Raw genomic sequence first — 54,405 nt, forward strand, 5'->3', positions numbered from 1 at the left:
GCCCGCGCCGCGGGCAAGGCCTTCGTGGTCGGCGAGCTGCTCGTGGTCCTCGACGACCTGGAGCGCGCGCGCAACCACGGCGATCTCGAGGCCGGGCCGCTGAAGTCCGTGTCCGACAAGCTCGACGGCGTGCTCAAGACCCTCGGTCTCGAGTCCTTCGGCGCGGAGGGCGACGAGTTCGACCCCGCGATCCACGAGGCCGTGCAGCACGAGGGCGACGGTGCCGATCCCGTTCTGGGAGCGGTACTGCGCCAGGGATATCAGATCGATGGCAAGGTGATCCGTAACGCGATGGTCGCAGTGGTCGACCGTCCGGCGGAGGCCCCGAGCCAGGACGAGCAATAAAGGAGGTGATGCCCAGTGGCACAGAGGGAATGGGTTGAGCAGGACTTCTACAAGGAGCTGGGCGTCAGCTCCAGTGCGAGTGCCGACGAGATCAAGAAGGCCTACCGCAAGCTGGCCCGTGAGCTGCACCCGGACGCGAATCCGGGCAACACGCAGGCCGAGGAGCGGTTCAAGCGGGTCTCCGAGGCGCACGCCGTGCTCTCCGATCCGGCCAAGCGCAAGGAGTACGACGAGACGCGGCGCCTGTTCGGCGGCGGTCGCTTCGGCTCCGGCGGCGCGGGCGGCTACGGCGGCGGTGGCGGCTTCGGCACCGGCGGCTTCGGCAACACCGGCGGCGGCTCGGGCGGGTTCTCGTTCTCGGACATCTTCGACGGTGCCGCCTCCGGCAACGGTGGAGGCGGCGGCTTCGGGGACATCTTCGAGGGCCTGTTCAACCGCGGTGGCGCGGGGCAGGGCTCCGGCCCGGGCCCGCAGCCCACGCGGCCGCGCCGCGGCAGCGACCTGGAGTCCGAGCTGACGCTGGGCTTCCGGGACGCGACGCTGGGCGTGACCACGCCGATCACGCTGACCTCGCCGTCGCCGTGCACCACCTGCCACGGGTCCGGCGCCAAGCCGGGCACCAGCCCGCGGGTGTGCCAGTCCTGCAACGGTTCCGGGCTCGTCAGCCGGAACCAGGGGGCGTTCAGCTTCTCCGAGCCGTGCCCGGACTGCCGCGGCACCGGCTCGGTGATCGACGACCCCTGCTCGGACTGCAACGGCACCGGCGTCACCGTGCGCACCCGCACGGTGAACGTGAAGATCCCGCCCGGCGTCAAGGACGGCCAGCGCATCCGCCTGGCCGGCCAGGGGCAGGCCGGGATGCGCGGGGCGCCCTCGGGCGACCTGTTCGTCACGGTCCACGTCAGTGCCGACGAGGTCTTCACCCGCAACGGCGACGACCTGCTCGTCACCCTGCCCGTGAGCTTCGCGGAGCTGGCGCTGGGCGCCACCGTCACCGTCCCCACGCTGGGACAGCCGGTGGGCGTGAAGATCCCGGCCGGCACCACCGACGGTCGCACCCTCCGGGTGCGCGGCCGCGGCGTGCCGAAGCGGGCGGGCGGCCACGGCGACCTGCTCGTCAAGGTGCAGGTCGCGGTGCCCCCGTCGCTCGACGAGCGGGCGCAGCAGGCGCTCCGCGATTACGCGGAGGCCGAGCGCGCCGCGGGCTTCGACCCGCGGGGCGGCTGGGCCGGCGCCGGAAGTCCTGCGGGGGCGTAGCGATGAACGTCGACCAGCAGTTCCCCGAGGACCCGGACGCGCACGTGTTCATGATCTCGGTGGCTGCGCAGCTCGCGGGGATGCACGCGCAGACCCTCCGCACGTACGACCGCCTCGGGCTCGTGACGCCCGAGCGGTCGGCGGGCGGGGGTCGGCGCTACTCCTCGCGCGACGTCGACCTGCTCCGCGAGGTGCAGCGACTCTCGCAGGACGAGGGCGTGAACCTCGCCGGGATCAAGCGGATCATCGACCTGACGAATCAGGTCGACGCACTGCAGCGGCGGGTCGAGGAACTCGCCGCGCAGGTCGACAACGTCCGGCGCGGTGGCGAACTCGTGCACGTGCCGAAATCCAGCGCCATGGTGGTGTGGCAGCCCCGGAGCCGCCGCGGCGGCTGAGGGCGGCCCTCTCCTCCGCCCCGGGAGTCCGGCAGCCGCGGAGTCGCCGCAAGCCCTGATCAGATGTCCGTGCCACGGCCCCGGGAGTCCGACGACCCCGGGGCCGTCGCACGTCCCCGGGGACGGCGCCGGTTCACAGCGGGTCGTGCACCACGTCCTCGGCCGCGGCGCCCCGCGCCACGGCCTTCTCGCTCGCGGCGCGCAGCAGGCCCCGCGGGCCGGCGATCAGCACGCGGTGCCCGGTGAGATCCAGGCCGTCCATCGCGTCCACCAGCGAGCCGTGCCGCAGCGGCAGCGCGCGGTAGGCGGTGGCGGGATGCTTGAGCCACCACGGATCCCGTCGTGCGTCCGTCACCTGCGTCACCTTGAGCCACGGATTCGTCGCCGCCAGCGGCGCCAGCGAATCCGAGTCGTACAGCAGCCCCGGCGATCGCGCCCCCACGAGGAGGTGCACGTCGGGGTTGTCGGCGTTCATGGCCATCGCGAGCAGCATCGACTTCATCGGCGCGAGGCCGGTGCCGCCGGCGATCATCGTGATGGGGCGGTCACCGTCGGGCCGCAGGAGCCCGTGGACCTGCCCGAACTGCCACACGTCGCCCGGGCGGGTCTCGCCGAAGACGGTGCTGGAGAGGTAGCCGCCCGGCACCGCGCGGACGTGGAACTCCAGCTGCCCCTGCGTGTTCGGCGGCATCGCCAGCGACAGGGGGCGCCACACGCGCGGCACCTGCGGGATGTGCGTCTCGACGTACTGGCCGGGCCGGAAGAGCAGCGGCTCGTCGGCGACGAGGCGCACCACCGACAGGCCGGGGTGCGGACGCAGCACCTCCGCCACGCGGGCGGTGCGGCGGGCGGGCGTCGGATCGGAGTGCGCGCCGCCGCGCATCACGCCGGTGAGCAGCTGGACGCCCTGCTCGAGCACCACGGCGTCCTCCTCGTCGAGCCCGCCGTGCGGCTTGTACACGGCGTGGACCTCCGCGATGAGCGCCGTCGACATCGTCTCGTAGTGGGCCTCGGTGAGCCCGTACTTGCGGTGATCGCGCCCGAGCTGCGCGAGGAACTCGATCAGCTCGTCGTGCCCGTCGGTCTTCGGGATCGAGGTGAAGACGTGGTCGAGCACGCGCATGAACGTCGCGCGGTGCCCCGACATGCTGGCGGGGAAGAGGTCGCGCAGCGACGGGTCCATGGCGAAGAGGCGGGCGAACAGGCCCTTGGTGAAGTCGTCCGCCACCGGCCGGAGATCGGCCGCGATCTGCGCCAGACCGTGCCGTGCATGCGAACCCACTGCCGCTCCGCTCCTGCCTTCCGAACCGCTCGTTGACGGCCCCATCCTACCTGCGGCTTTGCGTTCGTCACGCCCCTGCGCGGACGGCGCGCCCAGTGCTGCGCCGAACCGGGCCGTCGAGTATCTTTCTCCCGGGCGCGCACACCGTGCCGAGGGGATCGATGAGCTCGAAGAGAGGGTTCCACCGCCATGATCGCTGTGCGAGTCAGCCGCCGCGTGCGCCGCATCGGATACGGCATCGCCTTCGGAGCGGGCATCGCCCTCGCGCCGATCGCCGCCGGGTCCGCCTCCGCCGACACCGGGACGGTCGCCGATGCTCCCACCGCCTCCGCGGCGGTGCAGCGCGTGAAGCCGGTCGTCGTGCCCAAGGCCGTTGTCCGGCCCGTGGCTGCGAAGCCGGTGGCCAAGCCGGTCTCCGGGAAGGCCGTGGCGGCGCAGCCCGCCGCGAGGCCGGCTGCGGCGAAGCCCGCCGCGGTCCGGGGCGGCTCCACCGACCGGCGCCCCGTCGTCGTGATCGGCGCCTCGGTCTCCTCGGGCAAGGAGGTCTCGTCCGCGCAGGCCTACCCGCGCCGCGTCGCCGCGCTCTCCGGCCGCCCGGTCCAGGTCAGTTCCCGCGTGGGCGCCGGCTACGCCGACGGCTCCATCGCGCGCCTCACCCGCGCCGCGAACCTGCCCGCGCAGAACCCGTCGCTGGTCGTGCTCCAGGCGGGTACCAACGACGTCGGCGCGCCGCCTGCTCTCGTCGCGGGCCAGGTGCAGCAGGTCGTCTCGACGGTGCGCCAGCAGGCGCCCGGCGCGAAGATCGCCGTGGTCACGGTGTTCCCGTCGATCCACAGCGGCGACGCGGCGCGCACCACGGACGCCGCGATCATCGGCGCGGCCCGGTCCGTCGACCCGAGCGTCGTCGTGATCTCCCCGCTCAGCGAGGGCTGGAACTACACCTCCTCGGAGGACGGCCACCCCGGTTCCGCCGCGCACCTGCGGATCGCTGAGCGCGTCTCCAGCCTGGTCTGACTCGAGCCGCAACCCAGCGCCTGCGACGGGACGACCTGCCCGCTGCGGGCATCACTCGCGGGTATTGCGGGTGCGGAGGATCTCCCGCACCTCTTTCACTCCAGCGCACCCGGCATGCCGGGTGCGCTGGAGTGTTTCGGGTGCGGGAGATCCTCCGCACCTGATACGCCAGGGTGGCGGGTGGACGGCTCGCCGGTCGTGACACTGAGGAGCGGTGCGCACGGGACTTGTGTGAAGAAAGTCGCGGAAGTTATGCATGTGACACCTGTTGTGTCAAGATGTCGGCATGAGCGTGTCGCGTTTCGGTGCAATGGTCGGAATCGGAGCCGTGGTGATCGCGTCGGTGGGCGGGGCGTCCGCGGGCACCGTTGCCGCTGACCCGGGCACCGTCGTGCGCACCGCGGATTCCCGGCCCATCGTCGTGATCGGGGCGTCGATCTCGACCGGCTACGAGGTCGAGGGCGTCGTCGCCTACCCGCGCATGATCAGCGCCATCGCCGGGCGATCGGTGTACCTCAGCGCCCGCAGCGGCGCCGGTTACAACGACGGCGCGATCGCCGGGCTGACCCGGGCTGCGAATCTCCCGGAGCGCGACCCGGCGCTCGTCGTGGTTCAGGCGGGGTCCAACGACGTGGGCGCCTCGACGGCTGCGATCGACAGTCAGGTGCGGCAGGTGATCACCACGGTGCGCTCGCAGGCGCCGAAGGCCAAGGTCGCGCTGATCACCGTCTTCCCGTCCGTCCACGGCAGCGGGCCGAACGCCCGCGCGACCGAGTCCGCGATCGTCGGCGCCGCCCGTGCGGTCGATCCGTCGATCTCCGTCATCTCCCCGCTCAGCGAGGGGTGGGTGTACGGCACCAGCAGCGACGGCCACCCCGACGCCGCCGCACACCAGAAGCTCGCGGAGCGCGTCGCGGCGCTGGCGTAGTTGAAAGATCTCCGCGCATCGCGCCGTTACGCGTGCGAAACCCTGCCGATCTCCGGATTCTCACGGTGATGTTTCAACGCGACCGTCGGACCTGTGGGATGGGTCACTCGGAATCCGTGGGTTGAGTGGAACAGACTCAAGGTTCTGCGCGTTGAGAACAACAGAAGGCATACTTGAGTGGAGAAGGCTCAGGGTGCACGACCGTGTTCGAGACGACCCAGGAGGTCACCAGAAGTGGATTCGTTCCAGCCCACCACCAAGACGCAGGCCGCGCTGACCTCGGCTCTGCAGGCGGCGTCCGCCGCGGGGAACCCGGAGATCTCTCCGGCGCACCTGCTGGTGGCGCTGCTCGACCAGACCGACGGGATCGCCGCGCCGCTGCTCAAGGCGGTGGGCGTGGATCCCGTCACCGTGCGCAACCGTGCGCAGGAGCTCGTGGACCGCAAGCCGAAGGCCAGCGGTTCCACCACCACGCCGCAGCTGTCCCGCGAGTCGATCGCGTCGGTCAGTGCAGCGCAGAAGCTCGCGACCGAGATGGGTGACCAGTTCGTCTCCACCGAGCACGTGCTCTACGGGCTCGCGGAGGCGGGCGGTGAGGCCGCGCAGGTCCTCACCTCGGCCGGCGCGACCCCGCAGGAGATCCGCGAGGCCTTCACGGCCGTCCGCGGCAGCGCGAAGGTCACGTCGCAGGACCCCGAGGGCCAGTACCAGGCGCTCGAGAAGTACTCGACCGACCTCACCGCGCGGGCCCGCGAGGGCAAGCTCGACCCGGTGATCGGGCGCGACAACGAGATCCGTCGTGTCGTGCAGGTGCTCTCGCGCCGCACCAAGAACAACCCGGTGCTCATCGGCGAGCCCGGCGTCGGCAAGACGGCCATCGTCGAGGGCCTGGCCCAGCGCGTGGTGACGGGCGACGTGCCCGAGTCGCTGCGCGACAAGACCGTGGTCTCGCTGGACCTCGGCTCGATGGTCGCGGGCGCCAAGTACCGCGGCGAGTTCGAGGAGCGGCTCAAGGCCGTCCTCGACGAGATCAAGGCCAGCTCCGGGCAGATCATCACCTTCATCGACGAGCTGCACACCATCGTCGGTGCCGGCGCGACCGGCGACTCCGCCATGGACGCGGGCAACATGATCAAGCCGATGCTGGCCCGCGGCGAGTTGCGGCTCGTCGGCGCCACCACGCTCGATGAGTACCGCCAGTACATCGAGAAGGACGCCGCGCTCGAGCGCCGCTTCCAGCAGGTGCTGGTGGGCGAGCCGTCGGTGGAGGACACCGTCGGCATCCTGCGCGGCCTCAAGGAGCGGTACGAGGTGCACCACGGCGTGCGCATCACCGACTCCGCGCTGGTCGCCGCCGCGTCCCTCTCCGACCGCTACATCACGTCGCGGTTCTTGCCGGACAAGGCGATCGACCTCGTCGACGAGGCCGCCTCGCGCCTGCGGATGGAGATCGACTCGCGCCCCGAGGAGATCGACGCCGAGGAGCGGCTGGTCCGTCGCCTCGAGATCGAGGAGATGGCGCTGTCCAAGGAGTCCGACGACGCGTCGAAGGACCGCCTGGAGAAGCTGCGCGGCGAGCTCGCCGATCACAAGGAGAAGCTGGCCCAGCTCACCTCCCGCTGGCAGAACGAGAAGGGCGCCATCGATTCGGTGCGCTCCCTCAAGGAGCAGCTCGAGACGCTGAAGGGCGAGTCGGAGCGCGCCGAGCGCGACGGCGACCTCGGCCGCGCCGCGGAGCTGCGCTACGGCCAGATCCCCGCGCTGGAGAAGCAGCTCGCCGAGGCCGTCGCCTCCTCGGGTGCCGCTTCGGACGGCGAGGTCATGCTCAAGGAGGAGGTCGGCCCCGACGACGTGGCCGACGTGGTCTCCGCCTGGACCGGCATCCCCGCCGGCCGCATGCTCGAGGGCGAGACCGAGAAGCTGCTGCGCATGGAGTCGGAGATCGGCAAGCGCGTGATCGGCCAGGAGGCCGCGGTCACCGCGGTCTCGGATGCGGTGCGCCGCACCCGCGCCGGCGTCGCGGACCCGAACCGGCCCACCGGCTCGTTCCTGTTCCTCGGCCCGACGGGCGTGGGCAAGACGGAGCTGGCCAAGGGGCTCGCGGAGTTCCTCTTCGACGACGAGCGCGCCATGGTCCGCATCGACATGTCCGAGTACGGCGAGAAGCACTCCGTCGCACGGCTCGTCGGCGCGCCCCCCGGGTACGTCGGCTACGAGGCCGGCGGCCAGCTGACCGAGGCCGTGCGGCGCCGCCCCTACACGGTGGTGCTGTTCGACGAGGTCGAGAAGGCGCACCCGGACGTCTTCGACGTGCTGCTGCAGGTGCTCGACGAGGGGCGGCTCACCGACGGCCAGGGCCGCACGGTGGACTTCCGCAACACGATCCTGATCCTCACGTCGAACCTCGGCGCGGGTGGCACGCCCGAGCAGGTGATGGCCGCGGTGCGGGCGAAGTTCAAGCCGGAGTTCATCAACCGGCTCGACGACGTGCTGATCTTCGACGCGCTGAGCTCCGACCAGCTGACCGGCATCGTCGACATCCAGCTGGACCAGCTGCGCACGCGCCTGTCGCAGCGCCGGCTGGGGCTCGAGGTCTCCGACGAGGCCAAGGGCTGGCTCGCGGAGCGCGGTTTCGACCCGCTCTACGGCGCCCGGCCGCTGCGCCGCCTGGTGCAGCACGCCATCGGCGACCAGCTCGCCAAGGCGCTGCTCGCGGGCGACGTCCGCGACGGCGACACGGTGAAGGTCACCGTCAGCGACGACGGAGACCGGCTCATCGTCGGCTGACGCCGAGCGATCCGCGCACGACACGGTCCCGTCCTCCATCCGGAGGGCGGGACCGTTCGCTGTCTCGGGGCGGATTCGGTCTTGCCAAGCAGGGGCGCGCCACCTAATGTGAACGCCATTCATAAATAGATATGGCTCACCTAATTAGGAGTGCTATGGCGACCGACCTGCCCACGTCCCCTCTCGACGCCCCACCGGGGGCGTCGCCCACAACCCCGCCGCGGGGGGAGGCGGCCTCGGCGAAGACGCAACAACGCGCGGGCGCCGCCGCGCTGAAGGACCTGACGCGGCCGGTGGCCGGCGGGCTGGCGCTGGGCCGCGTGATGGCGGTGGTCTCGGCGGTGCTCGCCGTGGTGCCGTACATCGCGCTGGTCCGCATCGGCGCGCTGCTCCTCGACGCGGCGGCGACCGGCGCCGCGGTCGATCGGGCCGAGGTCGACCGCTGGCTGCAGATCCTCATCGTGACCTTCGCGGCCCGCCTCGGGATCTACCTGGCGGCGCTCGCGGTCACCCACGTCGCCGACCTGCGGTTCGGGCACCACGTCCGGCAGCGGATGGTGGACCGGATCGCCCGCGTGCCCCTGGCCTGGTTCACCGCCACCAACTCGGGCCGCGTGCGCAAGTCCCTGCAAGACGACATCGGGACGGTGCACCAGCTGATCGCGCATCAGCCGGTGGACGTCACCAACGCCGTCGTCATGCCGCTCGCGCTGATGATCTACGCCTTCGTCATCGACTGGCGCCTCGGCCTGCTGTCGATCGGGACCCTGCCGCTGTACGCCCTCGCGATGGCGGTCTCGGCCCGCGGCATGGGCGAGATGACCGTGCAGATGGACCGCCGCCTCTCGACGGTGTCCGCGCGGACCGTCGAGTTCGTGACCGGGATCGCCGTGGTCAAGGCCTTCGGCCGGGTCGGCCGGGCGCACCGCAACTACCAGGAGGCGGCCGACGAGTTCCACACCTTCTACGCGGACTGGGTGCGGCCACTGGTCCGGATCTCCGCCGTGGGATCGTCGTTCCTCGCGGTGCCACTGGTCCTGCTCGTCAACGTCGGCGGCGGCGCCGTCCTGGTGCACGGGGGAGCGGTGACCGCCGCCGACGTGCTCGCCACGTCCCTCATCGCGCTTCTGATCCCCTACGCGCTGGAGGTGCTCATGCACTCGACGTGGTCGCAGCAGCTCGCCGGGGCCGCCGCGCTCCGGCTGCGGGACGTGCTCGAGACGCCGGTGCTGCCGGCCGCCGCCGACGCCGCGGAGCCGCAGGGACACGACGTCGTCTTCGAGAACGTCGCGTACTCGTACGGCGACGACGGTGCGCTCGCCGTCGACGACGTGAGCTTCACCCTGCGGCAGGGCACCGTCACGGCGCTGGTGGGCCCGTCGGGATCGGGGAAGTCGACCATCGCGACGCTGCTCGCCCGGTTCGACGATCCCCGGTCCGGCGCGATCCGCATCGGCGGCGTCCCGGTCGACCGGATCGCGGACCTGTACGCGCACGTGGGTTTCGTGCTGCAGGACCCGCAGCTGCTCGCGATCAGCATCCGCGACAACATCGCCCTCGGCCGGCCCGACGCCGACGACGAGCAGGTGCGGGCGGCGGCCCGCGCCGCCCGCGTGCTCGACGAGATCGAGCGGCTCCCCGACGGCTTCGCCACGGTCTACGGCGCCGGCACCGGACTCTCCGGCGGGCAGGCCCAGCGCATCGCCATCGCCCGCGCGCTCCTCGTCGACGCGCCGGTGCTCGTGCTCGACGAGGCGACCGCGCTGGCCGATCCCGAGGCGCAGGCCGAGATTCAGCAGGCGCTCTCCGCGCTCGTGCGGGGCCGCACCGTGCTCGTGATCGGGCACCGCCGCGAGACCATCAGCGGTGTCGACCAGATCGTCCTCGTGGACGAGGGCCGGGTCGTCGCCACCGGTACCCACGACGACCTGCTCGCCGAGCCCCGCTACGCCGGGCTCTGGCACTGCGGCGCGGCCCCGTCCACCTCGAGCGAAGGAACCCGGCGATGACGAATCTGCCTCTGCTCGACATCGTTCCGCGGGTGCGGCGCATGCTCTCGCGCCCCGAGGCGCTGGGCCTCGTCGTCGCGCTGGCCGTGCTCGCGGGTCTCATCGAGGGGCTGGCGCTGGCCGCGCTGCTCCCCGCGATCTCCGCGCTCGCGAGCGGCGGGCCCGTGTGGGGGATGGGGCTGGCCGGGTGGCTGTGGGTGCTCGCCGCGCTCGCCGCCGCCAGCTTCGGCGTCAACTACCTCTCCAGCCGCCGCTCCTACGCCGCCGCCCTCGACTTCCTCGCCAGCATCCACCGCCTCGTGGGCGACCAGGTGTCCAAGCAGCCCCTGGGATGGTTCGCCCGGCCGCGGGCCGGCGCGCTGTCCCGGGTGGTCTCGACCGAGCTGATGATGGCCGGAGAGATCCTGGCGCACATGCTCTCCCCGATCGTGGCGCGCTCGGTCGCGGCGGCGGTCGTGGTCGTGGCGGCGTGGCTGTGGAACCCCGCGCTCGGCCTCGTCCTCACCATCGCAGTGCCGGCGTTCGTCGCGATCACCCTGGTGTCGACGGCCCTGCTGCGCAAGGGACGATCCATCCACGAGCCCGAGGAGACGGTGCTCGCGCATCGGATCGTCGAGTACTCGCAGTGCCAGGGCGCGCTGCGGTCCTGCGGCCGCAGTGACGATTTCGAACCCTTGACCGACGCGATGAACGGCGCCACCGCGGCCAAGAAGCGGGCGCTGTGGTTCGAGACCGCGGGGCTGCTCACCAGCGGGATGGTCTCGCAGGGAGTGATCGTCGCGCTCATCACGGTCACCGGGACCCTCGCCGTCTCCGGCGAACTCGCTCCGATCCCCGCGCTCGCCTTCATCGGACTCGCGCTCCGCTTCACCTCCACCCTGTCCGAGATCACCAGCAGCGCCATGGCGCTCGAATCGCGGCGCCCCCTGCTCGATCAGCTCGACGAGGTGCTGACGGCCGTGCCCCTGCCCGAGCCCGGCGCACCGTCGGACCTGCCCGAGCCGGGCGCGATCGCGTTGGAGGGCGTCACCTTCGGGTACACGCCCGACGGTCCGCCCGCCCTGCGCGACGTTTCGCTGCGGGTGCCGCCCGGCAGCATGGTGGCGCTGGTCGGGCCCTCCGGCAGCGGCAAGACGACGGTGGCGAAACTCGTCAGCCGCTTCTACGACACGACTTCCGGCCGCGTGCTCGTGGGCGGGGCGCCCGTCACCGCGCAGACGACCGAGCAGCTCATGGGGCAGCTGTCGATGGTCTTCCAGGACGTCTACCTCTTCGACGACACGCTCCGCGCGAACATCGCGGTGGGGCGCGAGGACGCGACCGACGAGGAGATCCGGCGGGCGGGCGAGACCGCGGGCGTCGCGGACATCGCGCGCCGGCTGCCGCTGGGCTGGGACGCGCCGGTCGGCGAGGGCGGCCGCGCGCTGTCGGGCGGGGAGCGGCAGCGGGTGGCCATCGCCCGCGCGCTGCTCAAGCGTGCCCCGATCGTGCTGCTCGACGAGGCCACGTCCGCGCTCGACGTGGAGAACGAGGCCAACATCGTCGCGGCGGTGGAGCAGCTGCGGCGCGAGGCCACGGTCCTGATCATCGCGCACCGCCTGGACACGATCGCCCACGCCGACACCATCGTGGCGCTCGACGCCGACGGATCGGTCGAGGCGATCGGCACGCACGACCAGCTCCTCGCGGCCGGCGGCACCTACGCCACCTACTGGGAGCACCTGCGGACCGCACAGGGATGGCGACTGACGAATTAGAGTGCCGGGTGTGGCACGGGGCGATGGGATCACGCGGAAGGTCGGGCGGAAGCCCGCCTTCGACGCCGACGACGTGATCGACGCGGCGTTCGCCGAGGGCGTCGACCGGTTCACGATGGCGGCGGTCGCGGACCGGCTCGGCGTTGTCACCCCGGCGATCTACCGCGTCTTCAAGTCGCGGGACGAGATCGAGGCCGCAGCGCTGCACCGGGCCGCCGCGAGCATCGCACTCCCCGCTCCCGGATCCGATTGGCGCGCGGTCCTGCGGATGTGGGCTGACGAGTGCTGGAAGGTCTGCGAGGACCACCGCGGTCTGAACCGCGCCGTGTTCGCGAACCCGATCGCGTTCAACCACATCGAGCACGTCGCCGCCGCCTACGCCGGCGCGCTCGGCGCGGACGGGTGGACTGTCGAGCAGGCCGCCTTCGCCCTGGACTTCCTCGGCGACACCGTCTTCGCCTCGCACCTCGGTGTCCAGGCCATGCGCGAGGTGGACGATAGCGGCGAGTCCGGGTACGAACGGGCGCGCCGGTCCGCCGCGGACGACGCGGTCTTCCGGCCCGAGCCCGCCTGGGCCGACCGGACAGCCCTCGACGCCAAGGTCGACTTCATCATCGCCGGCCTCGCGGACCGCCGCCCCGGCCTGTAGCTCCCTACTCGGCGCGGAGCGCCCCGGTGTGGAAATCCGCGACCAGGGCGTCGACGGTGCCGCGGGCGTCGAAGCGGTTCGTGCCGATCACGCCCGTCGGGCCGCGCTTGCACCACCCGGCCACGTAGACGCCGGGGAGGGCGGCACCGTCGGGCCCGAGGACGCGCCCGTCGGCGTTCGGGATCGTGCCGGTGGCCTCGTCGTAGGGCACGCCCGGCACGGACGTGCCCCTCAGCCCGATCGACGGCAGGACCAGGCCGCAGGCCAGCTCCGACGGTGCGCCGTGGTCGTCGAAGGCGACGGTGAGCCCGCCGTCGGCGGCGGTGATGCCAGTGGGCGGCGTGCCGAATCGAAGGACCACCCGTCGGCCCTCCGGCGCGGAGTCCGCCGCCGGAAGCGCCTGCAGCAGGGAGAGTTTCTGCGCCCGGTAGAAGCGGGCCTGCTCGTCGGCGGGCTCGTCGCCGGCGTCCTCCAGATCAGCGGGCTCGACCACCACGGGCATTGTGCGGGCCAACCCCACCAGCTCCGGCGCGGTGAAGGCGGCGTGACCCGGGCCCCGTCGGGCGAGGATCACGACCTCCCGCACCCGCGAATCCCGGAGCGCGGCCAGGGCCTCGTCGGTCAGGTCGGTGCCGACGAAGGTCTCGGGATCGGCGGTGAGGATCCGCGCGACGTCGAGCGCGACGTTGCCGTTGCCCAGCACGACGACCCGCTCGTGCGTGAGATCGGGGGCGAGCCCGGCGAAGTCGGGGTGGCCGTTGTACCAGGCCACGAAGTCGGCGGCGGCCGTCACGCCGGGCAGGTCCGCGCCCGGCAGGCCCAGGTCGCGGCCGTGCAGCGAGCCCACCGCGTACACCACCGCGTGGTGCTGGCGCGCGAGCTCCTCGTGCGTGATGTCCTCGCCGATCCGCACGCCCAGGTGCGTCGTGACGCCCGACTGCTTGCGCGACCTCGCGAACTGCTCCTGCACCTTCTTGGTGTCGGCGTGGTCGGGGGCCACCCCGAAGCGCACCAGCCCGCCGGTCTCGGGGAGCCGCTCGTAGACGTCGATCGTCGCGCGGACGTCGATGCGGTGCTGCAACTCGCTCACCACGTAGTGCCCCGCGGCGCCCGCGCCCACGACCGCGACGCTCAGCGTCTCGGCGTCCGAGGCGGGGCGCTTGCGGCCGATCCGCGGGTCGGTGAACGGGTGATCGCGGTCCGCGGACGAGCCCACGGCCTCGTAGTAGTCCGCGTTCATCGTCTCGAACGGGGCCATCTCCGCGGTCAGCTCGTAGTCCGTCGTGATCGCCGAGACGGGGCAGGCGTCGATGCAGGCGCCGCAGTCGATGCACACGTCCGGGTCGATGTAGAGCATCTCCGCCGTCGCGTAGTCGGGCTCGTCGGGCGTGGGGTGGATGCAGTCGACGGGGCACTCGGGGACGCACGACGCGTCGTTGCAGCAGTTCTGGACGATCACGTGGGGCATGCATCGATACTGAGCCGTGGGCCGCGCGCGGGCAAGGGTGCGCGCCGCGTGTCAGGGTGGAGGCATGACCCTGACGCCGCACATCGCCGCGACCGAGCGCCACACCACCGCCTACCTCGCCTCGGGCCCCGTCGACGGTCCGCTGCTCGTCTTCGTGCACGGCTGGCCGGAGCTCGGCTACACCTGGCGGCACCAGCTGCGCGCCCTCGGCGCCCTCGGCTTCCGGTGCGTCGCGCCCGACATGCGCGGTTACGGCTCGTCGACGGTGCACTCCGAGAAGTCGGCGTACCGCCGCGAGGAGGCGGTCGCGGACATGCTGGAGCTGCTCGCGGCGCTCGGTCGCGACTCCGCGATCTGGATCGGGCACGACTGGGGCGGGCCCGTGGTGTGGAACATCGCGACCCACCACCCCGAGGTCGTCGACGCGGTGGCCTCGCTCAACGTGCCGCATTTCCCGTCGAGCGGGCCCACGCCCTTCGACCTCATCGACCGCGAGAAGTACCCCGCGGACGAGTACCCGTACGGCCAGTGGGACTACCAGGTGCACTACCTCAAGTCCTTCGACGAGGCGACGGCCCAGTTCGAGAGCGACCTGCCGGGCCTCGTCGCCGCGCTGTTCCGCAGCGGCGACCCGCGGCACCTCGACGGGCCCGCCCCGACCGCGGTGGTCACCCGCAACGGCGGCTGGTTCGGCGGCGGCCCGGTTCCGCAGCTGCCGCTGGACCCGGCGGTGCTCACGCCCGAGGACCACGCCGTCTACGTCGCGGCCTTCGAGCGGAACGGCATGGCCGGCCCCAACTCCTGGTACGTCAACACCCCCGCCGACGCGGAGTACGCGAAGGCCGAGCTCAACGGCGGCCGCATCGACAAGCCGGCCCTCTTCCTGCACGGCCGGTACGACGCGACCCTCGACACCGTCGGGACGCGGCTGGCCGAGCCCATGCGCGCGGCGTGCACCGACCTCACGGAGCTGATCGTCGACTCCGGCCACTGGATGGGGGAGGAGAAGCCCGCCGAGGTCAGCGCCGCGATCGCGGGCTGGATCGCCCGCAGCGTGCCGGCGTCCTACCCGGTTACGCTGGGCGCATGACCACCGTCGCTGATGTCGCGGATGCCAAGTACGTCCTGCTGACCACCTTCCGCAAGGACGGCACCCCCGTCGCCACGCCGATCTGGGCCGTGCGCGACGGCGCCGACCTCGTGGTGTGGACTGTCGCCGACTCGTGGAAGGTCAAGCGGCTGCGGCGCAACCCGTCGGTGCTGGTCCAGGCCTGCGACGCCCGCGGCAAGAAGACCACCGGCCCCGAGGTCGCCGGCGCCGGCGAGGTCATCGACGGCGGCGAGGCCGGGTCGAAGATCGCCAAGAAGTACGGCGTCCTCGGCTGGCTCACCGTCACCGGGTCCAAGATCCGACGGGGCGCGGGCGGCACCGTCGGGATCCGGGTCCGCGACGCCGCCTAGGCGTCCGCGCCGCGCCACTGCTCGACGACGGGCTGCAGGTACCCCGCGAGCTCCGGCAGCTGCGGGACCAGCGCCAGCGCGGTGATCGCGCGCAGCACGCCGACGGCGGTGACGAACTCCAGCACGTCGGGGCACAGGCCGCGGATTCCGGCGGCCGCCGCGCCGCGGTCGTACGCGGCCTCCAGTTCGGGGCCCAGCGTCGCGAGATCCCACTCGACGGGACCCAGCGTGACCAGCTCGAAGTCCGCGTACCGCAGGCCGTCGACGCCGGCGAACATGTTGGCCGGCGGGCAGTCGCCGTGCACCGGCTGCAGTTCCACGCCGGGGAACCTGGCCTCGAAGGCGGCGCGGGAGCGGACCGCGGGCTCGAGCGCCGCCCACTCGGCGCGGGCACGCGCGACGTCCGCGGCGGGCAGCAGGTCGGGGCGGCCCGCGAGGAGATCCAGGCCGGCCGCGACGCCGTCCGGATCGGCAGTCGTGAGGAAGCCCAGCTCACCCGGGTAGTCGCGCAGCGCGGCGTGCAGCCCGGCCGTGCTCTCGGCGTTCGCGGTGTAGTCGGGCTCGGCGGCCTCGTCCTCCTCGACGTACTCCCAGAAGGTCATCGAGAAGCCGTCGCGCTGCACCGGCCGCGCGGGCACCAGCGGCGACGGCACCAGGACCGGGACGCCGCGCGCGGCGAGCCAGGCGGTCACGGCCAGCTCGTCGGCCTGCCTGCGCGCGAGCGTCTCCGGGGTCTCGGTCGACGGCAGCACCGTCGGGATGCGGACCACCACGGGCGCCGGCTCCAGCCGCACCACCACGGAGAACAGGTCGTGCAGCACCGTCGAGCCGCTGACGTCGAGGCCCAGCTCGCGGGCGGCGCCGATCGCGGCGTCGACGGCGGCGGCCGTGCGGGCGGCGCGTTCGGTGTCTGTCATGTCGTTCACGCGGGCCATGATGTCCGATTCGTCGCGGGAAGTCGAAGGATTTGTCGAACCTTCAGCGCGTCGTGGCGAGGAGCCCGACCATCGCGAGCACGACCACACACCCCGCGAGCACCAGATGCGAGACGGGCGGCCGCGTCCGCAGCGTGATCACGGCGGCGACGGCCACGACGAGGCACGCGATCGCCGCGGGCGCGTTGGGCACTGCCCGCGCGACGATCGCGCAGGTCAGCACCAGTGCAACGGCGGTGCGCACGCGCGCCAGCAGGGTCCGTTCGGCCGCCTGGGTCGACGGTGCGCTCACCTCGGCGGCCTCACGTCAGGGCCCTCACGTCACCAGGAGCGAGACGGCGAGGACGGCGCCGGCGAGGACGATCAGCGCGGCGAGGACCAGCGTCGCCGGGGTGCCGCGCAGCTCGCGGCGGGTGCGCATCGCGCCCTCCACCGCCAGCCAGCGGACGAACGCGTACCCGGCCAGCGCGGACGCCACGAGGAGCAGCGCCACGACCAGCGGCGTCCGGACCGGCTCCGGCACGACGTGCGGCGCGAAGGCCTCCAGGCCGACCGCGGCGGCGACGAGCCCCAGCGACGTGCGGATCCACGCGAGGAAGGTGCGTTCGTTCGCCAGAGTGAACCGCGCGTCCGGCGCCTCACCATCGGTGAGGGCGCGCGGCGGCCACAGTCGTCCCACGCCGACAACGTTAGCGGGGTGCATAGACATTGGCCCGCCACATTCACAGGCCCGTCTCAGACACGACGAATAGTTTCGCGCAGGGCGCGCTCGACGAGGCGCACGATGAAGTGACGAACGGACGCGAGGAGGTGGTCGCCGATGGGTGGTGACGCACGCTCCCGCGGCCCCTGGCCCGCCGTCGTGCTGTGCCTGCTGGGTATCGGCGTCGTCGGCGCGGGCATCGCCTATGCGCTGCACATGTCCGCCGACCTGGGCAGCGCCCGCCGCGTCCTGCCCGCGGCCCAGTCCGCCGGCGTCTCCGTCAGTGACCAGCGGTCCGTCGCCATCACGCCCGGCCGCGAGGTCATCGGCGCGATCACCTCCGTCGGCGACGCCGCGATCACCGTGCGCTCGGCGCCCGACGGCGGCACCGTCGTCCTGCGCACCGGCCCCGCCACCCAGGTGACCACGACGCACGGCAGCACGCTGTCCGATCTCGAGGTGGGCGACGTGGTCATGATCCAGGTGAGCGCGGACGGTAAGTCGGCGCTCGCGATCTACGCCGGTCAGATCTCGGTCGCCGGTAGCCCGTCTGTCGGGTGAACTCCCCGGTCGACGCGCTACTGTAGGTGGCGATGTCGTACGTAGTGTTCCTGATCCTCGCGGTGGTCTGCGCGGCGCTGGCCGCCGCGCTCATCTGGTATGAGCGCAACCACTCGCCCGCCGTGAACTCCGAGCGCGCCGACTGGGCCGCGCAGCGCGAGTTCGTCTACAGCGCCGCCGACCCGTCGCTGCACGACGAATTCCACCGCGGCGGCATGGCCGTCCCCGGTGACCCCGCGATCGTCGACGTGGCCCACGGCGCCTACTTCGGGGCCGCCGCCTACGTCTTCGACCTGCAGGAGGCCGCGACGATCGTCGCCGTCAGCCGCGGCGCCGCGTCCGGCGCGCTGCTGGACCTGCGGGCCGAGGGTCGCCCCGCCCCCGGGGAGCCCGGCATGGAGCCGCTCGGAGCCCTGGGCCCGCGCGTGCTGTACACGAACAACGCCGAGGTCGCGCGCCGCGTCGCCGATCGCCGGATGATCACGTTCGCCGAGCAGGTGCCCGACTACATCGAGTCCCTGTGGAATGAGGGCGAGTGGACCGTGGCGTCCATGGCGGCGACCGACGACCCGGATGACCTCGACGAGGCGCTCGAGGCCGTGCGCCGCTTCGGCGACCTGCTGCGCGTCCTCCCGCCGGAGGGCCACGCCCGCGTCGTCACGTCGGGCGGCCCCCGCGATCCCGGCCAGCCCGTGCCCGTCCGCTCGGGCAAGGAGTCCGGCCGGTGACCGCTTCTCTCGACCCGGCCGCCAAGGCCCGGCTCGCCGAGCTCGTCCGTGAGCTGGCCGTCGTACACGGCAAGGTCACGCTCTCCAGCGGCCGCGAGGCGGACTACTACGTCGACCTGCGCCGTGCGACGCTGCACCACGAGGCCTCCCCGCTGATCGGCGCGCTGCTGCGCGAGCTCACCGCGGACTGGGACTTCACGGCCGTCGGAGGCCTCACCCTCGGCGCCGACCCCGTCGCCACCGCCGTCATGCACGCCCCCGGCCGGCCGATTGACGCCTTCGTCGTCCGCAAGGCCGCCAAGGCGCACGGCATGCAGCGCCAGGTCGAGGGCCCCGACGTGGTCGGCAAGCGCGTCCTCGTCGTCGAGGACACCACGACCACCGGCAACTCGCCGCTCACCGCCGTCCGAGCGCTGCGCGACATTGGCGCCGAGGTCATCGGCGTCGCGACCGTCGTGGACCGCGCGACCGGCGCCGCCGACGTCATCGCCGCCGAGGGCCTCGAGTACCGCTCGGTGCTCGGCCTCGCCGACCTGGGGCTGTGACCGACCCGTCCGACGCCGAGGGCGGCCCGGACGAGCAGCTCGGGCCGACCGAGTGGGTGACGGGCCTGCCCGGACCGCACACCGTCGGGCTGGGTCCGTGGGCTTCGGAGAATCCGGGCGTCCCGGCTCCGACCGACCCCCGGTACGACCCCCACCTGCTCGCGGAGGGCGACCGCCGCAACGTCGTCGACGCGTACCGGTACTGGACGCGCGAGGCGATCGTCGCCGATCTGGACGCCCGCCGGCATCCCTTCGAGGTGGCGATCGAGAATCTGGGCCACGACGCCAACATCGGCACCGTCGTGCGCACCGCGAACGCCTTCGGCGCGCGGGCCGTGCACATCGTCGGGCGGCGCCGCTGGAACCGGCGCGGCGCCATGGTCACCGACCGCTACCAGCACCTGCACCACCACGAGGACACGGACGCGCTGGCCGCGTGGTGCGCGGAGCGCGACCTGCCGATCGTCGCCGTCGACAACCTGCCGGGCTCCGTGCCGCTCGAGCGCGCCTCCCTGCCCCGACGGTGCCTGCTCCTGTTCGGGCAGGAGGGGCCGGGCGTCTCCGGCGGTGCACGACACGTCGCGGGTACGACGGTGTCGATCGCCCAGTTCGGCTCGACCCGGTCGATCAACGTCGGCGTGGCCGCCGGCATCGCGATGCACGCCTGGGTCCGCGAGCACGCGGACCTCGACGCCGCCCGATGACCGCGGCGGGCCGACTCAGCGGGTGTCGATCCCGTACTCGCGGATCCGTTCATCGACGGTGAGGAGCGGCACCTGCTCGACCAGGCATTGCGCGACCATCATGCGGTCGAACGGGTCGCGGTGGTGCCAGGGCAGCTCGCGGAGGGCCGCGGCGTGGCGGGCGTCGAGCGGCAGCGGGGCGAAGCCCTCGTCGAGGAGGAACTGCTCGGTCAGCGCCGGCGCATCCAGCTTGCCGAGCGACGCCTTGATGGCGACCTCGGCGACCGCGACCGCGGAGACGAGCGCCTCGTTGTCCGGGTCCTGGATCAGTGATCGGTGCGTCGGATTCAGCTTCGGGCTGTCCGCGAGCCACCACAGCAGGACGTGGGTGTCGACGAGGAGTCTCACTCGCCGTACCAGTCCTGCAGGTCCTGCTCGGTGAGCGCGTCGAAGTCGTCCGGGACCTCGAGCCCGGCCCACGCCCCGGGCCGTCGCGCGGGGTGGTCGGCGACGTAGGGGACGAGCCGCGCGACCGGCTTGCCGTTGCGGGTGATGGTCATCCGGTCTCCTTGCTCGGCGCGCGCGACCAACCGCGAGAACTGCGACTTCGCGGCGTAGATGTTGAACTCGGCGCTGCCCATGCTTTCACGATACCTGGGTTGGTCAGGTCTGGCCAGATGATGTCGGGCGGGGATACCCCCTCCTGAGGCTTGCCCTGACCTGCGGTGACGTGCACTCGTCGGTGACCCGTGATGTGATGTCATCATGAGTTCGGTCGAGTGGAATCAGCGCGCGGCCGCGGCGCAGGCCGCGGTCGTGGAGCGGCACCTGAAACCGGTGTGGGGCATCCCCGGCACCCTGCTCGGCACGCCCGCCTACCCCGCCACCCGGCGCGACTCGCTGTTCGTCAGCTGGAACTACTGGTGGCAGGCCCACCTGCTCGACGTGGCGGTGGACGCCTACGTCCGGGACGGCGCACCGTCGACCCGGAAGCTGGTGCTGCGCATCGCACGCGGCCACCGCGTGCGGAACTTCTTCCGCGTCACCAACTCGTACAACGACGACATGGCGTGGATGGGGCTCGCGCTGGAGCGGGCGCAGCGCCACGCGGGCCTGAACTCGGCGCGACGGCTGCGCGTGCTCCGTGACACCCTCTACGACGCGTGGGTGCCCGACGCCGGCGGCGGCATCACCTGGCGCACCAAGGGCCTGTTCCTCAACGCGCCCGCCAACGGCCCGGCCGGCATCTTCCTCGCCCGGATGGGCCGCTTCGAGCGCGCGGAGGAGACCTCCGACTGGCTGTACCGGCGCCTGCTGGACCTGGAGACGGGCCTCATCAACGACGGGGTCGACGGCGACTACGACAGCCCAGACGTCGGGAAGATCTACCCGGAGAAGTACTCCTACAACCAGGGCGTCACCATCGGCCTGGACGCGGAGCTCTCCTCGGACCTGGCGCCCACGCACGCGGTCCGCGCCGCGGGCCTCATCGCCGCGGTCGCCGAGCACATGACCGACGGTGCCGTCATCACCGGCGGGGACGGGGGCGACGGCGGCCTGTTCAACGGCATCCTCATCCGGTACCTCGCGGTCGCGGCCCGCGCCCTGCGCGGTCCCGACGCGGAGGACGCGCGCACCCTGGCGTCGGAGATCGTCTTCGCCTCCGCCGAGGCGGCCTGGCACGGCACGCGCGAGCTCGACGGCCGCGTGCTGTTCTCCGCGGACTGGACCCGCGACGCCCGCATCCCCGGCAGCACCGACGCGCCCGCCTACTTCACCGGCGGCACCGTGCGCTCCAGCGAGACGCCCGAACGCGACCTGTCCGTGCAGGTCGGTGGTTGGATGGCGATGGAGGCCGCGGCCGCGCTCGCGCGACACTGAGCCGGGCACCGAGACCCAGGAGGTCGCCATGCAGGTCATCGAGGTCGACGGTGCCGCGCTCGCGGTGGACGTCATCGGCCGCGCCGGCGGTCCGACGGTGCTGCTCGTCGCCGGCGGCGGGCAATCCATGGACTGGTGGACGCCCGAGTTCTGCGCCCGGCTCGCGGGCGACGACCTGCGGGTGATCCGCTACGACCACCGCGACAGCGGCGAATCGTCCACGTCGCCGCCCGGCGCGCCCACATACACCGGCGGCGACCTCGCGGCCGACCCGCTGCGGATCCTCGATGCCCTCGGCGTCGGCGCCGCGCACGTCGTCGGGATGTCGATGGGCGCCGGGATCGGGCAGACGCTGGCGGTCGGCGCGCCCGCGCGAGTGCTGTCGCTGACGCTCATCGAGTCCAGCCCCGCGGGCGGCGATCACGACCCGCTGCCCGGCCCGACACCCGCCGTGGCGGCGACGTTCTCGGAGCCGCCGCCCGAGATCGACTGGTCCGACGAGGCGGCCGTCATCGACTACCGGGTCGACGTCGAGCGGCCCTACGCCGGCCCTGCGGGGCTCGACGAGGAGCGGACGCGGGCGATCGCGACGCGGGAGGTGCGCCGCACGCGGACCATGGAATCGTCGCTGAACAACCACTTCCTCGCGGAGCCGGCGCCACCCGTCGACCCCGCGGCGATCGTCGCCCCGACGCTGGTGATCCACAGCGCCGACGACCCGCTGTTCCCGCTGCCGCACGGCGAGGCGCTGGCGCGGCTGATCCCGGACGCGCGCCTCGTGGTGCTGCACGGCGCCGGCCACGAGATCCCGCCGCCCGCGACGTGGGACGTCGTGATCCCGGAGATCCGCCGCCACGTGCTCGGCGGGGAGGCCTGAGCGCGGCTAGTGCGCTTCCAGGCTCGGGGCGTCGGATGTGGCGCCCCGATGCACGGGGCAGCCCGGCGCGAAGGTGCCGAGGCCCTCGGTGCGGAAGCCCTTCGGGTAGCTGCGGATCCGGTGGTTGTTCTTCACCAGCGCGGGGCGGCGCCGGGACGGCAGGACCGCGAGAAGCCGGGCGCGGAGCTTCATCGCGCCGACGGAGATCCGGCGCACGACGGGACCCGGATCGTCGTAGTGGAAGGCGGCGAGCAGCGGCGGGTCCATGAGAGCGCGGCTGAAGACGCCGATCGCGGGGCGCACGGGCGCGACGTAGAAGCTCTTGAGCAGCTCGAGGGTGGAGTCGGCGACGCGGCGGGCGCCCTCGTCGAAGGCGAAGTGCTCGGCCTCGTAGCAGTCCATGTAGTCGGCGAACTCGTCGTACGTGGCGGGGATGTCGGGGATCGCCATGTGCTTGCCGAGGGTCTGGTAGTAGCGGACCGTCGCGAGCTTCTCCGCCTCGGTCAGCTTCCGCCAGCCGTAGTCGGCGTTCCACCGGATCGGCACCACGACGAAGGTGCACAGCACGTACCGCATGTCGTCGTCGGAGATGTCGTACATCTTGTGCATCTGGTTGATGCGCCGGACGGCGGCCTTGCCCTCGGGGCTGGCGAAGCCCTTGAGCAGCGGCACCTCGAGGAGGAGGGCCGTGTCGTCGTAGCGCTTCTGCACCCGCTCGGTGAACTCGCCCGTGTCCGCGAGGAGGCGGCCGATGCTGGGCACGGCGTAGGTGCGGAAGAGTGCGAAGCTCAGGGCCTGGGTGATGTCCCACGGGAAGTCGTACGTCCCGAGATTCCGCGAGATCTCGACGAAGTCGGTCTCCGGGTTCAGGCCGCGGTTGCGGTCGATCTTCTGCATGACGTCTCCTCGGTGGGCTGACCTCACTGTAAGTCGACTTATACAGATGTGCAAGAGGTCACACGGGCGGTCGACAACGGGCGCGGGGAGCGATGGCGCGACTCTCGGATCCTGTCCACGGCGGACACCGTGTCCGCAACGGACAGAATCCGAGAGCGCGCCGGACGAACAGGGCGCGCAGCGGCGCCGCACCGGCGACGCTCCTATGGGTGTCAAGTAGTCCACGGGTGCTCAAGTAGGCGGTAGAGGTCGCGGGCGATGTAGCGCTTGAGGCATCGTTTGATCTCGCGTGGGGTCTTGCCTTGGGCGGTTCGGCGGGCGGTGTAGTCACGAGTGGCCTGGTCGTAGCGTTGGCGCGAGAGGACGACGGTGTGCAGGGCGCGGTTGAGCTGGCGGTCGCCGTGCCGGTTGAGCCGATAGCGGGTGGTGACCTGCCCGCTGTTCGCCGGGATCGGTGCGACGCCGGCGAGCATCGCGAATGCGGCCTCGGAGCGCACGCGGCTTGGATGCGACCATGCGCAGAGCAGGGTGGCGGCGACGATCGGGCCGACGCCGAGCTGCGCGAGAAGGTCCGGCCGCCAGGCTTTGACTATCGCGAGGATCTGCTTTTCGTGCTCGTCTGCTTCTTTCTGCAGGCTTTGTACTCGGCGGGCCAGTGTCTTGAGCACCGATGCGGTCGTGGCGGTTTCGGTGTCCCAGCTGGCGCGGGTGCGGAGCTTCGCGGCGATGTTCACCACCTCGGGCAGCGGGCGTCCGCGCAGGGCCTCGCGGAGCGGCTCAGGGGCGGCGATGACCAGGCTGAACAGTTGCCGCATCGCCACGGTGGAGCCGTCGACTGCCGATCGCCGGGCCGCGAGGAGCACCGACAACGCTTGCCGGTCGCCGGCCGCACGAGGGGTTCCCAACTCGGGCCGGGACAGAGCCTCGCGGGCGGCGCGGATCGCATCGAGTGGGTCGGACTTCGCGCCGTGCCGTCGTTGCACTCGTTCGGGGCGGTCGAGCTCGACCACCAGCTCCTCGCGCACCGCGAGTGCGCGGGTCAGGCCGGCGCCGTGTCCGCCGGTGCCTTCGATCGCCCAGGCCCGCAACTGCGAGTGCCCGTCGGCGAAGTCGAGCAGTTGCTGGTAGCCGTCGGCGGTGGTGGCGACGGTGATCTGATCGAGCACCGCTCCGGTGCGTGCGTGCACCGCGGCGGCGGTGTGTGTCTCGACGTGCGTATCGACTCCGATGACGACATCGACGATTTCCGTCAGACTGGTCATGCGTTCCTCCACATCCGGTGGGACCAACAGGTTGGTTCCGGTCCGGGAGGAGTCACGGCGGGACTGTGACGGGACACGATCGCGGCGCTGCAACACCGCGGTCGGTCAAGCTCCTGATCAGGCCAGTCGCTCCGACCGGGCCGGTGCCGACAACCCCCAAACGGACAAGTCGCGAGTAAGGCATCACGGCCAGTCAGGCCACGGGTCACATCCGAGGGCCGTCAGCTACAGCCCACCACCGAAACACCGATCCTGCTGGCACATCGAGGTGGCAGATCCCATCCTCACAGTCAGCCCTGCGCCTCGCGGACGGCCCGCTCGATCCGCTCCCCGATCTCCTGGTCGATCCGCCGCCAGTAGTCGAAGGCGCGCTGGAGGACCGGCTCCGTCACCCCGTCGAGAAGGTGCCCGGAGACGTTCGACACCAGCCGCTCGCGCTGCGCGTCGTCCATCACGTCGCGGACCAGGGTGCCGGCCTGGCCCCAGTCGTCGTCCTCACGGTGCGCGACGTACGCCGCCCGCACCAGCTCGCCGTCGGCCGCCCACTGCGGCTCGGGCTGCCCGGGGTAGTCGGCGGCGGGGCCGCCCTTGGAGTTCGGGGCGTACACCGGATCCCGGACCGGATCGATCCGCATCGCGCCGTCCTTGGAGTAGCTCCGCACCTCGGTGCGCGGCCGGTTCACGGGGATCTGCTTGTAGTTCGCGCCGAGCCGCGCGCGGTGCGCGTCGGCGTACGCGAAGACACGACCGAGCAGCATCCGGTCCGGGCTGAAACCGATGCCGGGGACGATGTTGCTGGGCTCGAACGCCGCCTGCTCGATCTGGCTGTGGTTGTCGGTGGGGTTGGTGTGCAATGTCATCCGACCGACCTCCTGCAGCGGGTAGTCGGCGTGCGGCCACACCTTGGTCAGGTCGAACGGGTTGAACCGGTAGTCGGCCGCGTCGTCGAAGGGCATCAGCTGGACCTTGAGCGTCCAGCTCGGGTGCTCGCCGCGGGCGATGGCGTCGAAGAGGTCGCGCACGTGGAAGTCGCCGTCGGCCCCCGCCAGCCGATCGGCCTCGTCCTGCGTGAGCGTCGCGACGCCCTGGTCCGACACGAAGTGGTACTTGACCCAGTGCTTGACGCCCTCGGCGTTGACCCACAGGTACGTGTGCGAGCTGTAGCCGTTCATGTGCCGCCACGACTTCGGAATGCCGCGGTCGCCCATCAGCCAGGTGACCTGGTGCGCGGACTCCGGCGACAGGGTCCAGAAGTCCCACTGCATGTCGTGGTCGCGGAGGTTGTTGTCGGCGCGGCGCTTCTGCGAGCGGATGAAGTGCTGGAACTTCATCGGGTCCTTGATGAAGAACACGGGGGTGTTGTTGCCGACCATGTCGTACACGCCCGCGGGCGTGTAGAACTTGAGCGCGAAGCCCCGCGGATCGCGCCAGGTGTCGGGGCTCCCGCGCTCCCCCGCCACCGTCGAGAACCGGGCCATCATCTCGGTCTTCGCGCCGGGCGCGAAGACCTCCGCGCACGTGAAGGCGGTGACGTCAGCGGTCGTCTCGAACGTGCCGAAGGCGCCGCTGCCCTTCGCGTGCGGCTGGCGTTCGGCGATCCGCTCCCGGTTGAACTGCGCCATCTGCTCGATCAGGTAGTGGTCGTGCAGGGCGATGGGGCCTGCGGCGCCGACGGTCAACGAGAGCTCGTCGCTCCCGGCGGGCGCTCCGGAATCGGAAGTGGTGAAGTTCGCGTTCTCGGACATGGCTGTTCTCCTCCGCGTATGTGGTTGTCGTCCAGGACCGTTCACACCCGTCGGGCTGGTCGACGAGCGGAAGCGGGGTCCTCTCCCCACGGTAGCGAATGCGAACGAGCCCCGCCCGGACGGATCCGGACGGGGCTCGTACGTACGAGGTACTGCTATCAGCCCTTGTGCGCCTTGACGGCCGCGGTGAGCTGCGGGGCGACATCGAACAGGTCGCCCACGATGCCGTAGTCGGCGATCTCGAAGATCGGGGCCTCTTCGTCCTTGTTGACGGCCACGATGGTCTTCGAGGTCTGCATGCCGGCGCGGTGCTGGATGGCGCCCGAGATGCCCAGGGCGATGTACAGCTGCGGCGACACGGTCTTGCCGGTCTGGCCCACCTGGAACTGGCCCGGGTAGTAGCCCGAGTCGACGGCGGCACGCGAGGCGCCGACGGCGGCACCCAGCGAGTCGGCGAGCTCCTCGACGACCGAGAACTTCTCGGCCGAGCCCACACCACGACCACCGGAGACGACGATCGTCGCCTCGGTGAGCTCCGGACGGCTGCCGCCCTGGATCGGGTTCTTCGAGGTGATCTTCACCGCGTTCTCGGCCTCGGCCGGAACCGCGACGTCGACGATCTCACCCGCGCCGGCGACACCGTCGGCCTCGATGGCGCCGGGGCGCAGCGAGGCGACGGGGGTGTCGCCACCCGCGGTCGCGTCGACGGTGAACGAGCCACCGAAGATCGAGTGGACGGCGGCGCCACCGGGGCCGAACGAGATCGCGTCGGCGATCAGGCCGGAGCCGAGGCGCGCGGCGACCCGGCCGGCCACCTCCTTGCCCTCGAACGTGGCGGCGGTGAGCACGGCGGCGGCGCCGGTGCTCTCGGCGAGCTCGGCGAGCACGGCGACCTTCGGGGTCACCAGGTAGCCGTCGGCGTCGGCCGACTCCGCGCGGTAGATCTTGGCGGCGCCGGCGGCCTTGAGCTGCTCGGCGACGGCGTCGGTGGTGCCGGGGGCGCCCACGACGACGGCGGACGGCTCACCCAGCGCCTTGGCGGCGGTCAGCAGCTCGGCGGTGACCTTCTTCAGATTCCCGTCGACCTGCTCGACGAGGACGAGTACTTCTGCCATATCGGCTTCTCTCCTTATGAGTGGACTCGAGGGGTCTTAGATGATCTTCTGGCCGATGAGGAAGGCCGCGACCTTGTCGCCGCCGTCGCCCTCGTCCACGACCTTCTCGCCCGCCTCCTTGGCCGGCTTCGGGGTCACGCCCGTGACGGTGGTGCCGGCGTTCGCGCCGCCGACCTCGTCGAGCTCCACGCCGATCTCCGCGAGGGAGAGGACGTTGATCTCCTTCTTCTTCGCGGCCATGATGCCCTTGAAGGAGGGGAAGCGGGGCTCGTTGATCTTCTCGTTCACCGAGACGATCGCGGGGAGCGAGGCCTCGAGCTCGAAGAGACCCTCGTCGGTCTCGCGCTCCGCCTTCAGCGCGTCACCCTCGACGGTGAGCTTGCGCAGGTGCGTGAGCTGGGGCAGGCCCAGGTACTCGGCCAGGATGGCCGGGACGGCGCCGACGCGACCGTCGGTGGCCTCGTTGCCGGCGATGACGAGCTCGACGCCCTCGATGGTGCCGAGCGCGCGGGCGATCACCCAGGAGGTCTGGATGGCGTCCGAGCCGTGCATGGCGTCGTCCTGCACGTGGACGGCCTTGTCGGCGCCCATGGACAGAGCCTTGCGGATCGCATCGGTGGCGCTGGCGGGACCGACGGTCAGCACGGTGACCTCGCCGCCGTTGGCCTCCTTGATCTGGAGGGCCTGCTCGACGGCCTTCTCGTTGATCTCGTCCAGGTACGGGTCGATCGACCGGTCGAGGCTGAAGTCATCGGCCAGCTTGCGCTCGGAACCCGTATCCGGGACCTGCTTGATCAGTACGACTACGTTCGTCATTGGTCTTCGTCGACCTCCATCGATGATCGGATACTCGTAGGCACATTCTCACACTGCCGCGAGGGACGGAAATCCTCCCCCGCCTCAGGTTCGGCGAGTAGAACTTAGCACCGCCTCACGACACTGTTTAACGCCAGAGTAAGTTACCGATTGGTAACTGTCCATGTGGGATGGCCCACCCCCGTCGACGACTAGGCTGAGAAGAATGTGTGACCCGCTGCCCCTGACCGGCGAGCGAACCGTTCCCGGAATCCCCGAGGAGAACTACTGGTTTCGCCGGCACGAGATCGCCTATCTCGCGATCGTCGACCGCTACGCCGGGAAGTCGGTCTTCGAGGCCGGCAGCGGCGAGGGCTACGGCGCCGCGATGCTCGCCGACGCCGGCGCGAACGTGACCGCACTCGACTACGACGAGTCCGCCGCCGCGCACGTGCGCGCCGCGTACCCGAAGGTGATCATGCTGCACGGCAACCTCGCGGAGCTGCCCCTCGAGGACGCGTCCGTCGACGCCGTCGTGAACTTCCAGGTGATCGAACACCTGTGGGACCAGCCGCAGTTCCTCCGCGAGGTCGCCCGCATCCTGCGCCCCGGCGGCGAGCTCGCGATCTCCACCCCCAACCGGGTGACCTTCTCCCCCGGCCGCGACACCCCGCTCAATCCGTTCCACACCCGCGAGCTCAACTCGGCTGAGCTGGTCGAGCTGCTCGAGGACGCGGGTTTCGAGGTGACGGAGAAGCTCGGCGTCTACCACGGCGCGCGGCTGGCCGAGCTGGACCGCACGCACGGCGGCAGCTTCATCGACGCGCAGATCGAGCGGTCGCTGGCTGGCGAGCCCTGGCCGGAGGAGCTGTCGAACGACGTCGCCGCCGTCGCGGCGCAGGACTTCGACCTGCGCGCCGACGCTCCGGACAGCCTCGACCTGTTCTTCTACGCGAGGAAGCCGTGACCGCCGGGCACGAGCCCGGGATGATCGCCTTCGTCCTGCATTCCCACCTGCCGTGGCTCGCCCACCACGGCGCGTGGCCCGTCGGCGAGGAGTGGCTGTACCAGTCGTGGGCGGCCTCCTACCTGCCGATGGCGGAGATGCTCGACCGGCTCGCGGCCGAGGGCCGCACCGACCAGCTCACGCTCGGCGTGACCCCCGTGCTCGCCGCGCAGCTCGACGACCCGTACTGCCTCGAGGCCATGCACCACTACCTCGGCAACTGGCAGCTCCGCGCCCACGAGGCCGCGCTCTCCGGGCGCCCCGCCGCAGCGGAACTCGGCGCGCGCGAGCACCGCAACGCCGCGCACGCCCTCGAGCTGTTCGAGACCCGCTGGCGCCACGGCGGCAGCCCCGTGCTGCGCCGGCTGGCCGACGCGGGCACCGTCGAACTGCTCGGCGGCCCCCTGGCGCACCCCTTCCAGCCCCTGCTCCACCCCCGCCTGCGCGAGCTGTCACTGCGCGAGGGCCTCGCCTACGGCACGTCCCGGCTCGGCTCCCCCGCCCGGACCGGGATCTGGGCGCCCGAGTGCGCCTACAAGCCCGGCATGGAGACCGGCTACGAGGCCGCCGGCGTCACGCATTTCATGGTCGACGGGCCCACCCTCGGGGGCGACACCGCCCTCGCACGCCCGGTCGGCGATTCCTCCGTCCTCGCCTTCGGCCGGGACCTGCCCGTGAGCTACCGGGTGTGGTCGCCCAAGTCCGGCTACCCCGGCCACGCCGCCTACCGCGACTTCTACGCCCACGACCACGCCACCGGCCTCAAGCCCAGCCGAGTGACCGGTAAGAACGTCGCCGAGGCCGACAAGGCGCCGTACGACCCCGCGCGCGCCGACGCGGTGATCGACAAGCACGTCGCCGACTTCGTGGACACCGTCGTGGCGCGCGTCCGCTCCGAGAGCGCCCGCATCGGCCGCGACGCCCTCGTGGTCGCCGCCTTCGACACCGAGCTCTTCGGGCATTGGTGGTACGAGGGGCCGATCTGGCTCGAGCGCGTCCTGCGCGCCCTGCCCGAGGCCGGCGTCCGCGTCGGCACGCTGCGCTCCGCCGCCGAGGCCGGGTACGTGGGCGCGGCCCGCGAGATCCCCGCGAGCTCGTGGGGCTCGGGCAAGGACTGGCACGTCTGGGACGGCCCGCTCGTGCGCGAGTTCGTCGAGCTCAACGAGGAGATCACCACGACGGTGCTGCGCGTCCTGGACAAGCGGGCCGGACGCACGCGCGACGTGGTGAGCGACCAGGTGCTGCAGGAGGCGCTGATGTGCCTGCAGTCCGACTGGCCGTTCATGGTCTCCAAGGACACCGCCGCGGCGTACGCCCGCGACCGCGCCTACAAGCACGCCCACGCCCTGCGGGAGATCGCCGAGGCCGCCGAGCGCGGCGACGAGGCCCGCGCGGTCGCGCTGGCCCGTACCTGGCGGCTGGCCGACGATCCGTTCCCCGGCCTCGACGCCCGGCGCCTCCCCGCGCCGCTGGGAGGGTTCTGACATGCGCGTCCTGCTCGTCTCCTGGGAGTACCCGCCCGTCGTGGTCGGCGGCCTCGGCCGGCACGTCCACCACCTCGCGCTGCAGCTGCGCGACCAGGGCCACGAGGTGGTCGTCGTCTCGCGCCAGCCCACCGGCACCGATCCCCGCAGCCACCCCACGTCCGACGCCGTCGTCGACGGGATCCGCGTCATCATGGCCGCCGAGGATCCGCTGGCCCTCGACTTCGGCACCGACATGATGCCGTGGGTGCTGTCCATGGGGCACTCCATGCTCCGGGCGGGCCTGCGGCTGGCCGGGTACAACCCGACCGCCGGCGAGGACGCCCTGCACGGCGCCGGCACCGTTGGCCGGCCCTGGGTGCCCGACGTGGTGCACGCCCACGACTGGCTCGCCGCGCACGCGGCCGTCGGCCTCGCCGAGGCCTTCGACGCGCCCCTCGTCGCGACGATCCACGCCACCGAGGCCGGCCGGCACAGCGGCTGGGTCTCCGGACCGGTGAACCGGCAGGTGCACTCCACCGAGTGGTGGCTCGCCAACGAGGCCGACGCGGTGATCACCTGCTCGCGCTCGATGTCCGACGAGGTGAACCGCCTGTTCGGGCCCGGACTCGCGCAGCTGCACACCATCGCGAACGGCATCGACGCCACCGCCTGGCCCTACTGGGACCGGTCCCGCACGGCGGCCCGACGGGGCGCGCCCCGCCTGCTGTACGTCGGCCGGCTGGAGTACGAGAAGGGCGTGCAGGACCTCATCGCCGCGCTGGCCCGCGTGCGCCGCACGCACCCGGGGACCACGCTGACGGTGGCCGGCGACGGCACGCAGGCCACGTGGCTGCGCGAGGTCGCGCGGGAGCAGCGGGTGCTGCGGGCCGTCGAGTTCACGGGCGCGCTGGACCACGAGGAGCTGGTCGCGCAGCTGCACTCGGCCGACGCCCTCGTGATCCCGTCCCGCTACGAGCCCTTCGGCATCGTCGCGCTCGAGGGCGCCGCCACGGGCATCCCCGTCATCGCGACCACCGCCGGCGGCCTCGCGGACTTCATCCGCACGGACGAGACGGGCCTGTCCGTCGAGCCCGCCGACGTACCCGGCCTCACCGCCGCGATCCGCGCCGTGCTCGACGATCCGGCGTCCTCGCACCGCTGGGCCGCCGCGGCGCGCGCCGAGGTGGAGGAGCTCACGTGGGAGGCCGTCGCCCGCGAGACGACGCAGGTCTACCTCGCCGCGAAGCGGCGTCCGCGCACCCCGCTCGGGCGGCGCGTGATCGACGAGCGGCCCCTCCCCGAGCGCGATCCGACGAATCCGCTCTAGGTCCGCCCGGGCCCCCGACCTGCACGATGTGCATCATCGTGAATCCTGTGGCACGGTCGATTCATGACAGCGCGTTTGTTAGACCTCCTTCCCATGGACCACGGGAAGCAGCACGCGTGCTGATCCGCAACGAGACGCCGGAGGATCACGCCGCGGTCGCGGACGTCCACCGGAGCGCGTTCGCCCCCATGACGCCGCCCGGGCGCACGGAGCCGCTGGAGGTCGTCCTCGTCGAGGCGCTGCGGCTCAGCGGCGCCTGGATCGACGAGCTGTCCTTCGTCGCCGAGGACGACGAGGGCGCCGTGATCGGCCACGTCTGCCTCACCCGCGCCGCCGTCGGCGAGACGCCCGTGCTCGCCGCGGGGCCGCTCGGCGTGCGCTCCGAGGCGCAGGCCCAGGGCATCGGCTCGGCGTTGATCCTCGCCGCCCTCGGCGCCGCCGACGCCCTCGGCGAGCGGCTCGTGGCGCTGCTCGGCCACAAGGACTACTACCCGCGCTTCGGTTTCGTCCCCGGCACCGAGGTCGGCATCGAGCCCGACGTCGCGGAGTGGTCCGGCGACTCGTTCATGGTGCGCACGCTCGTCGCGTACACGCCGGACGTGCGGGGCCAGTTCCGCTACGCCCGCCCGTTCTACGTGCTGTAGCTCCTAGCCTGCGTCGAACTCCGCACGACGGTCGCGCGCCCACTGCGCGAACGGCCGGGCCACCCGCCCGGTGAGCGCTGCCAGGTCATCCGTCACGAGTCGGGACGCCGGACGCGACCGCGCCGCCTCGACCACCGCTTCTGCCAACGCGCGGGGACGGCCGTCGGCGAGGAGCTGCGCCAGGGCGGCGTCGTACGGCACCGCCTCGAACCGCAACGCCCGGCCGAGGACCGCGTCGACCGCGTCGACCTGCTCGGCCCGGTCGATCGGTCGCGGGCCGGTGATCCTGTGCAACTCCCCCGCCCGCGGGTCGAGGAGCACCGCGGCCGAGGCGGCGGCCACGTCCCGCTCGTCGACGACCGCCGTCGGCGCCGTGGCGGGTCCACGCACGACGTCGCCGGCCGCGAGTTGAGCCCGCCACCCGCGGGCGTTCGACGCCAGGGTGTCCGAGCGCAGCACGGTCACGGGGACGCCCGTCGCGCTGAGGAGCGCCTCCATATCCGCGTGCGTCCGGGCGATCGGATCGGGCTCCGCACCGACGTCCGCCGCCGCATCGATCGCGGTCGACGAGAGGTACACGACCCGCGTCCCGGACTCCGTGAGGGCGTCGACGACCGGCCCGGACTGGGCGGTGCCGAGGAAGGGCCACATCAGCAGGACGGCGTCCACGTCGCGCAATGCCGCGCGCACCTCGGCACCGTCGGTGAGGTCCCCCATGACCAGGTCGTGCACCGCATTGGCGGGCGGCGTCCGGACCATCCCGCGCACGGCGGCACCGTCGGCGCGCAGGCGCGCCACGATCTCCCGTCCCAGGTTCCCTGCAGCACCGGTCACCAGGACCAGTCCATTCGAAGTGCGACTCATGGGCGAGAATGTAGGGGTTCAAGTCGACCTGAAGGCAAGGGCGCGATGACGATCGGTGAAGTTGCGGCGCTGCTGGGCGTCGAGGCGCACGTCCTGCGGCACTGGGAGGACGTGGGCGCGCTCATCGTCGCGCGCGACTCCCACGGCTATCGCCGCTACGACGCCGCCGCGGTCGAGCAGGCGCGCACGGTGCTCAAGCTGCGCGCCGTCGGCCTGTCACTGCCCGAGGTGATCGCGGCGATGGCCCCGACGAAGGCGGCGGCGCAGCCAGTCGTCGTGGCGAAGATCGAGGCCCTCGAGGCCGAGGTCCGCGCGCGCCGCGCGGCCATCACGTACCTGCAGCACACCGTCGACTGCCGGCACCGCTACCTCGACGACTGCCCCGAGTGCGCCACCTTCGTCCGCGCGCCCTAGCCGTTCCCCGGCAGCCCGCGGGCCTCGGCCTTCTTGCGCTCGATGTCGGCGAGCGCGCGCTCGAGCTCGGCGCGCTCGGCGATGGACGCGTCCCACATGTCCTTGCGGTTCTTCACCACGCGCGCCGGCGAGCCGACGGCGATCGAGTAGGGCGGGATCTCCCCGCGCACCACGGCGTGCGCGCCGAGCACGGTGCCGTGGCCGATGAGGGTGTTGCGGGTGACGGTGACCTTGGTGCCGACCCAGGTGTCGCCGCCGATGCGGACGGGCCCCTTGACGATGCCCTGGTCCTTGATGGGGATGTTGATGTCGTCCATCTTGTGGTCGAAGTCGCAGATGTAGCACCAGTCGGCGACGAGGGAGGCGGGCCCGAACTCGATGTCGAGGTAGCAGTTGACCACGTTGTCGCGGCCGAAGACCGACTTGTCGCCGATGCGCAGCGAGCCCTCGTGGCAGCGGATCTTGTTCGAGTCGCCGATGTGCACCCAGCGGCCGATCTCCATCCGGCCGAGGCCGGGCGTCGCGTGGATCTCGACGTTCTTGCCCAGGAAGACCATGCCCTTGAGCACGATGTGCGGGTTCGCCACCCGGAACTTCAGGAGGCGGAAGTACCGCACCAGGTACCAGGGCGTGTACGCCTTGTTCTTGAGGACCCAGCGCAGCGATGCGGGCGTGAGGAATCGCGCCTGCTGATCGGCCTGCCGCGCGTGCCGCCACCGCGATCGATACGGGGCGTTCCACATGCTCGTCATGCCGGGGAGCCTATCCGGCGGGTGCGCCCCGCCGGTCCGGTACCGCCGCCGCGCTAGTCTGTGGGGCGATCGTGGCAGTCGATAGTCGAGGGAGACACATGCGGTTGGGTAGGCGCGCGCTCACACTGGGCGCGACGGTGGCCGCCGCCGCGGTGCTGGTCTCCTGCACGCCCGACGACACCTGGGTGTACGCCGACGACTCCGCCTCCTGGCCCGGCATGTACGGCGACTCGCGCAACAACTCGTACGCGGAGAAGGACGCCGCCTCCTCCCTCGTCCCCGCCTGGACGCGCGACCTCGTCGGCCCCAACACCGTGCAGCCCGCGATCTCCAATCGCGGCGTGGTCTCGGTGACCGCCCGCACGGAGACCGGCTGCACCACGTTCAACCTCGAGCTCACCGTCGGCCGCAAGACCTACTGTCGCCGCGACGCCGCGGGCGCCGACCTGCAGGCCCCCGTCGTGGATCAGTTCGACTACACCTACCTCGGCATCCCCGGCTGGGTGTACAGCTTCAACGCCGACAACCAGGTGCGCTGGCGCTACCCCACCGCGGGCACCCCGCTGTGGATCAAGCTCGCCGGCGACAACACCGTTCTCGCCGTGACGCACCTCGGCCAGATGGTGCTCGTCGACACGCACGACGGGGACGCCGCGGGCGCCGCGATCGGGCTGTTCCCGCAGGTCTCGGCCAACGCCAACGGCGCCGGCCTCGAGGACTGCGCGACCAACGGCCCCGGCTGCCCGGTGTCCGGGCCGCCCGCCGTCGACACCCAGGCCGAGCGCGCCTTCGTCGTCGTCGGGGCGAAGGGCGGACCGTCGAAGGTGATGGCGGTCGACTACGACAAGAACGGCGGCGACCGGCACGACCTGCGGTACGCGTGGGAGCGCGCGGACCTGCCCGACGGTGCGATCGGCTCGCCCGCGCTGTCAGCCGACCGCTCGACGCTGTACGTGAACCTGCGGGGCGAGAAGCTGGCCGCGCTCGACGCGAGGACCGGCGCCACGAAGTGGACGCACGACCTCGGGTACCAGAGCACGCTGCCCCCGTCGGTCTCGCCCGACGGGACGATCATCCCCGCCGCGCCCGGCCTGCACCGCGCGTCGTTCGTCGCGCTCAAGGACGAGGGCACGAGCGTGCGCGAGGCCTTCAAGCGCACCGACGTCGCGATGGTCTCCCCCGCCACGCAGATCCGCGGCGGCGTCGGCTACGCGGTGGTCCGCTCCTGGGCGGCCGTGCAGTCGCAGCTCATCGAGTTCCGCACCGACACCGGCACCACGCTGCGCACCTTCGACCTGCCGGACTCGGTGAAGTCCGCCTCGGGCGTCTCGATCGGGCCCGACGGCGAGCTGGTCACCGTCGGCGACGACGGGACCGTCTTCGCGTTCACGTCGGGCCGCCGCACGGGCGACAGCGTCGCCAAGAACTGACGCGCACGGGCACCGTCGCACGACGGTGCCCGGACGCTCGGGTCAGCGGTACGAGGGGCCGCGGTACGCGGTCAGAGCAGGGTGACCGGCAGCAGGTCCCGGAGCTCGTCGAGGCTCGTGCCGAAGGTCTCGAGCACGCGAACACCGTCGGGCCCGGTCTCCAAGACCGCGACGTCGGTGTACACCCGGTTCACGCAGCCGAGGCCGGTGAGCGGGTAGGTGCAGGCCGGGACGAGCTTGGACTCACCGGACTTGCTGAACAGCGACATCATCACGTACACCTGCTTCGCCCCGATCGCGAGGTCCATCGCGCCGCCGACGGCGGGGATGTCGCCCTCGCGGCCGGTGTGCCAGTTCGCGAGGTCGCCGTGCTCGGAGACCTGGTAGGCGCCGAGCACGCACACGTCGATGTGCCCGCCGCGCATCATGGCGAAGGAGTCGGCGTGGTGGAAGTAGGCCGCGCCGGGCTTCTCGGTGACGGGCACCTTGCCGGCGTTGGTGAGGTCCGGATCGACGGCGTCGCCCGTGGCCGTGGGCCCCATGCCGAGCATGCCGTTCTCGGTGTGGAGCACCACCTCGCGCTCGTCCGGCAGGTGGTCGGCGACCTTGGTGGGCTGGCCGATGCCGAGGTTGACGAAGGCGCCCCGCGGGATGTCGCTCGCGATCCGGGCGGCCAGCCGGTCCATCGTCATGCGCTGCTGCGTGGTCATCGTGCACCCTCCACGGTGTAGTGCCGAGCGGCGACCGGAACGATCCGGTCGACGTAGATGGACGGCGTGACGACCGCCTCGGGGTCGATCGTGCCGAGCGGGACGACCTCGTCGACCTGGACGATCGTGGTCGCGGCGGCCGTCGCCATGACGGGCCCGAAGTTGCGGGCGGTCTTGCGGTAGAGCAGGTTCCCCCACGGGTCGGACCGGTGGGCGGCGATGAGCGCGTAGTCGCCCCGGATGGGGAACTCGAGCAGGTACGTGCGCCCGTCGATCACGCGGGACTCCTTGCCCTCGGCCAACGGCGTGCCGACGGCCGTCGGGCAGTAGAAGCCGCCGATGCCCGCGCCCGCGGCGCGCATCCGCTCGGCCAGGTTGCCCTGCGGAACGACCTCGAGGTCCACCTTCCCCGCGCGGTAGAGCTCGTCGAAGACGTACGAGTCGCTCTGCCGGGGGAAGGAGCAGACGACCTTGCGGACGCGGCCGGCCGCGAGCAGCGCCGCGACCCCGACGTCGCCGTTGCCGGCGTTGTTGGAGACCACGGTGAGGTCGGTCGCGCCCTGCCGGATCAGGGCGTCGATGAGGTCGAAGGGCATGCCCGCGAGGCCGAAGCCGCCGATCAGGACCGTCGATCCGTCCTCGATGCCGGCGACGGCGTCGTCGACGCTCCCGCGCACCACTGCCTTGCTCATGCGCTTGCCTCCGTGTTCTCCGAGACGTTCTCCAGGACGACGGCGAGACCCTGGCCCACGCCGATGCAGATGGCCGCGACGCCGTAGCGCTCGCCGCGCTGCCGGAGGGCCTTGGCGAGGGTGCCCAGCAGGCGTCCGCCGGACGCGCCGAGCGGGTGCCCGAGCGCGATGGCGCCGCCGTAGGGATTGACGATCGCGGGGTCGATCCCCCACGCGTCGACGCACACCAGCGACTGCACCGCGAAGGCCTCGTTGAGTTCGACGACGCCGACCTCGTCCCAGGAGATCCCGGCGCGGGCGAGGGCCCGGTTCGCCGCCTCGACCGGGGCGTACCCGAACAGCTGGGGCTCCAGCGCCGCGGCGCCGCGGCCCGCGATCCGGGCGACGGGGTCGAGCCCGATCGTCTCCGCCGCCGCGCCCGAGCCCAGGAGGACCGCCGCCGCGCCGTCGCTGAGCGGGCTGGCGTTGCCCGCGGTGATGGTCCCGTCGGCGCGGAAGGCGGGCTTGAGCGCCCCCAGCTTCTCGGCGGTGGACCCGGGCCGGACGTTCTCGTCGCGCTCGAGCCCGTCGACGGGGACCACGAGGTCGTCGTAGAAGCCCTCCTCCCACGCCGCGTGCGCCCGACGGTGCGACAACGCCGCGAACTCGTCCTGCCGCTCCCGCGAGACGGAGTACTTCTCGCCCAGTTGCTCGTTGGCCTCGCCGAGGCTCACCGTCCACTCGGGCGGCATCGCCGGGTTGACCAGGCGCCAGCCGAGCGTGGTCGACACCGCGGTGACGTCGCCTGCGGGAAAGGGCTTGGCGCTCTTGGGCAGTACCCAGGGCGCACGGGTCATGGACTCGACGCCGCCGGTGAGCACGACCTCGGCATCGCCGGTCTCGATCGCGCGGCTGCCCATCATCGCGGCGTCGAGGCCGGAGCCGCACAGGCGGTTCACCGTGGTCGCGGGGACGCCGACCGGGACCCCGGCGAGGAGGGCCGCCATCCGCCCGACGTTGCGGTTGTCCTCCCCGGCGCCGTTGGCGTTGCCCCAGACCACCTCGTCGACCGACGCGCCCGCGCCGAGGCCGGGGGCGCGGTCGAGCACGGCCCGGATCGTGGTCGCGGCCAGGTCGTCGGGTCGGACGCCGGCGAGGGCACCCGCGAACCGCCCGAAGGGCGTGCGTGCGGCGGTGTAGACGAAAGCTTCCATGGCTTCGACCGTAGGGCGAGACATACAGATATTGAAGTACCAAAATGATGGCCAATTGATACTCTTGTCGTATGAATCTGCGCCAGCTGCAGTACTTCGTCGCGGTCGCCGAGGAGCGCCACTTCGGCCGCGCGGCGCAGCGCCTGCACATGGCGCAGCCGCCGCTCTCGCACCAGATCCGGCAGCTGGAACAGGATCTGGGCGTCGAGCTGTTGCACCGCACCACCCGCCGGGTCGAGCTCACCGACGCGGGGCGCGCCTACCTCGAGCGGGCGCGGGCCGTTCTGTCCTCCGTCGACGACGCGGCGGACCACGCGCGCCGCGTGGCCGCCGGCGCCACCGGGCACCTGACCATCGGCTGCGTCGGCACGGCGACCTACAGCCTGCTGCCGCCCCTGGCCCGCCGGCTCGCGGACGAACTGCCCGGCATCGACTTCGCCTTCCGCGGCGAGATGCTGGTGCCGGACCAGGTCGAGGCCCTGCGCACCGGCGCGATCGACATCGCGCTGCTGCGCCCGCCGGTCGCCGACCCGTCGCTGCGGGTCCGAGTCCTGCGGCGCGAGCCATGGGTGGTCGCGCTGCCCTCCGATCACGCCCTCGCGCGCCGGAAGCGGCTGCGGGTGGCCGACCTGGCCGGGGAGCCGTTCATCGTGCACAGCGCCGGCCGGCGATCCGCCATGTACGACCGCGTCGTGGCGCTGCTGCGCGAGGGCGGCGTGGCCCCCACGATCCGGCACGAGGTGGGCGAGACCTCGACGCTCGGGACCCTCGTCGCGGCGGGGCTCGGCATCGCGCTGGCGCCCGAGCCGATCACGGCGCTCCGGCTCGACGGCATCACCTACGTGCCGCTGGCCGGGGCAGGGGCGGGCGGCGGTGTCGAGCTCGCCGTCGCGCACCTCGCCGACCGCACCGATCGCCACCTCGAGCGGGTCACCGACCTCATCGCCGACCTGACGGCGGGCTAGCAGGGACCGCTACCGGATCGCCCGGTCGCGGGTCTGCGACGGGGACTCCCCGAACCGCCGCCGGTACATCGCCGCGAACCGCGACGGATGCGTGAACCCCCACGCGTACGACGTGTCCGTGACGGTCCGGTCGACGCGCGCGTCCAGCAGCTCGGCACGCACCCGGTCGAGCCGCTCCCCGAGGATGTAGGCGCTCGGCGTGATCCCCAGTCGCTCCTGGAAGGCCCGCTGCAGCGACCGCACGCCCACCCCGGCGTGCGCGGCGACGTCCGGCACCGACAGCGGCCCGCGCAGGCCGGCGTCGATGTGGTCGAGCGCGCGCTGGAAGACCTTCGGGTGCACCCGGTCCGGACCGGACTCGTGCACCAGCGCGGAGTGGCTGTGCGGCTGCGCCACGAGCAGCCCCGTGATCAGGAGGTCGCGCCAGTGCCGGGACATCGCCGGCTCGGCGGCGAGCCCGGCCTCGTCATCGAGGTCGCGCAGCAGCAGGCGCAGCGCGTTCGACCAGCTGCGCATCCCCGGACCACCGAGGTCCAACGCGACATCGAAGACGACGGGCCCGCCGACGGGCCGCCCGACGAGGGATTCCAGGCGCTCGTGCACGGCCGCGCGCTCGAGCCGTAGGTGCAGTTGGCGGTACGCGCCGTCCATCCGCATCCGCGCCCGCATCCTGGGCGAGAGCAGCGCCGCGCCGGCGCCGTCGATCACCGCGCCCCCGTCGGCGTCGACGAGCTCGAGCCGGTTGCTGCCCCCGACGGCCAGCATCAGGTCGTAGTAGTCGATCCGATCGAGGATGTCGACGTCGACCGGCACGCCCTGCTCGAGGTAGATCATGCCCAGGTCGGCGATCCGGGCCGATCGCACCTCGCCGTCGAACGGCGCACCGTCGCCGCGGGGAACGACGATCGAATGGGTGCTCAGCAGCCCGCCCGCCGCGCTCCGGAAGGCGTCTACATCGCGGGTCCGCAGGCCCCCGAAGCGGCCGAGCGGGGACGGCGCTGTCGCGCCGCCCACCTCCGCGCCACCCCACATCGCACTCGCCTCCACAGCTCCGCGGGGCACCCCGGAGGCGCCCTCACCAGCACGTTACACCCGGCCGTCCCCACCACCGGCGGTCCGCGACACCACCTCGCGACGCGAATCGGCCGGTCGCGTCGCACAGCGGATAGTGGCGCCGGTCACAGCTTCGTAGCGTCCCTCCCATCGCACAGTCCAGCCCACCGTCCAGCCCCTGGAGGAGACCCGTGAACGCGGAACCGAGAAGCACCACCGAGTACGACGTCGCCGTCGTCGGCTACGGCCCGACGGGTCTCGTCCTGTCGTCGATGCTGGCGCGCGCGGGGCACCGCGTCGTCGTGATCGAGCGCTGGCCCGGCCTGTACGGCATGCCCCGGCTCACCCACATCGACGGCGAGACGGCCCGCATCATCCAGGCCGCCGGCGACGTGGACGCCGCGCTCCGCGACGCGGCCCCCGCGTCCGTGTACGAGTGGCGCAACGGCGCCGAGGATCTGCTCATCGCGGTGGACTGGTCGGGCGAGTCCAGTGGCTTCGCCGCGCACTACTCGATGTACCAACCCCACATCGAGCAGGCGATCGACGACCGCAACCGCACGTACCCGAACGTCGACGTGCTCCAGGGCACGATCGTGGTCGGCATGGAGCAGCACGAGGACCGCGTCGAGCTCGCGGTGCGGCCGTTCACGCGCGACCGCGACGCGCAGTGGGCGGACGCCCCCGAGCGGGTGATCACCGCGTCGTACGTGGTCGGCGCCGATGGTGCCTGGAGCACCGTTCGGCACATCCTCGGCGTCGGCCTCACGGACCTCCACGTCGATGATCGATGGCTCAACATCGACACCGAATGCGCGCGCCCCCTGGGCGATCGGTTCGCCGTGGCCCGGCAGTTCTGCGATCCGGTCCAGCCGCACATGTTCATGCCGATCGGCCGGAGCCGCCAGCGGTTCGAAGTGGCCGTCCGCCCCGAGGACGACGCCGACGAGATGGCGACCGAGGAGTTCGCGTGGCGGTGGCTGCGGGCGCAGCACGGCCTCGGACCGGACGACCTGACCATCCTGCGGCACATCGTCTACACCTTCTCCGCGCGCACCGCGGACGCGTGGCGCGTGGGCCGCGTCTTCCTCGCCGGCGACGCCGCGCACACCATGCCGCCCTACATGGGGCAGGGTGCGTGCTCCGGCATGCGGGACGGGATCACGCTCGCCTGGAAGCTCGACCTGGTGCTGTCCGGCCGTGCGGGCGAGAGCTTGCTCGACACGTACGAAGCGGAGCGCCGGCCCCACGTTGAGGTGATCCAGGCCTGCGCCGTGGAGCTCGGCCGGGTGGCGAACCTCAAGGATCCGGTGGCGGCCGCGGAGCGCGACGCCGCGTTCCTGCGCGGCGAGGTCCCGCCGCTGCCGCCCTTCCCGACGATCACCGCGGGCGTCGTCGACCACGACGACCGCAACTGCCTCGCGGGAACTCTCGCGCCCCAGGGCGTGGTGCGCCGCGGCGACCGCGCCGGGCGGTTCGACGATCTTCATCCGTGGGGATTCGCGGTGATCACGGCGGCGGACGCGACCGCCGCACTCGGCGCCGACCGGCTGGCCTCCCTCGCGGGGCTCGGGGCGACCGTCGTCACCGTCGAACCCGGGCATCCGCACTCGATCGGGGACGAGGACGGCACGTACGCCGCGTACTTCGCCGCCACCAGGACCGGGGCGATCGTCGTGCGGCCCGACTTCCACCTCTACGGCGCGGGCACCGTCGACGACCTCCCCCGCCTGGTCGACGGACTCGCCGCCACTCTGCACCGCGCCGCCGCCCGCCCCGAGGCGGTCGCGCGATGACCGCCGCGAACGACGCCCACTGGCGGGCGATGGGCGTCACGCGCCTCCTCGACGCGGGAATGCGCTACGACGACGTGCTCGCCCTGCGCGCCGGCACCGACGCGGGCGAGCCCTGGGACGAGGTCGCGGAACGACTCGGCGCCGACCGCACCGCGCAGGGCGAGGACGCCGCGGCCGCCGGACGGCACGTGACCGCGTACGAGCACTTCCGGGCCGCCGCCGCGTGCTTCCTGTTCGCGCAGATGGCCTTCAACGCCGACACCGATCGCAAGCGGGCGCTGTACGCGCGCTTCGACGATGCCGTCGCCGCAGCCGCCGCGCACTCCCCCGTGCCGATGCGGCGGATCGAGCCGGCGTTCGGCGGGCGCCGGCTCGCGGGCTGGCACCTGCGGCCGGCGGCTCCGCACGGCACCGTCGTCGTCTTCGGCGGCCAGAGCGGCTGGGGTGCGACGTACCTGCGCTACGCCGACGCGCTGCTGGCCCGTGGGCTCGCGGTGATCCTCGCGGAAGGCCCAGGCCAGGGCGACTCCCGCCTCCGGCACGGCGTGTACCTCGATGTCGACGTCGCCGCCGCCATCGGGACGTTCGTCGATCTCGCGCGCGCCGACGGGCCCGTCGGCGTGTGGGGCAACAGCGTCGGCGGCCTCTTCGCGGCGCTCACCGCCGCGCGCCACGACGGAGTCGGCGCGTGCTGCGTCAACGGCGCCTTCGCCGCGCCGCGGCTGCTCCCCTTCCGGACCTTCGCCGAGCAGGCGCGCGCGATGCTCGGCACGACCGACGACGACGCCGTCGGCGCGAACTTCGCGCGCCTGCGCTTCGATCCCGCCGTCGACCGGATCGCGTGCCCGCTGCTCGTGCTGCACGGCGGCGCGGATCCGCTCGTGGACCTCGCCGATCAGCAACCGTTCCTGGACGGCGCGGACGACGCGACTCTGCGAGTCTGGGACGACGGGGAACACACCATCTACAACCACGCCGACGAGCGGAACGCGGTGGCCGCGGACTGGTTCGCCGAGCGACTCACGGAGGTACGCGCATGAGGTTCACCCACGACACCCTCGCCCAGCAGGTCCGCTTCGGATCCGGCACGGTCGGCGACGCCCTGGCCGAGGTCACCGCGGGCGCGCAGCGGATCATGCTCCTCTGCACGCCCCGCGAGTCCGAGCGGGCGGCGGCCATCACCGCGGGCCTGCCGGTGGCGCTCGCGTACCACGACGTGGCGATGCACGTCCCGATCGAGGTCGCGGACCGCGCCCGCACCGCCGCCGCCGACGCACAGGCGGACCTGTTGCTGTGCTTCGGCGGCGGCTCCGCGATCGGCCTCGCGAAGGCGGTGGCGCTGACCTCGTCCCTGCCGATCGTCGCGGTCCCGACGACGTACTCGGGGTCCGAGGCGACGTCGGTGTGGGGCCTGACGGAGGACGGCCGCAAGACCACAGGGGTCGACCCGAGGGTGGCGCCGCGCGCGATCGTCTACGACGCCGAGCTGACCCTCGGCCTGCCCGTCGCCACCAGCACGACGTCGGGGCTCAACGCCTTGGCGCACTGCGTGGACGCGATGTGGGGCCCCCGGGCCGACCCGATCGACCGAGTGCTCGCCGCCGAGTCCGCGCGTGCCCTGCGCGACGGTCTGCCGGCCGTCTCGGCCGACCCGTCGGGGCTCCCGGGGCGCGAGCAGGTGCTGTACGCGGCGTACCTCGCCGCGACCGCCTTCTCCTCGGCGGGATCCGGCCTGCACCACAAGATCTGCCACGTCCTCGGCGGCGCCTTCGACCTCCCCCATGCGCCGACGCACGCCGCAGTGCTCCCCCACGTCCTCGCCTTCAACGCGACCGCCGCGCCGGAGGCGGAGGCCCGGCTGGCGGCGGCCTTCGGCGCCGACGGCGCCGTCGCCGGCCTCGCGGCCCTCTACGCCGAGCTCGGCGGGGTACGGCCGCTGCGCGACCTCGGGATGGCGGAGAACGACATCGATCCCGCCGTCGAGGCGATCGCGCCCCTCGTCCCGTCCGGGAATCCGCGCCCGGTCACCTCCGCCGACCTGCACCGCATCCTCTCCGCTGCGTGGTCCGGCGCCGCGCCCGGCACCGTCTAGGGAGTTCGCCATGGACCACACCGTCACCCCCGAGCAGTCGGCGGCCGAGCAGGCACTCACCGAGCGCGTCCTGCGATCCTTCGCCGGGACCGATGATCCGCGCCTGAAGGAGGTGCTCGCCGCGCTCGTGCGGCACCTGCACGCCCTCGTCCGCGAAGTCCGGCTCACCGAGGCGGAGTGGGAGGCCGCGATCGCCTTCCTCACCGCGTGCGGCGACATCACCGACGACAAGCGGCAGGAATTCATCCTGCTCTCCGACGTGCTCGGCGCGTCGATGCAGACCGTCACCGTCAACAACGAGCTCGACGGCGACGCCACGGAGGCCACGGTGTTCGGGCCCTTCTTCGTCGACGACGCCCCGGAGATCCCGTTCGGCGGGGACATCGCGGGCGGCGCCGTCGGCGAGCCGTGCTGGGTGGAGGGCACCGTCATCGGGACCGACGGCGCGCCGGTCCCCGGCGCCCGCATCGAGGTCTGGGAGGCGGACCAGGACGGCTTCTACGACGTGCAGTACGGCGACGACCGCACCGCGGCGCGGGCCTGGATCGCGGCCGACGCGAACGGGGCGTACGGGTTCTGGGGCCTGCGACCCACGCCCTACCCGATCCCGGCCGACGGCCCCGTCGGCCGCCTGCTCGCGGCGACCGGCCGGTCCCCGATGCGCGCGGCGCACCTGCACTTCATGGTCTCCGCCCCCGGGTTCCGGACGCTGGTCACGCACATCTTCGTCGAGGGCGACGAGCAGCTCGTCGTCGGCGACAGCGTCTTCGGCGTGAAGGACTCGCTGATCAAGCGCTTCGACCGGCAGCCGGCGGGCACCCCGGCGCCGGCGGGCCGCGACTTGGGCGGCGTCGCGTGGTCGCGGACGCGCTTCGACGTGGTCCTGGCGCGCGAACCCGCCGCTCGGTAGGTACGGCGCCCGCCTCGCGGTGTTACGCACGGACGCCCCGCGCGGTTACCGCCCGATCACCGACTCCTCATCGCGCTCCCCCGGTGTCGAGTGCGTTCGTGGACCTCTCCACCATGGTGCGATCCGTTCACCGCTCTGCGAAGGAGCTCAGCCCGATGCCCATCACCGATCGCCGGATCACCCTGCGGTTCCTGGCCGCACCCACCGACGTCGCCACCCTCGGTGGCGGCGTCCGCGGCGGCCGCGTCCTGGAGTGGATCGACAAGGCCGCCTACGCCTGCGCCGCCGCCTGGTCGGGCGGCTACTCCGTGACCGCGTACGTCGGCAACATCGGCTTCGGCCGCGACATCGCCTCGGGCGACGTGGTCGAGGTGCGGGCCACGCTGGTCTACACGGGGCGCAGCAGCATGCACATCCGGTGCGAGGTCGCCTCGGCCGATCCGCGGGTGGGCACGTTCACCGTCGCGAGCACGTGCCTGCTCGTCTTCGTCGCGGTCGACGAGGCCGGGAAGCCGACGCCGGTGCGCCAGTGGCAGCCCGTCCTCGCCGAGGACGTGCGCGCCGCGGAGGAGGCCGAGGCCCGCACCGACGTGCGGCGGCGGATCGCGGCGGCGATGAACGGCGCCGACTACACGCTGCCGAGCGAGGCCGAGCGGCGCACCACCCGCTTCCTCGCCGCGCCCACCGACATCAACTGGGGCGGCAAGGCGCACGGCGGCCGGGTGATGGGCTGGATGGACGACGCCGCCTACCTCTGCGCGGCGGGCTGGAGCGGCGGCGAGGCCGTCACGGTCTACGTGGGCGGCGTGCGCTTCTACCGCCCGGTACAGATCGGACAGGTCATCGAGGTGACGGCGCGGCTGCTGCACACGGGCCGCCAGACGATGCACGTCTCCGTGCACCTCGCGACCTGCTGGCCGCACGAGCACGAGCCCCAGCCGGCGGCGCACGCTCTGCACGTGCTGGCCGCACTCGACGCCGACGGGGACGCCACCGCGGTCCGGCCGTGGGCGCCGCGGCTGCCGGGCGACGTGGCGCTCGACGCGCACGCTCGCGAGCTGATCGCGATCCGCGGCCGGCGCAGCGCCTCGGCCGCGACCCGGATGGTGGCGATCTGACCGGCTAAGCTGGGCGCATGGTCCGGCAGCCCCTCACCCCCGAACAGATCGCCGCGGGTCGGCGCCTGGGGGCGCGTCTGCGCACGGCCCGGGGCGCCCGCCGGCCCGACGAGGTGGCCCGCGCGGCGGGGATCTCCCCGGAGACGCTGCGCAAGATCGAGACCGGCCGGATGGCGACCCCCGCGTTCGGCACCGTCGTCGCGCTGGCGGCCGTGCTGGGCGAGCCCCTCGACGGGCTGGCGGCGGAGTACCTGGACGCGGAGCGGTTCAGCCCCACCGGTTAGTGCATGGTATTTTAATACCATGATGGAGCTCAAGACCCCCGCCGAGATCGCGAAGATGCGCACCACCGGCATCTTCATCGCCGAGCTCCTCGAGGAGCTCACCACGATGGCCGAGCCCGGGATGAACCTCATGGAGCTCGAGTACCGCGCGCGGAAGATGATCGAGGACCGCGGTGCCGTCTCCTGCTACTGGGACTACGCGCCGTCCTTCGGCAGCGGCCCGTTCCGCAACGTGACCTGCCTGTCGGTCAACGACGCCTGCCTGCACGGACTTCCGCACGAGTACGTCTTCGAGGACGGCGACCTGCTCACCGTGGACATCGCGGTGTCGATCGACGGCTGGGTCGCCGACGCAGCCCGCAGTGTGAGCGTGGGCACCGCACGCGACGAGGACACGCGGCTCATCCTCGCCACGCGCGAGGCCCTCGACGCCGCGATCGATCACATGCGCCCGGGCACCAAGCTGGGCACGGTCTCGGCCTCCATCGGCGAGGTCGCGAAGAAGTACGGCTACCCGGTGAACACGCAGTTCGGCGGACACGGCCTGGGCCGCACGATGCACGAGGACCCGCACGTGCCGAACACCGGCAAGGCCCGCAAGGGCATGCTCCTGCAGACCGGCACGACGCTGGCCCTGGAGCCCTGGTTCTGCGCCACCACCGAGAAGATCATCTTCGATCCGGACGGCTGGACCCTGCGCTCCGCGGACGGCTCCCGCGCCGCACACAGCGAGCACACCGTCGCCATCACGGAGGACGGTCCGCTCGTCCTCACCGCCCCGGCGTAGCCGCTCGCTGCGAGGCGATGAGGACTCTCGCCGCATCGCGGGCCCCGTCGACGACGCCGTCCGGGCCCAGAATGGCGGCGGTGGTGAGCGCGCCCTCGGTGAGCAGCCCGATCTGGATCGCGACGCGCTCCGGCAGGCCGGCCTCGGCGACGAGCGCCGCGAGTTCGTCCTGGTAGCAGGACTTGTTGTGCTGCGCGGCCTCGGCGACCGTGGATGAGGTCGCGCCCAGCTCGCCGTAGCTGTTGATGAACGAGCAGCCGCGGAAGTCGTTCTCGGCGAACATCTCGTCGAGCCAGTCGAAGACGGCGAGCACCCGGTCCTCCGGCACGACCGCCCGGTCGACGTACTTGTGCAGCCCGTCGGTCCAGCGGCGGTCGCGGATCGCCAGCACCTCGGCGACGAGCGCATCCTTCGAGGGGAAGAGCTTGTAGATCGCCTTGAGCGAGACGCCCGCGGCGGTGCGGATCTCGTCCATGCCGACGGCCTGGATCCCCTTGCCGTAGAACAGCTTCTCCGCCGCCTCCAGCACGGCGGCGCGCTGCTGATCCGTATCCATTCCGCATGACCCCTTGACGAGAGAACGATCGTTCCCCTACTGTAGCACCCAGCGCGAGAACGTCCGTTCTCCGCGAAGTCGACAAGGAGCAGATCATGAGCAAGACCGTCCTCGAGCCCGCCGCCCAGGCCTTCTCCGACGCCACCGCGAATCCGCCCTACCTGTTCGACCTCGGCCCCGTCGAGGGCCGGAAGACCGTCGACGAGGTCCAGTCCGGCGAGGGCGTCACCCTCCCCGAAGTCGACGAGGAGTGGATCACCGTGCCCGGCGGCCCCACCGGCGAGGTCCGCACCCGCATCGTCCGCCCGAAGGGCGCCACCGGCGTCCTGCCCGTCATTCTCTACGTCCACGGCGCGGGCTGGGTCTTCGGCAACGCCCACACGCACGACCGTCTGGTCCGCGAGTTCGCCGTCGGTACCGGTGCGGCCGTCGTCTTCCCCGAGTACGACCTCTCCCCCGAGGCGCGCTACCCGATCGCGATCGAGCAGAACTACGCCGTGGCGCAGTGGGTCGTGAACTCCGGCGCCGAGAAGAACCTCGACGGCACCCGCATCGCCGTCTCGGGCGACTCGGTCGGCGGCGACATGGCTGCCGTCCTCGCCCTGCAGGCCAAGGCCCGCGGCGACGTGCGGCTGGCCGCGCAGGTACTCCTGTACCCGGTGGTGGACGCGGACTTCGAGATCGGCTCGTACCACGAGTTCGCCGAGGGCTACTTCCTGCGCCGCGAGGCGATGCAGTGGTTCTGGGACCAGTACACGACCGACCCCGCGCAGCGCGCCGAGATCTTCGCCTCGCCGCTGAACGCCACCGTCGAGCAGCTGCGGGACTTGCCGCCCGCCACCGTCATCACCGCCGAGGCCGACGTGCTGCGCGACGCCGGCGAGGCCTACGCGGCGAAGCTCCGCGAGGCCGGCAACCAGGTGACCGCCGTGCGCGTGGGCGGCGTCATCCACGACTTCATGATGCTCAACGCGCTGCGCGAGACCCACGGCGCGCAGGCCGGATTCGACCTCGCCATCGCCGCGTTCCGCCGCGCGCTCGCCTGAGCCGAGTCCCTCCGCACGCCGCGACGGCCCCGGGCGCGTGCCCGGGGCCGTCGCCCGCGTTCGGTCAGTCGTGGATGATCACGCCGCGGATGTTCTTGCCCTCGCGCAGGTCCGCGTAGCCCTGGTTGACGTCCTCCAGCGAGTACCGGGTGGTGATCAGCTCGTCGAGCTTGAGCTCCCCCGCGTCGTAGAGGCGCAGCAGCCGGACGATGTCGTACTGCGGGTTCATCGATCCGAACAGCGTGCCCATGATCGTCTTCTGGTTCAGCGTGAGATCGGTGCCGGAGACGTGCACGGTGAGCTTCTCCGGGTCGGCGAGGCCCGTGATGACGACCTTGCCGCCCTTGCCGATCGCCGCCGTCGCGTCCTGGACCACCTTCTCGTCGACGGTGCCCACCAGGATCAGCGCGGCGTCGGCGCCCTGGCCCCAGGTCAGCTCGGTCACCTTCTCCTGGGCCTCCTCCGCGGTCGCGAAGGCGTGCGTCGCACCGAACTTCAGCGCCGTGTCGCGCTTGAGCGCGATGGGGTCGACCACGACCACGTACTTGCAGCCCGCCGACACGGCGCCCTGCACGGCGTTGATGCCGAGGCCGCCGATGCCGTAGATCACGGCGCTGTCGCCGGGGCGCAGGCCGCCGGCCGAGACCGCGGTCCCCCAGCCCGACGGGACGCCGCAGCCCACGAGGACGGCCGTCTCGAGCGGGAGCCAGTCGTCGATCTTCACCACCGAGTGCTGGCTGATGGTGGCGCGCTCGGCGAACGTGCCGAGCATGCACATGGCGCCGAAATCCTGCCCGCCGCCGTGGAACCGGAAGGTCCCGTCGGGCATGGAGCCCTCGAGGATGGTGGCGCCGAGGTCGCACAGGTTCTGCCGGCCCGTGGAGCAGTAGCGGCAGGTGCCGCAGTTCGGGATGAAGCTGCAGACCACGTGGTCGCCGGGCTTGACCTTGGTGACGCCGGGGCCGACCTCCTCGATGATCCCGGAGCCCTCGTGGCCGCCCACGATCGGATAGCGCGGCGGGAGGTCGCCGTCGGTCAGGTGCAGGTCGGAATGGCACAGGCCGGCGGCGGTGTACTTGATGAGCACCTCGCCGGGGCCGGGGCCGTCGAGCTCGAGTTCCATTATCTCGAAGGGCTTTCCGGCCTCGAGCAGCACTGCGGCTTTGGTCTTCATGATGTTCCCTTCCGCGTCAGAGCGCGATGTTGACGGACTTGGTCTGGGTGTAGAGGTCGATCGCGGAGTCGCCGAGCTCGCGGCCCCAGCCGGACTGCTTGAAGCCGCCGAAGGGCAGCGCAGTGTCGAAGCCGTTGTACTGGTTGACCCACACCGATCCGGCCTTGACGGCGGCGGCGGTGCGGTGCGCCTTGGAGACGTCCTTGGTCCAGATCCCCGCCGCGAGGCCGTAGATCGAGTCGTTGGCGGCGCGCACCACGTCGTCCTCGTCGTCGAAGGGCAGGGCCGCGACGACGGGGCCGAAGATCTCCTCCTCGACGATGGAGAAGCCGGGCTCGACGTCAACGAAGACGGTGGGCTCGATGAAGTAGCCTTCGTCGCCCCAGCGCTTGCCGCCCGTGAGGGCCCGCGCACCGTCGGCCAGGCCCTGCTGGATGTACCCGTTGACCCGGTCGAACTGCTCCTGCGAGACGAGCGGGCCGAGCTCGGTGGTCGGATCCAGCCCGGGCCCGATCTTGGCGGCGGCCGCGGCGTCGGCGACCGCCTGGGTGAACTCGTCGAAGATGGACCGCTGCACGTACATCCGGGTGCCGGCGACGCAGCACTGGCCGTGGTTGAACGTCCACGCGGCGACCGAGCCGGCCACGGCGGCCTCCAGGTCGGCGTCCGCGAAGACGATGTTGGGGCTCTTGCCGCCCAGCTCCAGCGACACCTTCTTGAGGTTGCCGGTCGCGGCGGAGACGATCTTCTTGCCCACCTCAGTGGAGCCGGTGAAGGCCACCTTGTCCACGTCGGGGTGGCCCGACAGCGCGGCACCGGCGTCGCCGAAGCCGGGGACGATGTTCACCACGCCCGGCGGGAAGCCCGCCTCCTCGAAGACCTCGCCGAGCATCAGCGCCGTGAGCGGGGTCTGCTCGGCGGGCTTGAGCACCACCGTGTTCCCGGCCGCGAGCGCCGGCGCCAGCTTCCACGTCGCCATGAGGATCGGGAAGTTCCACGGCACGATCTGGCCGCACACACCGAGCGACTCGCGGCGGGTGTACGCGTGGAACTGGCCGCCGGGGGCGAAGGGCATCGACGGGGTGACCGCGGCGCCGCGGATCTTGGTCACGAGGCCGGCGTTGTAGCGCCAGACGTCGGCCGACCAACCCACGTCGACGCCGGTGGCGATGGCGACCGACTTGCCGTTGTCGAGGGCCTCGAGCTGACCGAAGATCTCGGCGCGCTCGGAGAGGATGTCGCCGACCCTCCAGATCAGTCGCTCCCGCTCGTTCGGCTTCATCCGTGACCACGGGCCCTCGTAGGCGGCGCGGGCGGCGGCGACGGCGCGGTCGACGTCGGGGGCCTCGCCGTGCGCGACCCGGGTGATCACCTGCCCGGTCGCCGGGTCGTGGGTGTCGAAGGTGCGGCCGGACAGGGCGTCGACCCACTGCCCGCCGATCAGCATCCTCCGATCCCGGGAGACGAAATCGGCGACGGCGGGAAGCAGATCGGGCACGGCGATGGTGGTCATCGGATTCTCCTTGCGAACCGTGGGTGTGATGCACGCCACGTGGCGTCACCTACAGTTCTCGCACGGAGCGAGCGGGCGGCCGTGTTCGGAAACTGGACACTCCGGGTGGACGGTCACCGGGCGGCGCCGGGCCGCGCGCCCTTCCTCACCAGCCGAAACGGTCCGGTCAGCCCCGGATGCCGAGCGCCCGGATGCGGGCGTACAGGGTGGTGCGGCTGATGCCGAGTTCCGCGGCGGCGCGGCTCTTGTTGCCGTCGGCGGACGCGAGCGCGGCGAGGATCGCCTGGCGCTCCGCCTGCTCCATCCCCCGCAGCCGGGCCGCACGGGTCGAGCCGCGGTACTCGGCCGGCAGGTCCGCGGCGGTGACGGTGCGCCCGCCCCGCGCGAGGACGGCGTCCGCCGCCTCCGTGAGCACCATCGACAGCTCCGCGAGGTTGCCCGGCCACTCCTGCGACAGCAGGGCGTCCGCGGCGTCGGCGCCGAGCTCGAGGTGCGGGTCCACCGCGGCCACGAGCCCCTGGCCGAGGGAGGCGATCTCGGTGGTCCGCTCCCGCAGCGGCGGCAGCACGATCCGCCGCCGGCAGCAGGCGACCAGGGCGCCGACGGCGGGCGAGAGCGACTCGGCCGGCCCCGTCACCACCACGATCGAGACCGCGGGGCCCGCCGCCGGGTTCGCGACGGCCGCGTGCAGCAGCCTCGCCGAGCGCTCGTCGAGCAGGCCCGCGCCGTCGACGACGAGGCCGCGGCCCGCCTCCCGACACGCGCGCAGCACCGCCGGAACGTCCGGCTCGCGCCCGGCGAGGATCGCGCCGGCCACGTCGAGGACGGTGTGCGCGTCCTCGGCGACGCAGGTCAGGGCGCGCGTGCTCCGGCCGGTGCCGGGCTCGCCGCTGACGGCGACGGTCGGCGCGGTCGCGGGCCGCGGGGCGATGACCGGCGCGGAAGGCCCGCCGGGGCGCGGTCGGAGCCGGAAGACCGCGGCGTGCGGCGCACCGTCGGGCCTGCTGACCACGACGTCGGCGACGACGCCCGAGACAAGTGTGAGCACGGCCGTGCGCGGCGCGCCGTCGGCGAGCAGCAGGCGGAGCGTGCCGAAGTCGCCGGGAGCGAGCAGCTGCGCGGCGGCGGCGTTGGTGAGCTGCAGGTCGTCGCCGATCGCGGCCACGGCGACGTCCCGGCGCCGGGCCAGCCGCTGGTAGGCGGCGATGACCGCGCGGTGCGAGGCGTGGGAGCGGTCGAGCAGCCGGCCCGAGATGTCGTCGACCAGGCCGCGGACCAGCGGGATCGACAGCGGGTTGATGCGGTCCGCGATCTCCGCCATGCAGATGACGCCGGCGAGGCGCCGCGTCGCCGGATGGATGATCGGGCGCCCGAAGCAGCTCAGCGTGCGGAACTGCTCGAGGTAGTGCTCCGCGCCGTTGATCGCCACGTCGCCCCGGACCTCGAGCGGCGTGCCCAGCGCCGTCGTGCCCATCTCCTCCTCGCCGAAGCCCGCGCCCGCGATGGCGCCCAGTCCCTCGAGGCGGCGCTCCAGGGTCAGGTCGGCCGTCACCCTCGAGACGAGGCGCGAGCGGTGGTCCACCAGCAGGAGCGCGGTGTTCGAGCCGCTGAGCGCGGTGGCGGCCCGGGCGAGCACCGGCCGGGCGGCGTCGAGCAGGGTGTCGGCGGCCTCGATGGCGCCGATCTCGGGGTCGGGGTGCGCGTCGGGGCGCAGGCCCGCGCGGTCCGACCGCAGCCACGAGGCCGCGATCACCGGGCGGTGCGGGGAGGTCTCCACCGTCCCAGTGTGACATGGATCACCGGATATGACACTCAGTGTCGGAACACGGGCTGCAGGCGGTGGAGCGCCTCCTCGATCTCGGCGGTCGCGCCGGCGAAGCTGAGCCGGATCGTCCGGCGGCCGCGCACGGTGTCGAAGTCCAGGCCGGGCGTGATCGCGACGCCGGTCTCGTCGAGCACCCGCGCGCACCAGGCGAGGGAGTCGTCGGTGAGGTGGCCGATGTCGGCGTAGGCGTAAAAAGCGCCGTCGGGCGGCGCGACCTCCGTGACGCCCAGCTCCCGCAGTCCGGCGAGGACCACCTCGCGGTTGCGCGCGTACCCTGCGACGTGCGCGTCCAGCTCGACCCGCGCCTCGTCGGAGAACGCGGCGACCGCCGCGTACTGGCTGATGGCGGGCGGGCAGATGGTCATGTTCGCGGTGAGCCGCTCGACGGGCCGCCGCAGGTACTCGGGCAGCAGCATCCAGCCGAGCCGCCAGCCGGTCATCGCGAAGTACTTCGACACCGAGCCCATGACGACCTGCTCGCGGGAGGTCTCCCACGCGCACGACGTGGGCCGCCCGTAGCTCACGCCGTGGTAGATCTCGTCGGAGAGGAGCAGCGTGCCGTGCGCCTCGCACCAGCGCGCCAGGGCCGCGAGCTCCGACGGTGCCAGGATCGTCCCGGTCGGGTTCGCCGGGCTCGCGACGATGAGGCCCTTGGGCGGCGTGTCGAGCGCTTCCAGCATCGCGACGGTCGGCTGGAACCGGGTGT

At 72.3% G+C, this 54,405-nt stretch carries 55 protein-coding genes (2 of these 55 cut by a window edge); 32 read left to right on the forward strand and 23 right to left on the reverse strand.

Annotated features, from left to right (window positions below; translation table 11 throughout):
- The 3 genes in view from grpE to ACLQ3K_RS05800 are tightly spaced (at most 15 nt apart) and all read left to right on the forward strand, a layout consistent with a single transcriptional unit that may run on beyond the window.
- Positions 1-345, forward strand: the 3' portion of a protein-coding gene (grpE, locus tag ACLQ3K_RS05790) for a nucleotide exchange factor GrpE (protein ID WP_224649864.1). It extends 207 nt beyond the left edge of the window; only the last 345 of its 552 coding nucleotides appear in the window; its start codon lies off the left edge, out of view; it ends in the stop codon at positions 343-345.
- Positions 346-360: 15 nt separating this feature from the next.
- The gene (gene dnaJ, locus ACLQ3K_RS05795; RefSeq protein ID WP_425997743.1) at positions 361-1,602 is read left to right on the forward strand and encodes a molecular chaperone DnaJ; all 1,242 of its coding nucleotides are present in this window, start codon (positions 361-363) and stop codon (positions 1,600-1,602) included.
- 2 nt (positions 1,603-1,604) lie between these two features.
- Positions 1,605-2,000, forward strand: coding sequence for a heat shock protein transcriptional repressor HspR (locus ACLQ3K_RS05800; RefSeq protein WP_224649868.1), 396 nt, complete (start codon positions 1,605-1,607; stop codon positions 1,998-2,000).
- Positions 2,001-2,133: 133 nt separating this feature from the next.
- Here ACLQ3K_RS05800 and ACLQ3K_RS05805 read toward each other — a convergent pair whose 3' ends face one another.
- Complete coding sequence (locus ACLQ3K_RS05805; RefSeq protein ID WP_425997746.1) at positions 2,134-3,282, reverse strand: FAD-binding oxidoreductase; 1,149 nt, start codon at positions 3,280-3,282, stop codon at positions 2,134-2,136.
- A 189-nt stretch (positions 3,283-3,471) separates the two neighbouring features.
- Here ACLQ3K_RS05805 and ACLQ3K_RS05810 point away from each other — a divergent pair, with 189 nt between their 5' ends.
- The 6 genes from ACLQ3K_RS05810 (at position 3,472) to ACLQ3K_RS05835 (ending at position 12,426) form a co-directional block, all read left to right on the forward strand.
- Positions 3,472-4,296 (forward strand): SGNH/GDSL hydrolase family protein, encoded by an 825-nt coding sequence (locus ACLQ3K_RS05810; RefSeq protein ID WP_425997748.1) that lies wholly within the window; start codon positions 3,472-3,474, stop codon positions 4,294-4,296.
- A 286-nt stretch (positions 4,297-4,582) separates the two neighbouring features.
- Entirely contained in the window at positions 4,583-5,224 is a 642-nt protein-coding gene (locus ACLQ3K_RS05815; RefSeq protein ID WP_425997750.1) for an SGNH/GDSL hydrolase family protein, read from the forward strand.
- A 234-nt stretch (positions 5,225-5,458) separates the two neighbouring features.
- The gene (gene clpB, locus ACLQ3K_RS05820; protein WP_425997752.1) at positions 5,459-8,011 is read left to right on the forward strand and encodes an ATP-dependent chaperone ClpB; all 2,553 of its coding nucleotides are present in this window, start codon (positions 5,459-5,461) and stop codon (positions 8,009-8,011) included.
- A gap of 155 nt (positions 8,012-8,166) precedes the next feature.
- On the forward strand, positions 8,167-10,020 hold the full coding sequence (locus ACLQ3K_RS05825) for an ABC transporter ATP-binding protein (RefSeq protein WP_336669749.1): 1,854 nt from the start codon (positions 8,167-8,169) through the stop codon (positions 10,018-10,020).
- A complete protein-coding gene (locus tag ACLQ3K_RS05830) occupies positions 10,017-11,777 on the forward strand; it encodes an ABC transporter ATP-binding protein (RefSeq protein WP_425997755.1) in 1,761 nt (586 codons plus the stop codon). Before ACLQ3K_RS05825 ends, ACLQ3K_RS05830 begins: the two co-directional genes overlap by 4 nt.
- Before the next feature lie 10 nt (positions 11,778-11,787).
- On the forward strand, positions 11,788-12,426 hold the full coding sequence (locus ACLQ3K_RS05835) for a TetR/AcrR family transcriptional regulator (RefSeq protein ID WP_425997757.1): 639 nt from the start codon (positions 11,788-11,790) through the stop codon (positions 12,424-12,426).
- A gap of 4 nt (positions 12,427-12,430) precedes the next feature.
- Here the strand turns inward: ACLQ3K_RS05835 and ACLQ3K_RS05840 are convergent, their stop codons facing one another.
- Positions 12,431-13,894 carry an FAD-dependent oxidoreductase gene (locus ACLQ3K_RS05840; RefSeq protein ID WP_425997759.1) on the reverse strand — a complete coding sequence of 488 codons (1,464 nt, stop codon included), beginning with the start codon at positions 13,892-13,894 and terminating at the stop codon, positions 12,431-12,433.
- A gap of 64 nt (positions 13,895-13,958) precedes the next feature.
- Here ACLQ3K_RS05840 and ACLQ3K_RS05845 point away from each other — a divergent pair, with 64 nt between their 5' ends.
- Complete coding sequence (locus tag ACLQ3K_RS05845) at positions 13,959-14,984, forward strand: alpha/beta hydrolase (RefSeq protein ID WP_425997761.1); 1,026 nt, start codon at positions 13,959-13,961, stop codon at positions 14,982-14,984.
- On the forward strand, positions 14,981-15,355 hold the full coding sequence (locus ACLQ3K_RS05850) for a PPOX class F420-dependent oxidoreductase (protein ID WP_425997763.1): 375 nt from the start codon (positions 14,981-14,983) through the stop codon (positions 15,353-15,355). The genes ACLQ3K_RS05845 and ACLQ3K_RS05850 overlap by 4 nt, the downstream gene beginning before the upstream one ends.
- Here the strand turns inward: ACLQ3K_RS05850 and ACLQ3K_RS05855 are convergent.
- From ACLQ3K_RS05855 to ACLQ3K_RS05865, 3 genes are all read right to left on the reverse strand, one after another.
- Positions 15,352-16,272 carry a phosphotransferase gene (locus tag ACLQ3K_RS05855; RefSeq protein WP_425998135.1) on the reverse strand — a complete coding sequence of 307 codons (921 nt, stop codon included), beginning with the start codon at positions 16,270-16,272 and terminating at the stop codon, positions 15,352-15,354. The two genes, ACLQ3K_RS05850 and ACLQ3K_RS05855, sit on opposite strands and share 4 nt — an antisense overlap.
- A gap of 61 nt (positions 16,273-16,333) precedes the next feature.
- The gene (locus ACLQ3K_RS05860) at positions 16,334-16,582 is read right to left on the reverse strand and encodes a hypothetical protein (protein ID WP_425997765.1); all 249 of its coding nucleotides are present in this window, start codon (positions 16,580-16,582) and stop codon (positions 16,334-16,336) included.
- A 24-nt stretch (positions 16,583-16,606) separates the two neighbouring features.
- Positions 16,607-16,993, reverse strand: a complete 387-nt coding sequence (locus tag ACLQ3K_RS05865; protein WP_224651557.1) for a YidH family protein — start codon at positions 16,991-16,993, stop codon at positions 16,607-16,609.
- A 117-nt stretch (positions 16,994-17,110) separates the two neighbouring features.
- Here ACLQ3K_RS05865 and ACLQ3K_RS05870 point away from each other — a divergent pair, with 117 nt between their 5' ends.
- From ACLQ3K_RS05870 to ACLQ3K_RS05885, 4 genes are read left to right on the forward strand one after another with little or no spacing between them, the layout of a single operon-like run.
- Complete coding sequence (locus ACLQ3K_RS05870; RefSeq protein WP_425997767.1) at positions 17,111-17,554, forward strand: hypothetical protein; 444 nt, start codon at positions 17,111-17,113, stop codon at positions 17,552-17,554.
- 32 nt (positions 17,555-17,586) lie between these two features.
- Positions 17,587-18,282 carry a hypothetical protein gene (locus tag ACLQ3K_RS05875; protein WP_224651553.1) on the forward strand — a complete coding sequence of 232 codons (696 nt, stop codon included), beginning with the start codon at positions 17,587-17,589 and terminating at the stop codon, positions 18,280-18,282.
- The gene (gene pyrE, locus ACLQ3K_RS05880) at positions 18,279-18,827 is read left to right on the forward strand and encodes an orotate phosphoribosyltransferase (protein ID WP_425997769.1); all 549 of its coding nucleotides are present in this window, start codon (positions 18,279-18,281) and stop codon (positions 18,825-18,827) included. Before ACLQ3K_RS05875 ends, pyrE begins: the two co-directional genes overlap by 4 nt.
- Positions 18,824-19,531 carry a TrmH family RNA methyltransferase gene (locus ACLQ3K_RS05885; protein WP_374201372.1) on the forward strand — a complete coding sequence of 236 codons (708 nt, stop codon included), beginning with the start codon at positions 18,824-18,826 and terminating at the stop codon, positions 19,529-19,531. The genes pyrE and ACLQ3K_RS05885 overlap by 4 nt, the downstream gene beginning before the upstream one ends.
- Before the next feature lie 15 nt (positions 19,532-19,546).
- Here the strand turns inward: ACLQ3K_RS05885 and ACLQ3K_RS05890 are convergent, their stop codons facing one another.
- Together ACLQ3K_RS05890 and ACLQ3K_RS05895 are read right to left on the reverse strand one after the other, a co-directional pair.
- Positions 19,547-19,918 carry a type II toxin-antitoxin system VapC family toxin gene (locus ACLQ3K_RS05890; RefSeq protein WP_224651549.1) on the reverse strand — a complete coding sequence of 124 codons (372 nt, stop codon included), beginning with the start codon at positions 19,916-19,918 and terminating at the stop codon, positions 19,547-19,549.
- Positions 19,915-20,151, reverse strand: coding sequence for a type II toxin-antitoxin system Phd/YefM family antitoxin (locus ACLQ3K_RS05895; RefSeq protein WP_224651547.1), 237 nt, complete (start codon positions 20,149-20,151; stop codon positions 19,915-19,917). The genes ACLQ3K_RS05890 and ACLQ3K_RS05895 overlap by 4 nt, the downstream gene beginning before the upstream one ends.
- 124 nt (positions 20,152-20,275) lie before the next feature.
- On the opposite strand from ACLQ3K_RS05895, the gene ACLQ3K_RS05900 reads away from it, so the two are divergent.
- Positions 20,276-21,391 (forward strand): glycoside hydrolase family 76 protein, encoded by a 1,116-nt coding sequence (locus ACLQ3K_RS05900; protein ID WP_224651545.1) that lies wholly within the window; start codon positions 20,276-20,278, stop codon positions 21,389-21,391.
- Between the two features lie 28 nt (positions 21,392-21,419).
- Complete coding sequence (locus ACLQ3K_RS05905; RefSeq protein WP_224651543.1) at positions 21,420-22,268, forward strand: alpha/beta fold hydrolase; 849 nt, start codon at positions 21,420-21,422, stop codon at positions 22,266-22,268.
- A gap of 6 nt (positions 22,269-22,274) precedes the next feature.
- Here the strand turns inward: ACLQ3K_RS05905 and ACLQ3K_RS05910 are convergent, their stop codons facing one another.
- The 5 genes from ACLQ3K_RS05910 to ACLQ3K_RS05930 all read right to left on the reverse strand — a co-directional run bounded on the left by ACLQ3K_RS05910 (position 22,275) and on the right by ACLQ3K_RS05930 (position 28,103).
- Positions 22,275-23,165 carry an oxygenase MpaB family protein gene (locus tag ACLQ3K_RS05910; RefSeq protein ID WP_224651541.1) on the reverse strand — a complete coding sequence of 297 codons (891 nt, stop codon included), beginning with the start codon at positions 23,163-23,165 and terminating at the stop codon, positions 22,275-22,277.
- Positions 23,166-23,377: 212 nt separating this feature from the next.
- Positions 23,378-24,427, reverse strand: coding sequence for an IS110 family transposase (locus tag ACLQ3K_RS05915; RefSeq protein ID WP_425997773.1), 1,050 nt, complete (start codon positions 24,425-24,427; stop codon positions 23,378-23,380).
- A gap of 290 nt (positions 24,428-24,717) precedes the next feature.
- Complete coding sequence (locus ACLQ3K_RS05920) at positions 24,718-26,172, reverse strand: catalase (RefSeq protein ID WP_425997775.1); 1,455 nt, start codon at positions 26,170-26,172, stop codon at positions 24,718-24,720.
- A 158-nt stretch (positions 26,173-26,330) separates the two neighbouring features.
- Complete coding sequence (locus tag ACLQ3K_RS05925; RefSeq protein ID WP_224648339.1) at positions 26,331-27,287, reverse strand: electron transfer flavoprotein subunit alpha/FixB family protein; 957 nt, start codon at positions 27,285-27,287, stop codon at positions 26,331-26,333.
- A 36-nt stretch (positions 27,288-27,323) separates the two neighbouring features.
- Positions 27,324-28,103, reverse strand: a complete 780-nt coding sequence (locus ACLQ3K_RS05930; protein WP_224648341.1) for an electron transfer flavoprotein subunit beta/FixA family protein — start codon at positions 28,101-28,103, stop codon at positions 27,324-27,326.
- Between the two features lie 205 nt (positions 28,104-28,308).
- Between ACLQ3K_RS05930 and ACLQ3K_RS05935 the strand changes: the two genes are divergently transcribed.
- The 4 genes from ACLQ3K_RS05935 to ACLQ3K_RS05950 all read left to right on the forward strand — a co-directional run bounded on the left by ACLQ3K_RS05935 (position 28,309) and on the right by ACLQ3K_RS05950 (position 32,525).
- Positions 28,309-29,049 carry a class I SAM-dependent methyltransferase gene (locus ACLQ3K_RS05935; RefSeq protein ID WP_425997778.1) on the forward strand — a complete coding sequence of 247 codons (741 nt, stop codon included), beginning with the start codon at positions 28,309-28,311 and terminating at the stop codon, positions 29,047-29,049.
- A 20-nt stretch (positions 29,050-29,069) separates the two neighbouring features.
- Positions 29,070-30,572 carry a glycoside hydrolase family 57 protein gene (locus ACLQ3K_RS05940; protein WP_336672175.1) on the forward strand — a complete coding sequence of 501 codons (1,503 nt, stop codon included), beginning with the start codon at positions 29,070-29,072 and terminating at the stop codon, positions 30,570-30,572.
- A 1-nt stretch (position 30,573) separates the two neighbouring features.
- Positions 30,574-31,881, forward strand: a complete 1,308-nt coding sequence (locus ACLQ3K_RS05945; protein ID WP_425997780.1) for a glycosyltransferase family 4 protein — start codon at positions 30,574-30,576, stop codon at positions 31,879-31,881.
- Between the two features lie 116 nt (positions 31,882-31,997).
- Positions 31,998-32,525, forward strand: coding sequence for a GNAT family N-acetyltransferase (locus ACLQ3K_RS05950; RefSeq protein ID WP_425997782.1), 528 nt, complete (start codon positions 31,998-32,000; stop codon positions 32,523-32,525).
- A gap of 3 nt (positions 32,526-32,528) precedes the next feature.
- Here the strand turns inward: ACLQ3K_RS05950 and ACLQ3K_RS05955 are convergent, their stop codons facing one another.
- A complete protein-coding gene (locus ACLQ3K_RS05955) occupies positions 32,529-33,389 on the reverse strand; it encodes an SDR family oxidoreductase (RefSeq protein ID WP_425997784.1) in 861 nt (286 codons plus the stop codon).
- 45 nt (positions 33,390-33,434) lie between these two features.
- On the opposite strand from ACLQ3K_RS05955, the gene ACLQ3K_RS05960 reads away from it, so the two are divergent.
- Entirely contained in the window at positions 33,435-33,803 is a 369-nt protein-coding gene (locus tag ACLQ3K_RS05960) for a MerR family transcriptional regulator (protein ID WP_224648351.1), read from the forward strand.
- Here ACLQ3K_RS05960 and ACLQ3K_RS05965 read toward each other — a convergent pair.
- Positions 33,800-34,555, reverse strand: a complete 756-nt coding sequence (locus tag ACLQ3K_RS05965) for an acyltransferase (protein ID WP_224648353.1) — start codon at positions 34,553-34,555, stop codon at positions 33,800-33,802. The two genes, ACLQ3K_RS05960 and ACLQ3K_RS05965, sit on opposite strands and share 4 nt — an antisense overlap.
- Positions 34,556-34,653: 98 nt before the next feature.
- Here ACLQ3K_RS05965 and ACLQ3K_RS05970 point away from each other — a divergent pair, with 98 nt between their 5' ends.
- On the forward strand, positions 34,654-35,985 hold the full coding sequence (locus ACLQ3K_RS05970; RefSeq protein WP_425997786.1) for a hypothetical protein: 1,332 nt from the start codon (positions 34,654-34,656) through the stop codon (positions 35,983-35,985).
- 71 nt (positions 35,986-36,056) lie between these two features.
- On the opposite strand, the gene ACLQ3K_RS05975 is transcribed toward ACLQ3K_RS05970, so the two are convergent.
- Genes ACLQ3K_RS05975 through ACLQ3K_RS05985 form a run of 3 tightly spaced genes read right to left on the reverse strand, consistent with a single transcriptional unit; the run spans position 36,057 to position 38,580 of the window.
- Positions 36,057-36,695, reverse strand: a complete 639-nt coding sequence (locus tag ACLQ3K_RS05975) for a 3-oxoacid CoA-transferase subunit B (protein WP_425997788.1) — start codon at positions 36,693-36,695, stop codon at positions 36,057-36,059.
- Complete coding sequence (locus ACLQ3K_RS05980; protein WP_425997790.1) at positions 36,692-37,387, reverse strand: 3-oxoacid CoA-transferase subunit A; 696 nt, start codon at positions 37,385-37,387, stop codon at positions 36,692-36,694. The genes ACLQ3K_RS05975 and ACLQ3K_RS05980 overlap by 4 nt, the downstream gene beginning before the upstream one ends.
- Complete coding sequence (locus ACLQ3K_RS05985) at positions 37,384-38,580, reverse strand: thiolase family protein (protein ID WP_425997792.1); 1,197 nt, start codon at positions 38,578-38,580, stop codon at positions 37,384-37,386. Before ACLQ3K_RS05985 ends, ACLQ3K_RS05980 begins: the two co-directional genes overlap by 4 nt.
- Before the next feature lie 71 nt (positions 38,581-38,651).
- Here ACLQ3K_RS05985 and ACLQ3K_RS05990 point away from each other — a divergent pair, with 71 nt between their 5' ends.
- Complete coding sequence (locus ACLQ3K_RS05990; protein WP_425997794.1) at positions 38,652-39,545, forward strand: LysR substrate-binding domain-containing protein; 894 nt, start codon at positions 38,652-38,654, stop codon at positions 39,543-39,545.
- 9 nt (positions 39,546-39,554) lie between these two features.
- Here the strand turns inward: ACLQ3K_RS05990 and ACLQ3K_RS05995 are convergent, their stop codons facing one another.
- On the reverse strand, positions 39,555-40,577 hold the full coding sequence (locus tag ACLQ3K_RS05995; protein WP_425997796.1) for an AraC family transcriptional regulator: 1,023 nt from the start codon (positions 40,575-40,577) through the stop codon (positions 39,555-39,557).
- Positions 40,578-40,789: 212 nt separating this feature from the next.
- Between ACLQ3K_RS05995 and ACLQ3K_RS06000 the strand changes: the two genes are divergently transcribed.
- From ACLQ3K_RS06000 to map, 7 genes are all read left to right on the forward strand, one after another.
- The gene (locus ACLQ3K_RS06000) at positions 40,790-42,394 is read left to right on the forward strand and encodes a bifunctional 3-(3-hydroxy-phenyl)propionate/3-hydroxycinnamic acid hydroxylase (protein ID WP_425997798.1); all 1,605 of its coding nucleotides are present in this window, start codon (positions 40,790-40,792) and stop codon (positions 42,392-42,394) included.
- Positions 42,391-43,434, forward strand: coding sequence for an alpha/beta hydrolase (locus ACLQ3K_RS06005; protein ID WP_425997800.1), 1,044 nt, complete (start codon positions 42,391-42,393; stop codon positions 43,432-43,434). Before ACLQ3K_RS06000 ends, ACLQ3K_RS06005 begins: the two co-directional genes overlap by 4 nt.
- Positions 43,431-44,486 carry a maleylacetate reductase gene (locus ACLQ3K_RS06010; RefSeq protein ID WP_425997802.1) on the forward strand — a complete coding sequence of 352 codons (1,056 nt, stop codon included), beginning with the start codon at positions 43,431-43,433 and terminating at the stop codon, positions 44,484-44,486. The genes ACLQ3K_RS06005 and ACLQ3K_RS06010 overlap by 4 nt, the downstream gene beginning before the upstream one ends.
- A gap of 10 nt (positions 44,487-44,496) precedes the next feature.
- Positions 44,497-45,396: a dioxygenase gene (locus tag ACLQ3K_RS06015; RefSeq protein WP_425997804.1), complete on the forward strand. Its 900-nt coding sequence runs from the start codon at positions 44,497-44,499 to the stop codon at positions 45,394-45,396.
- 155 nt (positions 45,397-45,551) lie between these two features.
- Positions 45,552-46,514, forward strand: coding sequence for an acyl-CoA thioesterase (locus ACLQ3K_RS06020; protein ID WP_336672164.1), 963 nt, complete (start codon positions 45,552-45,554; stop codon positions 46,512-46,514).
- Between the two features lie 17 nt (positions 46,515-46,531).
- The gene (locus tag ACLQ3K_RS06025; RefSeq protein ID WP_355536485.1) at positions 46,532-46,798 is read left to right on the forward strand and encodes a helix-turn-helix domain-containing protein; all 267 of its coding nucleotides are present in this window, start codon (positions 46,532-46,534) and stop codon (positions 46,796-46,798) included.
- A gap of 19 nt (positions 46,799-46,817) precedes the next feature.
- Complete coding sequence (gene map / locus ACLQ3K_RS06030; RefSeq protein WP_425997807.1) at positions 46,818-47,585, forward strand: type I methionyl aminopeptidase; 768 nt, start codon at positions 46,818-46,820, stop codon at positions 47,583-47,585.
- Here map and ACLQ3K_RS06035 read toward each other — a convergent pair.
- The gene (locus tag ACLQ3K_RS06035) at positions 47,569-48,141 is read right to left on the reverse strand and encodes a TetR/AcrR family transcriptional regulator (protein ID WP_425997809.1); all 573 of its coding nucleotides are present in this window, start codon (positions 48,139-48,141) and stop codon (positions 47,569-47,571) included. The two genes, map and ACLQ3K_RS06035, sit on opposite strands and share 17 nt — an antisense overlap.
- A gap of 95 nt (positions 48,142-48,236) precedes the next feature.
- Here ACLQ3K_RS06035 and ACLQ3K_RS06040 point away from each other — a divergent pair, with 95 nt between their 5' ends.
- Positions 48,237-49,187 carry an alpha/beta hydrolase gene (locus ACLQ3K_RS06040; protein WP_425997811.1) on the forward strand — a complete coding sequence of 317 codons (951 nt, stop codon included), beginning with the start codon at positions 48,237-48,239 and terminating at the stop codon, positions 49,185-49,187.
- Between the two features lie 64 nt (positions 49,188-49,251).
- Here ACLQ3K_RS06040 and ACLQ3K_RS06045 read toward each other — a convergent pair whose 3' ends face one another.
- From ACLQ3K_RS06045 to ACLQ3K_RS06060, 4 genes are all read right to left on the reverse strand, one after another.
- Positions 49,252-50,361, reverse strand: a complete 1,110-nt coding sequence (locus ACLQ3K_RS06045) for an NDMA-dependent alcohol dehydrogenase (protein WP_425997813.1) — start codon at positions 50,359-50,361, stop codon at positions 49,252-49,254.
- Between the two features lie 16 nt (positions 50,362-50,377).
- A complete protein-coding gene (locus tag ACLQ3K_RS06050) occupies positions 50,378-51,874 on the reverse strand; it encodes an aldehyde dehydrogenase family protein (protein WP_425997815.1) in 1,497 nt (498 codons plus the stop codon).
- A 166-nt stretch (positions 51,875-52,040) separates the two neighbouring features.
- On the reverse strand, positions 52,041-53,651 hold the full coding sequence (locus ACLQ3K_RS06055) for a sigma-54-dependent Fis family transcriptional regulator (RefSeq protein ID WP_425997817.1): 1,611 nt from the start codon (positions 53,649-53,651) through the stop codon (positions 52,041-52,043).
- 35 nt (positions 53,652-53,686) lie between these two features.
- Positions 53,687-54,405, reverse strand: the 3' portion of a protein-coding gene (locus ACLQ3K_RS06060; protein WP_425997819.1) for a pyridoxal phosphate-dependent aminotransferase. The gene runs 442 nt beyond the window's last position; the window shows 719 of its 1,161 coding nt (coding positions 443-1,161); its start codon lies off the right edge, out of view; the stop codon is at positions 53,687-53,689.

Source organism: Tsukamurella sp. DT100, assembly GCF_049844855.1.
GTDB lineage: Bacteria > Actinomycetota > Actinomycetes > Mycobacteriales > Mycobacteriaceae > Tsukamurella.

What these genes read in the sequence shown, in the direction of transcription:
- ACLQ3K_RS05830 (WP_425997755.1), top strand. Translation starts at nt 10,017, where the DNA reads ATGACGAATCTGCCTCTGCTCGACATCGTTCCGCGGGTGCGGCGCATG.
- ACLQ3K_RS05800 (WP_224649868.1), top strand. Translation starts at nt 1,605, where the DNA reads ATGAACGTCGACCAGCAGTTCCCCGAGGACCCGGACGCGCACGTGTTC.
- ACLQ3K_RS05925 (WP_224648339.1), bottom strand. Translation starts at nt 27,287, where the DNA reads ATGGCAGAAGTACTCGTCCTCGTCGAGCAGGTCGACGGGAATCTGAAG.
- ACLQ3K_RS05975 (WP_425997788.1), bottom strand. Translation starts at nt 36,695, where the DNA reads ATGACCACGCAGCAGCGCATGACGATGGACCGGCTGGCCGCCCGGATC.
- ACLQ3K_RS05965 (WP_224648353.1), bottom strand. Translation starts at nt 34,555, where the DNA reads ATGACGAGCATGTGGAACGCCCCGTATCGATCGCGGTGGCGGCACGCG.
- ACLQ3K_RS05875 (WP_224651553.1), top strand. Translation starts at nt 17,587, where the DNA reads ATGTCGTACGTAGTGTTCCTGATCCTCGCGGTGGTCTGCGCGGCGCTG.
- ACLQ3K_RS05845 (WP_425997761.1), top strand. Translation starts at nt 13,959, where the DNA reads ATGACCCTGACGCCGCACATCGCCGCGACCGAGCGCCACACCACCGCC.
- ACLQ3K_RS05900 (WP_224651545.1), top strand. Translation starts at nt 20,276, where the DNA reads ATGAGTTCGGTCGAGTGGAATCAGCGCGCGGCCGCGGCGCAGGCCGCG.
- ACLQ3K_RS05840 (WP_425997759.1), bottom strand. Translation starts at nt 13,894, where the DNA reads ATGCCCCACGTGATCGTCCAGAACTGCTGCAACGACGCGTCGTGCGTC.
- ACLQ3K_RS05940 (WP_336672175.1), top strand. Translation starts at nt 29,070, where the DNA reads ATGATCGCCTTCGTCCTGCATTCCCACCTGCCGTGGCTCGCCCACCAC.
- ACLQ3K_RS05920 (WP_425997775.1), bottom strand. Translation starts at nt 26,172, where the DNA reads ATGTCCGAGAACGCGAACTTCACCACTTCCGATTCCGGAGCGCCCGCC.
- ACLQ3K_RS05960 (WP_224648351.1), top strand. Translation starts at nt 33,435, where the DNA reads ATGACGATCGGTGAAGTTGCGGCGCTGCTGGGCGTCGAGGCGCACGTC.
- ACLQ3K_RS05945 (WP_425997780.1), top strand. Translation starts at nt 30,574, where the DNA reads ATGCGCGTCCTGCTCGTCTCCTGGGAGTACCCGCCCGTCGTGGTCGGC.
- ACLQ3K_RS05855 (WP_425998135.1), bottom strand. Translation starts at nt 16,272, where the DNA reads ATGACAGACACCGAACGCGCCGCCCGCACGGCCGCCGCCGTCGACGCC.
- ACLQ3K_RS06020 (WP_336672164.1), top strand. Translation starts at nt 45,552, where the DNA reads ATGCCCATCACCGATCGCCGGATCACCCTGCGGTTCCTGGCCGCACCC.
- ACLQ3K_RS06015 (WP_425997804.1), top strand. Translation starts at nt 44,497, where the DNA reads ATGGACCACACCGTCACCCCCGAGCAGTCGGCGGCCGAGCAGGCACTC.
- ACLQ3K_RS05980 (WP_425997790.1), bottom strand. Translation starts at nt 37,387, where the DNA reads ATGAGCAAGGCAGTGGTGCGCGGGAGCGTCGACGACGCCGTCGCCGGC.
- ACLQ3K_RS05870 (WP_425997767.1), top strand. Translation starts at nt 17,111, where the DNA reads ATGGGTGGTGACGCACGCTCCCGCGGCCCCTGGCCCGCCGTCGTGCTG.
- ACLQ3K_RS06045 (WP_425997813.1), bottom strand. Translation starts at nt 50,361, where the DNA reads ATGAAGACCAAAGCCGCAGTGCTGCTCGAGGCCGGAAAGCCCTTCGAG.
- ACLQ3K_RS05970 (WP_425997786.1), top strand. Translation starts at nt 34,654, where the DNA reads ATGCGGTTGGGTAGGCGCGCGCTCACACTGGGCGCGACGGTGGCCGCC.
- ACLQ3K_RS05995 (WP_425997796.1), bottom strand. Translation starts at nt 40,577, where the DNA reads ATGTGGGGTGGCGCGGAGGTGGGCGGCGCGACAGCGCCGTCCCCGCTC.
- ACLQ3K_RS05955 (WP_425997784.1), bottom strand. Translation starts at nt 33,389, where the DNA reads ATGAGTCGCACTTCGAATGGACTGGTCCTGGTGACCGGTGCTGCAGGG.
- ACLQ3K_RS05930 (WP_224648341.1), bottom strand. Translation starts at nt 28,103, where the DNA reads ATGACGAACGTAGTCGTACTGATCAAGCAGGTCCCGGATACGGGTTCC.
- map (WP_425997807.1), top strand. Translation starts at nt 46,818, where the DNA reads ATGATGGAGCTCAAGACCCCCGCCGAGATCGCGAAGATGCGCACCACC.
- ACLQ3K_RS05895 (WP_224651547.1), bottom strand. Translation starts at nt 20,151, where the DNA reads ATGGGCAGCGCCGAGTTCAACATCTACGCCGCGAAGTCGCAGTTCTCG.
- ACLQ3K_RS05935 (WP_425997778.1), top strand. Translation starts at nt 28,309, where the DNA reads ATGTGTGACCCGCTGCCCCTGACCGGCGAGCGAACCGTTCCCGGAATC.
- ACLQ3K_RS05815 (WP_425997750.1), top strand. Translation starts at nt 4,583, where the DNA reads ATGAGCGTGTCGCGTTTCGGTGCAATGGTCGGAATCGGAGCCGTGGTG.
- ACLQ3K_RS05910 (WP_224651541.1), bottom strand. Translation starts at nt 23,165, where the DNA reads ATGCAGAAGATCGACCGCAACCGCGGCCTGAACCCGGAGACCGACTTC.
- ACLQ3K_RS06005 (WP_425997800.1), top strand. Translation starts at nt 42,391, where the DNA reads ATGACCGCCGCGAACGACGCCCACTGGCGGGCGATGGGCGTCACGCGC.
- ACLQ3K_RS05825 (WP_336669749.1), top strand. Translation starts at nt 8,167, where the DNA reads ATGGCGACCGACCTGCCCACGTCCCCTCTCGACGCCCCACCGGGGGCG.
- ACLQ3K_RS05915 (WP_425997773.1), bottom strand. Translation starts at nt 24,427, where the DNA reads ATGACCAGTCTGACGGAAATCGTCGATGTCGTCATCGGAGTCGATACG.
- ACLQ3K_RS06010 (WP_425997802.1), top strand. Translation starts at nt 43,431, where the DNA reads ATGAGGTTCACCCACGACACCCTCGCCCAGCAGGTCCGCTTCGGATCC.
- ACLQ3K_RS05865 (WP_224651557.1), bottom strand. Translation starts at nt 16,993, where the DNA reads ATGCACCCCGCTAACGTTGTCGGCGTGGGACGACTGTGGCCGCCGCGC.
- ACLQ3K_RS05905 (WP_224651543.1), top strand. Translation starts at nt 21,420, where the DNA reads ATGCAGGTCATCGAGGTCGACGGTGCCGCGCTCGCGGTGGACGTCATC.
- ACLQ3K_RS06050 (WP_425997815.1), bottom strand. Translation starts at nt 51,874, where the DNA reads ATGACCACCATCGCCGTGCCCGATCTGCTTCCCGCCGTCGCCGATTTC.
- ACLQ3K_RS06035 (WP_425997809.1), bottom strand. Translation starts at nt 48,141, where the DNA reads ATGGATACGGATCAGCAGCGCGCCGCCGTGCTGGAGGCGGCGGAGAAG.
- ACLQ3K_RS05810 (WP_425997748.1), top strand. Translation starts at nt 3,472, where the DNA reads ATGATCGCTGTGCGAGTCAGCCGCCGCGTGCGCCGCATCGGATACGGC.
- ACLQ3K_RS05990 (WP_425997794.1), top strand. Translation starts at nt 38,652, where the DNA reads ATGAATCTGCGCCAGCTGCAGTACTTCGTCGCGGTCGCCGAGGAGCGC.
- ACLQ3K_RS05985 (WP_425997792.1), bottom strand. Translation starts at nt 38,580, where the DNA reads ATGGAAGCTTTCGTCTACACCGCCGCACGCACGCCCTTCGGGCGGTTC.
- ACLQ3K_RS06025 (WP_355536485.1), top strand. Translation starts at nt 46,532, where the DNA reads ATGGTCCGGCAGCCCCTCACCCCCGAACAGATCGCCGCGGGTCGGCGC.
- ACLQ3K_RS05850 (WP_425997763.1), top strand. Translation starts at nt 14,981, where the DNA reads ATGACCACCGTCGCTGATGTCGCGGATGCCAAGTACGTCCTGCTGACC.
- ACLQ3K_RS06040 (WP_425997811.1), top strand. Translation starts at nt 48,237, where the DNA reads ATGAGCAAGACCGTCCTCGAGCCCGCCGCCCAGGCCTTCTCCGACGCC.